We start from the raw sequence: 43,201 nt of genomic DNA on the forward strand, positions 1-43,201 counted from the left end.
ACCGTCGACGGCGCACTCGAAATGGCCGACGGGGTTCGAGAAGATATCGTCAAAATAATAAAAGGCGAAAACATGGAAACGAAATGCGCGATCGGCATCTCGTCCCGCTCCGTGCGGATGCTGCCGGGAAAACGCCTCATACAGGAAGCGAGCGAAGCGCTCGAAAACGCATTGCGCGATGACACATCCCCGATTGTCGCATTCCGCGCAGACGCCGACAAATACCGCAGGTTTATCGAGGAAAGGCAAAGCTGAGCGGGCATTATTCCCTGCACGGACTTCAGAGCTTCCGTTTTACCGCCGCGTTTTTATCCGCAGAAGCCTCACCTTTTACCGCATCTGCACTTTTATCCGCAGCGGTTTTGTCCGCTCCGCTTTCGTCGGCAGCTCCGCTTTTATCCGCAGGAGCTGAGGTCTTATCCGCTGCGTTTCCTTCCGAAGTTTCATCTTTTGTATCCGCAGAGCCGCCTTTCGATGCTTTTTCCTCGTCCGCCTTTTTCAAATCGGCCAAGCGCTTTTCGTAATCGGCAAGGGATGTGCTTTCGGGAAACCCTTCTTTTAAGAGCGCGATAGCTTCTTCCGCACCGGCCGTATCTTTTTGAGAGAGCAAAACGGCGATGAAGTTTACAAGCACCGTTTCGTTTTGCGGATTTTCATCGACGAGCGTTTTATACGCCGTCTTTGCGCCTGCAAGATCGCCCGACATCGCTTGTATGTACGCAAGCGACATCCGCACGCTCACATTTTGAGCGTCTCGCTCGAGCAGCCGTTTGTAGATTTTTTCCGCTTCGCCCCAATTTTTTGACAGAGCGTACATCCTGCCCAATTTATATATCGCAGTCCAATAGAGGCTTTCGTCCTTCATTGCGCGATTATAATACTGTGCAGCTTTATCGTATTTTTCAAGCTCGGCGTATGCATCGGCGATCGCCATGTATTCGGCGGCAAGAGAAGAACGAGTGACGGCAGCTTCTCCGGGGATCGGAAAATGCGCACCCGTTTTGCACGAAACGACAAACAATGCCGCTGCAACGGCGGCCGCTTTCCGCATCATCAACCCAACACTGTCTGTTCGATTTTGTACAGCTGCGAGCGGTACAAACCTGCGATATTGCTTCCGTAATCGGCGATGAGCTGCATGATATTGCGCGGCGAATCTTTTGCGTCCGTGCCGTTCAAGCGGTCACCCGCATCGCCCAAGCCGGGCATGATGTATGCGGACGTGTTGAGCGCGGGATCGAGCCACAACGTATAGCACGTGCAGTTTTCAAGGGCGCGCGTAACGCGGATGCTGCCTTTGAGCGCGGAGATCGTGTTAAAAAATTGAATCGATTTCGGACGGACGCCCTGTCCCTGCAAATATTTTACGACGGTAACGAGAGAACCGCCGGTCGCATTCATCGGGTCGGCAAAAATCAAATCCTTTCCGTCGAGCTCTTCGAGATTGAAAAAGGATTTTTTCAAATTCAAAACGTATTCCATATCCGCTTCCGATTTTTGATCGTTGCGGCTGATCTTAAAAAGCGCAAAGGGCGTCACGTAATCGTGCGACGAATACTCTTCGATCTCTTTCGATATGATCATACTCGGAAGCAGCGCACCGCGGAGCATGACGCACATCACGGCGTTTTCGATTTTCGAGTCGATATCGGGTATTTTGTGGACGGCATAATTTTGCACCGGATAGGTTACCGGCGTTTTGACGATCATATAATTTTTTTTCGACGAATGCGCATCGGTGTACGCCATGCGAAACAGCATTTCATACGCGCGCTGACTATAATAGATAAATTCCTGATGGCTCGTGTTTATATCGCGCAGTTTGGAAATGACGCGGGACGCTTCGGCGTGCGCGCCCTCTTCGGTGACAAAGGAATAGACGCGTATGTGCGGGTGCCCCGCACAGATCTCCTGCATTTTGTGTCCCATCGCGTTGAACGCATCGATGATCTTTTGTTTGTTTACAGGATCGAACGACTTCATCGTTTCTTTGTACATTTTATCGAGCTCATCCAAATCGATTTGATCCTGCCGCGTCAAGTACCCGTCGAGGTCTTCCGCTTTCAAGATAACTTCATCGCCTGCCATAGTTCCTCCGCGATCGTTTAAATTTTGAATGCCGCCTCCGATTTTTTATCCGATCGGTGCGGCGTATTTTTTTTACAATACGAACAATTTATACAGCTGCCGCTTATTGATTCGAATACCCGATACCGTAATATTCGTCGGCGAATTTCTCGTCGTTTGCGCGTTTGTCAAACCGAATGCGAGAGCGAGCATCGCCTCTCCCGCGCGCACGATATTTTTATTATTAAAATCGAATTCGATCGACATGAAGTACTGATCTTCATGCGCGCTGTCGACTGTCATCGCGCCTTTGACATAATTGAGCTGCAGATTTAAATTCGTGCCTGTGAGGATCGTCAAAAACGAAAGCGGGTTCGGCGCGTAAAAACGTATTTCGCTCCCCGACACATTGAGCCAGTCATAGACGGCATCGCTCACATTGTGCGAGATGCTCCCTCCGTATGCGTGAGCATCAAACGAGGAAAGCATGGGCCTCACATCGTTTGCGGCGCAGACGATACTCGGCGACGGAAAAGCGAGAGAAACGCCGTTCGCCGCATAATAAAAATACGGACGAATGCTTCTTTCGGGTATATGGGTTTCGGTTTTCCACTGCGCGCTTTTTAAAAGAAGCGCTTGAGCCGTGCGCCTCGGAATATTTCCGGAAACGGCGGCTTCGACCGAAAAGCTCGTTTTCGTGCGCGAGATCGCCGCGTAAATCGTATCGATGCGGCCTGAGATGAGCTTTGCGTCGCTTTCGGAAATATGCTGCGCGCTCGCCCTCAAAATCCGTTCGACGAGTTCGCCGTCCGTTTTTTTCGGGATCCGCATATAAAAAGAGGCATCTCCCGAAAGCAAATCGATCGGATTGACTTCCGCTCCTTTCGGAAGCGACGCACAAGAACCCAGAAGAATGATGATGAGAGAAGCAAAAAGAGATACCCGCACGGACGGCAATTTACGCCTTTTCAATTTGTACCTTCCACAGTTTATCTTCGGCTTCGACGTTCTTTCCCGAAAGGGAGGCAAGCCAAGAAGACGAGACGGCGAGCGTTTCGTTTTCGATAAAGGGTGCAAAGAGTTCGTACGCGGATTTGAGTTCCGCATCGCCTGAAAGCGAAAGACGGATCCGATCGGTAACGGCAAAACCGCTTTCCTTTCTGAGGTTTTGTATGCCGCGCACCAAATCGCGCACCCAGCCTTCTTTTTTAAGCTCGTCGGTGATCTTCGTGTCCAAGCCCACCGTCAGCGTGCCGTCGTTGAGCACTTTCAAATCGTCTTTTTCGATGCGCTCGACGTTCACTTTCGTACCGTCGAGGTCGATGCTCTTCCCTTCGACTTCGATCGCCAATTTCGAACCGTCGAGGATCGTTTGAATGGCTTCGTGGTCGAGAGAAGCGATCTTTGCGGATGCCTCTTTCATGAGCGGACCGATTTCTTTTCCGAGTACGCGGAAATTCGCCTTCGCCCTGTATTCAACCAGTTCGTCTTCCCGTTCGTGAAAGATGATGCGCTTGACGTTGAGTTCTTCGCGTATGGAATCTTCCATTTCGGCAAGCACTTTTTTTTCTTCGGGATCCCGCGTTACGAGAGCCGCGCTTTCAAGCGGCTGGCGATTTTTTATATTGAATTGATTTCTGAGCGCGTGTCCCATCGAAACGGCTTTTTGCACCGCTTCCATTTTAAACTCGAGCGATTCGTTCCGCAGCTTTTCGCCGTATGCGGGATAGTCTTCGAGGTGTACCGATTCTTTATCGCTTTTCGTTCGGAGATTTTGCCAAATCGTTTCGGTGATAAAGGGGATAAAGGGACATGCGGCAAGCGCAAAAGTTTTGAGCGCAATGTACAGAGCCGCGTATGCTTCCTTTTTATCGCGGTCATTTTCGCTTTTCCAAAAACGGCGGCGGTTTCGTCGGATATACCAATTGTTGAGTTCGTCGATAAAGTACACGATGGGATCGATCGCGCCGGAAAGGTCGTAAGAGTCGAGAGAAGCGCTTACGCTTTTGACGAGCTTTTGCGTGATCGAAAGGAGCCACGCATCGAGCGGATTTTGCGGAAGCGCTTCATCGAATTCATGTCCGTCGGGGGAGATGCCGTCGATATTCGCATACTGCACAAAAAAGCTGTAGCTGTTCCACAGCGGGATGACGATGCCTTTTAAAATATCGCGCACGCCGTCGTCCGAATAGCGAAGGTCGTCCGCTTTGACGACCGGAGAGTGCATGAGAAAGAGGCGTATCGCGTCGGCGCCGAATTTTGAAATCGCTTCTTCGGGATCCGTGTAATTGCGGAGGCTCTTCGACATTTTGCGTCCGTCCGAAGCGAGCACGAGACCGCTTACGATACAGTTTTTAAATGCAGGTCGATCGAAAAGTTCGGCGGCGAGTACGGTGAGCGTATAAAACCAGCCGCGCGTTTGATCGAGACCTTCCGAAATAAAATCCGCCGGAAAATGTTTTTCGAAATACTCTTTATTTTCAAAGGGATAATGATTTTGCGCATAAGGCATGGAACCCGATTCGAACCAGCAGTCGAGCACTTCGGGAATGCGCTTCATTGTACCGCCGCAGCTTTTGCACGGAATTGTAATCTTGTCGACGAACTGTTTGTGCAGATCTTCGGGATAGACGCCCGAAAGCGCTTTGAGCTCTTCCCTGCTTCCGACGCAGATCGATTCTTTGCACGAATCGCATTTCCAAATCGGGATCGGATTGCCCCAAAAGCGGTTTCGGCTGATCGCCCAATCGCGCGCGCCCGAAAGCCATTTTCCGAATCGCCCGTCTTTGATGTGCGGCGGCCGCCAATTGATTTCGGCATTCGCTTTGAGCAATACGTCGCGTTCTTCGGAAACTTTTACGAACCAGCTTCCGATGCTGCGGTAGATGAGCGGAGAAGAACACCTCCAGCAATGAGGATAGGAGTGCACGATCGTTTCCCGCTTGACGAGTTTTCCTTCGGCTTTCAAGCGCGACATGATATCTTTGTCGCACTCTTTTACGAAGCGGCCTTCGTAGTCGGACACTTCATGCGTAAAGCGGCATTCGGCGTCGATCGGTTCGGCAAAGGGAATACCCGTACCCTGAAAAAGCTTGTTGTCGTCTTCGCCGAAGCCGGGTGCCGTATGGACGATGCCCGTACCGTCTTCGGTCGAAACGAAATCTCCGTTGAATATCCTGAACGCACCGACAGAGCCGTCGTCCAATACCGCGAGATGTTTAAAATACGGAAAAAGCGGTTCGTAGGTCGCGCCTAAAAAGTCGCTTCCCTTTCGGGTATAGACGATCGAATACTCTTTTTCGTCTTTATAATATGCACCGAGGCGCGCCGCTGCGAGGATATAATAATCGCCCGAAGCGGTATCGCGCACTTTAACGTAATCGATATCCGGTCCCATCGCAAGACCTTCGTTCGAAGGAAGCGTCCACGGAGTCGTCGTCCACGCAAGAAAATACGTGTTTCCGTTTGCAAAATCCGCATCGTCTATGGCATCGGGAGCTTTTGTCGCCTTAAACCGCACCGTGATCGCAGGATCCTGAACGTCCTTATAGCCGAGGGCGAGTTCGTGATTCGAAAGCACCGTCGCGCAGCGCGGGCAATACGGCAGGATATAACTCCCTTCGTAGATGAGATTTTTATCCCATAGCGCTTTTACGACCCACCAAATCGATTCCATGTAGTCGGGCATCATCGTTTTATAATCGTTGTCGAAATCGACCCAGCGCCCCATGCGCGTGATGATCCTCCGCCACTCGTCCGTATAGCGCAGCACGCTCGCGCGGCACGCATCGTTGAATTTTTCGATACCGTACGTTTCGATTTCGTGCTTGGAATTGATGCCGAGCTCTTTTTCGATTAAATTTTCGACGGGAAGCCCGTGACAGTCCCAACCGAAACGGCGTTCGACTTTTTTGCCCTTCATCGTCTGATAGCGCGGAATGATGTCTTTGATCGTCGAAGGAATAAAATGCCCGAAATGCGGCAGCCCCGTCGCAAACGGAGGCCCGTCGTAAAACACGTATTCTTCAGCGCCTTCGCGCTGTGCGAGGGACTTTTTAAACGTATCGTTGTCCCGCCAAAACTTCAGAACCTCTTCTTCCTGCTTGGGAAAGTCCGCTTTCGGATTTACCGGTGTATACACAAAACGCCTCTATAGTTAAAGTGGAAAACAGTATACAGGAAAAAGGGGAAAAATACTAGAGTGAAAAAATCCGAGCAGTGCGCAACTTGCAACGAGCACGAAGTGCGAAGTTCCCCGCGCAGGATTTTTTCGCGTCTCCTATAAAAGAAAAACGCGCCAAGCGTTTTTCAACTCTCGACTTCAAAAAAGCGATTTCGAGCAGTGCGCAACCTTGCAACGAGCGCGTAAGTGCGAAGTTCCCCGCGCAACTTGCAACGAGCGCGGAGCGCGAAGTTCCCCGCGCAACCTTGCAACGAGTGCGTTAGCGCGAAGTTTCCCGCGCAACTTGCAACGAGCGCTAAGCGTTTTTCAACTCCAGACTTTCAAAAACAAATCCGAGCCACGGAAATCAATTTTCAATGAGTAATTGTTAATGTGTAATGGGTAATGAGACGGTATTGAGTTTTCCATTCCATACGGAGGCACGATACAGCATGTGCCGTACATCGTGCGAAGTTCCCCGCGCAACCTTGCACGAGCGCGGAGCGCGAAGTTCCCCGCGCAGGAATTTATGCACGTCTCCTGACATATTATACTATTTGTCAATTCGTTTTTGTCAATCGATCGAGGATTTTCAAAACGGCAAGCACTTGATACTTTGAAACGCGTTGACAATCTTCGGCCCGCCTCAAGCATTCCGTAAACGCGGACAGCTCGTTGTAATACCAGCCGACCGCCGGTACGTTTATACCCGTCGCAACGGTCACCTCGTCGTCGATATTTACCCGAAACGTTTCGCCTCCTGCAGGATAAACGGTTAAATCGTTTCCGCTGCATACGATGACGGCGTTTTCGAATTGGACCCGCCAGCCCGCAGTAAACGGAAACGGAGCGTTGTACCATGCAGCTTCGGCGGTGACGGTGAGATTTTCATATTCGTATACGAAGGTTGCGTGTTCGGGATACGGTACCGACGCTCTGCCGTTCGCATAACAGCGCGCATTTTCGGGCGCGCCGAACAAGCTGACGATGATATCCAAATCGTGAATGTGCAGATCGTAGGGAATAAAGCCGCTCTTGTCTTTTTCAAACAGCCACGAATCTTTCGACCACGAAGGACACTCGGAAAGCCTAAAAAAATGAGCGGAGCACGGCGCACCGTACGTTTTTTCATCGACGATTTTATGCAAGTATTCGACCGCTTTTGTAAACTGCAGTACCAGGGCGGTATACAAACGGAGACCGCGCTTTTCCGCTTCGGAAAAGAGTTCGGCCCCGTCGGATTCGGAAAGCGCAAGCGGTTTTTCGCAGATGACGTTTTTGCCGAGTGAAAGAGCGCGCATAACGAGCTCTTTGTGTAAAAACGTCGGCGCGCATATATCGACTGCGTCGAAGGGTACCGTCACGGCATCGAGCGATGAAAAATACGGAACGCCCCACTCCTCCGCACGGGAACGGGCGGCGGCGTTTTTATCGACGACGGCTGCAACCGAAACTCCTTCGATATGTTTGTAATTTTGAAAATGGACGTTCCCCATACCGCCGGCACCGACGATCGCAACGGAAATCGGCTTCATAGCGTATATCCCAGCCGCATCAAATAATCGGCCGAATCGCGCACTGCGCGGTTCACTTCGTCTATATCTTTTGCACCGTCTTTTGTAAATTCGATTTCGATGCTGAGCGGCGACGCATTGTCATGTGAGTCGAGGATCGAAAACAGTTTCGGAAAATCGACAAAGCCCTTGCCGAGTGCGGGAAAATTCCATTCGTTCTTTTGGCCCGCTTTATCTTTTATGTGCAGATATGCGACGTTCGAAACGACGTCGGCCAGATCGGCTGCAGGATCGACGCCGCCGTAAAATATCGCATTCGCCGTATCGTAATTGATCTTTACGTCGGACGAATCGATTTCCGCAATCAACGCATCGACGGCTTTTCCGCTTCCGTGCTCCCCGTGTACTTCGATGACGAGACGCATACCGCAGCGCTCAAGCAGCGGGAGGAGCGTTCGTATGTTCTTTGCAACGACGGCGTTCGCCGACTGCACTTTATCCTTTAAGTGCGCTTCTCCTGCGGATGACACGATAAACGGAGCTTCGAAAAAATGAGCGAGGAGGATATTGTCGGCGAAATCTTTCAGTCGCTCACTGTCCGAAAGATTGCAGTGCCCGCTCATGCCGATAACGCCGAGCCCCGCATTCGAAAGTTTTTCTTTAATACGGCAGAGTTCCGAAAAGGTCATGTCCGCGCACACGTGTTCCGTCCAACCCTTCGTCGCCGTCAGTTCGATGTAGTGAAAGCCCGCCGCAGCGATGCCCTCGACCGCTTCGTCGAGCGAAAAACCGTGATACGTATTGGAATTGACTGCAATGATACGCTCTTTCATAATCCTCCCCTCCGCAAGCGTCCGAAAACCCGAGCTCCCGGACGCTTTCTTTAGATCCGTTGGGAAACAGCCGAAAACGGTAATTTAAATAGGCAATCATTACCGCTATAAGAGAAACTGCTCGATATAGCGTTTCGACTGCACGAGACTTTTTACGATCATATCGCGCGAGCCTTCGAACGAGCGATCTTCGACTTCGATGCACGCCGCTCCGTCATAACCTATATCGGTGAGTGCGCTTACGAATTTACCCCAATCGACATCGCCGAGGCCCGGTATTTTCGGCAGCATAAACGCAAGCGGATACGCAAGCACGCCGCATTCGGCAAGCTTATCGCGAAGCAGTTTAATATCTTTAAAATGAACGTGAAACAGCCGATCGCGAAATTCGTATATCGGCCGGATATAATCCATCTGCTGCCATACAAAATGACTCGGATCGAAATTGATACCGAAATTGCCGTCGGGAATTATTTTGAACATTTCGCGCCACAGCACGGGCGACGTAAAAAGATTTTGACCGCCCGGCCATTGATCGATTCCGAACAGCATCGGACAATTTTCGATCGCTATTTTAACGTTGTGCTCTTTTGCAAATTTAACGATCGGCGGCCAGATCTTTGCGAAAAGTTCGAGATTGGCTTCGACCGGCTTTTGCGAATCGCGCCCGACGAAAGTCGTCACCATACCGACCGAAAGAGAACTGCTCGCTTCGATGACGCTGTACAAGTGTTCGATCGCTTTTTCGCGCTTTGCCGCATCGCCGTCCATCGTATTCGGATAGTACGCGAGCGACGACAACGATACGTTTTTTTGCCGGCAACAGTCGAGGATCTCCGCCGCGCGCTCTTTCGTCAGCCCTTCCGTATCGATGTGACTCACGCCTCCGTAACGCCGTTCCGCTTTTCCCTGCGGCCAGCACGCGAGCTCGACGCACGAAAAACCCAATTCGGATGCGACATCGATCGTCCCCTTAAAATCCCAGTCAGCCAATATCGACGATACAAAACCCAATTTCATACGCCATACCTCCTCGATCGCGAGATGCAATTTTGAATCAACAACCCCGACGCAGCCTCGCAGCGAAGCTTCAAGCGGCATCGGGGTATTAAACCCTCCGCACGAATAAAATTCGACGCCCGCCTTTTTAAGCGTTTTCCTTGATATACACCGTTCGACCCGTCTCCGACGATTCAATGCTCGCAAACACCGCGCGCATCGCACTTAAAACCGACTCCCCGCAGATTTCAGGCTGTTTGCCCGCAGCGATGCAGCCGACAAATTCGTCGATGACGCCGCTCTTTGTTTGACTGTCGTTCGTTTGAATCGCATCGAGTTTATATACGATTTCTTCACCGCCTGAAGAAATAAATTTCATCGAATACTCGGGAGCGTCGTAGATGCGCAGAATCCCCCTCGTACCGTACAGCACCGTCGAATTGTCTTCCTGCCCGTAATACGTCCAGCTCGCAGTCATCGTACCGATAACGCCGCCCTTCGTTCGATATATGCAGATCGCGTTGTCGTCGACGCCGATAATATTGTTGTGCGCATCTTTTTTATCGAGCGTTGCAAGGCGCGCCGTCGTTTCGACGATCGTATCGCCGAGCAAAAACTGTATCAAATCGGTTTTGTGAATTCCCAAATCCGCCATCGCGCCCATCGCCGCTTTTGTGCGGTCAAAAAACCATACGTCTTTTCCGGGATCGACGCTCCACGTTTCCGGTCCTCCGTGTCCGAAAACCGTTCGAAACGAAATGATTTTTCCGAGCGTTCCGTTTTTGACGAGTTCTCTCGCTTTGACGTGTGCTTTTGCAAGCCGCTGATTTTGTCCGATCATCAAAAATCTATCGTGCGTTTTCGCTTCCGACACCATGCGTTCGCATTCTTCGAGCGTCACCGCCATGGGTTTTTCACAGAGTACGTGCTTTCCCGCTCTGAGCGCTTCGATCGCGATCTCGGCATGCGTGTGATTCGCCGTACACACGCTCACCGCATCGATCGCCGTATCGGCAAGCATCTCTTCACGCGTTTTATAAACTTTGCACGCGTACTTTTCCGCAAGCGCTTTCGCACGCTCTTCGTTTATATCCGTAATACCGATTATCTTTGCATTGCCGTTGCTGAAATATTCGGGCAAGTGCCGCACCTGCGCGATTTTTCCGCAGCCGATAATTCCGACATGTACCATAACTGTCTCCTGTGATTCGATTTGCAATGTGCCGGCGCACGCTGCAGCTCCGCCGACCGCTTCTAAAAATTCATTTTGTCCGCAATGCCGCATTTCAGCCGAATACCCCATCCCGCCGTTACGCTTCTTTTTTTTGCAGCAGCACCGCTCCTATCACGATGACGCCCTTGCACGCTTCGCGGAGAAACGGAGGGACGCCGAGCAAATTCAATAAATTATTCATCACCGCGATGATGAGAACGCCGAGCACGGTGCCGCCGACGGATCCTCTGCCGCCCGACATACTCGTACCGCCGACGATGACGGATGCGATCGCATCCATTTCATACCCGCTTCCCGCATTCGCGAAGTCCATCGCACCGATGCGCGATACCTGCAAAACCGATGCGACCGCGACGAGCAAGCCCATGAGCGCATATACACGCCGCTTTACGGTATACACGTTTATGCCGGAAAGCTTCGCCGCCCGCTCGTTTGAGCCGACCGCGTATACGTGCCTCCCGAACGCAGTCTTTTTTGAAACGACGTACAGCGCGTATGCAAAGACGAGCCAGTACACGATGGGCATAATCATCTGCCCCGCAATCTGCGCGTTTGCGATTTCGAGAAACGGAGAAGGCACGGCAGGATTGTATCCCTGCATAAACTGCTGAGTGACCGATCGGCATATCTTCATCGTGCCGAGCGTTGCGATAAACGGAGGTATCTTTCCCGCCGTTACGATGACGCCCGTAAATTCTCCGAGCAGCAAACCTGCGATAAGACCGAGGACGATCGCAATGCAGTATGCGCTTCCGCCGCTGATACCGAAGGCGGCAAGCAGACCGCGTCCGCTCGAATCGATAAGCACCATGACGATTGCCCCGATTGCGACGAGCGTCGAACCGACGGCGAGGTCTATGCCGCCGGAGATGATCACAAAGGCCATGCCGAGCGAGATAATGCCTATCGTCGCATTGTTGCGCAAAATATTGATCCAGTTTTGACACCACGTCAAAAACCATTCGCCGAAGGAATCGAAATTAAAACCGAGCGCAAGCGTTTGAAACACGATCATCACAAGCAGCGCAAAACCGGTACTGAACAGCGGCTTTTCCGTCCAATTCTTTTTAAACCATTGCACGCCTCGTCGCAGCGACGGCTTATTATCGATACTCATACTGAAGCTCCTCTTTCGATTTTTTCACCCGTTGCAAGGCGCATGATCATGTGTTCGTTCATATCCGCCCCGGACACTTCGCCGACAACGGAACCGTGAAACATGACGATCGCCCTGTCGCACACTCTGACGATTTCCTGCGCTTCGCTCGAAAGCACGATGACGGCGACGCCGGAAGCCGCAAGCTTTTCGATAATTTCATAGATTTCTTCCTTTGCGCCGACATCGACACCCTGCGTCGGATTATCGAGTACAAGGACTTTCGGCTCCGTATTGAGCCATTTCGAAAGTACGACTTTTTGCTGGTTGCCGCCGGACAGATTCGTAATTAAATCATCTCCGCTTTCCATTTTGATATGCAGATTGCTCACGTGTTTTTCAAAATCGCGTCTTTCCCGCTTTCGGTCTATAAAACACAGCTTTCGATATTTTGCAAGCGATGCGAGCGAAGCATTTTCAAGAATCGTCATATCTTTGACGATGGCGTTTTCCTTTCTGTTGCGCGGCAGGTAAGCGACACCTTTTTGTACCGCGTCGGACGTGGATGAAAAGGCCGCTTCTTTTCCGGCAATAAAGAGTTTTCCGTCCGCAGGCAATCCCGCTTTAAAAATCGATAAAAACAATTCGCTTCTGCCGTCGCCGAGCAATCCCGTTATGCCGAGCACTTCGGATGCGTGAGCCGAAAAAGAAATATCGTTAAAATGTTTATGATCGCCGTAGCCTTCGACACGGAGCATTTCTTTTCCGCGTACGCAAGCCTTTTTCAAGCCGCCGCCTGCGATCTTATGACCGACCATATAAAATGCAAGCTCCGCGTTCGTCACGTCCTGCGTTTTTCCCGACGCGACGACTTTACCGTCACGCAGTACCGTATAGCTCGAACAGATATCGAGCACTTCGCCGAGCTTATGCGAAATAAAAATGATGCCGACGCCCTGAGCCGAAAGATCGCGCATGAGCGCAAAGACACGCCGTATTTCCGGTTCCGTCAGAGAAGTCGTCGGTTCATCCATGATGATACAAGATGCATTCATCATCATCGCGCGCGAAATCTCCACGATCTGTTTGTACGACGCATCGAGACTCCGCACCGGAAGGCAGGGATCGAGCGAGATTCCGATCCTGTCAAAGGTTTGCTTCGTCTTTTCTATCATCGCTTTGCCGTCGAGAAAACCGTTTTTCTTTTTCAACTCGCGGCCGATAAACATGTTTTCGTAGATCGCCAAATCGTTTATTAAATTCAATTCTTGATGAATAAATGCGATACCCGCATGCAAAGAATCGACGGGCGAAAAAAATCTCACTTCTTTTCCGTCGACGGCGATGCTTCCGGAATCGGCTTGGATGACGCCGCCGAGGATATTCATCAGCGTCGATTTTCCGGCGCCGTTTTCTCCGAGCAGCGCGTGTATTTCACCTGCGTGTACGGAAAAAGATACGCCGTCGAGAACGGCGGCTTTACCGAACGATTTGCAGATATCCCGCATTTCAACTTTCATGCACTACCCTGTTTTATTGATTATTGATTTTTACCGAGAGCTGAAAAGGGGCTGCCGAAAAAGTAACCGACTTTTGAGACAGCCCCTTTCGATACGAAATATCAATACGGAGAACCCGCATCGAGGAAATTTTTATAATTCGTACGATCGACGATCGACGTCGGAATGATTTTTTCTTTTGCTGCAGAAGAACCGCTGAGTACGGCAAGCGCCACATCGACGGCATCGCGCACCATCGCAGGGCTGTACAGCGCCGACTCGATCCAGATATCCGTATTTTTCGGCATCATGTTGAAATATTCCTGACAGCCGCCGCCGCCGGTGATGACTTTTACGTCCGTGCGTTTCGCTTCGCGAATGGCCTGAATCGCGCCGATCGACGTTTCATCATCCATCGAAAATACCGCATCGATCTTTTTATTTTTTGTAAGGATGTCGGTCATATCTTTCAAACCGGCTTCGCGCGTAAACTGCGTCGCATAGGTTTGAATGCTCAGATTCGGAGCGATTTTGGCGACAGTATCCAAAAAGCCTTTTTTGCGGAGCTGCGCTACCGAACCGGAGGTCGGCACATCGAGAATGACGACATTGCCGGTTTTCCCGATTTTGTCGACGATATACTTCGCACCTTCGGCGCCCATCCCCTCGTTATCGCCGGTAACGCGGTATACGCCGTCGACATTGATCACGATATCGAAGTTTACGACAACGACGCCCTTTGCTATCGCCCGTTTGATCGGCACTTCCATACCCGTCCACTGCGGAAACGCGACGATCGCCTGAGCGCCCCACAAAAGCAAATCGTCAAGCTGCGTCGTCATCTCTTCGCCGTTGGTACTCGTGTAGAGCTTATACACGACTTTATCGGAGAGCGCTTTACAGCGAGCTTCCGCTTCATAGGCTACCGCAGCAACCCAACCGTGCGTAACAGCCGGCGCGAGAATACCGATTTTGTACTTCTTGCCGGAAGCCGCTTTCGGCGCGGCAAACAACGAACCGGAAACGATCATCAAAGCAAGAAAAACGGCACCAATCTTTTTCATACTACCTCCCGTAAAAACTTTTGCAGAAAGCTTGCGCTTTCGAAAGTATTACAGCCGTACGCTAAGTACGAACACAGTTTTTATCCGATACCTCGTTACAGCGATACCGATCTTATGCAGTGTAGTGCGAATTTCCCCTCTTGTCAATGAAAAAATTACAAAAACATTATATTTTTTTTTAATATTGATTTTTTTGATAGAATTACATATAATATTATCAAATATATGTAATTTTTTCATAAATTTTTCATAGGGAATGCAATTATGGGAAAAAAGACACAACCGACATACGCACAATTGGCGGCGGCAAGCGGTATTTCGGTCGCTACGATAAGCCGTATGATAAACGGGAGCAGCAGGGTTTCGGAAAAAGCGCAGCGTAAAATCATGCAGGCGCTGACATCGCTCGGATACGATCCGGAAAGCATTCTGCCCCATCCTGCAGCCGAAGGCAATTTTATCCTGTTCAATATACCGAATCTTGCAAATCCGTTTTACAGTTTGATTATTCAGGGTGCACGCGATGCGGCAAAGCGCAGCGGCTATACGCTTTTAATAAACGAAGACGCGATAGACGACGCAACTATCGAAGCATATCTTATGATGATCAAAAAGATAAAGCCGGCGGGTTTGATTATAACCAATTCCGTCTCACCGGTGATTTTAAATAGGCTCGACGCTCTCGTTCCGATCGTCCAATGCTGCGAGTGTAACGAAAACCTTTCGATACCCTTTGTCACGATCGACGACGCGGAAGCCGCAAAATATGCGGTCGAACATCTCATCTCGCTCGGCTGCAAACGGATCGCATTTTTAAACGGACCGCTGTCGTACAAATACGCGCGCAATCGGCTCGCAGGCTATACGAGCGCGCTCGAAAGCGCCGGACGCAAAGCCGAACCCGAACTGACGGTGCAGCTCGGAGAGATAAATTACGATATGGCGCTGTCTGCAGCTTACCAGCTGCTCAATTCCTCAAACAGACCCGACGCTTTTTTTTGCAGTTCCGACGTCTATGCTGCGGCAGTCATAAAAGCGGCGAAAAAAGTGAATCTTTCCGTACCCAACGATATCGCCGTCATCGGTTTCGACAATACCGAAATATCGTCGATGTGTACGCCGTCCATCACGACGGTAAATCAGCCGCGCTACCAAATGGGCTTGGTCGGCTGCGATATGCTGACGGAGCGCATCAACGACAAAACCCTGCCCGTGCGCGGTATGTATTTGGAAACCGAACTCATCGTGCGCGAATCGTCAACGCGCCGCCCCACGTGATGTGCGCATCGCATGTATTTTTCGCGCAGCGTACAAAAACGGCGTATCGAGTAAACTCGTTGCGATGTAGATCACGTAGCACGACGCCGTTATCGCCGCGAGCGTTTTCATATCGTAGACGCCGAAAAACGCACCGAAATTGAAGAGGACGATGTTCACCGCTTGGGATGCGAGCGTCGCCGCGTTATTGCGGAGCCACAAGTATTTTACCCCGCTGCCGCTTTTCTTTTTTGTTAAATCCCACAGCGCGTGATAGAGGCGTACGTCGAGCAGTTCGCTTACGGCATAGGCGATGAGGCTTGAGGCAAGGATGCGCGGCGTTCCGGAAAAAAGCGTTTTGACGGCCGCCATCGCGCGGTCGTCGGAAGCAGGCGCATAGTGCGGCCACAGCGCCGAAAACAAAATAAAAACGCAGGATGTCGCGATGCCGATTTTTACCGCTTTGCCGGCTTCTTTTTTGCCGTAGAATTCGCTTAAAAAATCGGTTGCAAGAAAGCTCGACGCGAAAAGCGTATTGCCGAGCGTCTGTTCCATGCCGAAGGCTTTTATTAAAACGGCGACTTCGATATTTGCCAAAACCGTGCACAGCGCGATCCACACGCTGCAGCCGGTTTTTCCGAAAAGGCAAAAAAACGCGAGCAAGCCGCCGAACGAAGCGGCAAGTGAAATAATAAGCAGCAATTCATTTGTCATAATCTGTATTTACTATTATATCACGGAAAAAACCGCATAGGCAATTCCCGCAATGATCGCGATCACGGCTCCCGGCGGCAAATCGAAAACGACGGCGAGCACGTAGCCTCCTGCGGCGAAGATGCAGCCCGAAACGCTGCTCAGCAAAAAGAGAGAGCCGATACCCTGCCCTTTTTTCCGGCGCAAAAAAGCTGCGGAGGAAAGCACGGGCAGCACAAGCAGCGCGTCGATTAAAAACGCGCCGAGCAATTTCATCGCGATCGCCACAGTAAACGCGATGATCGCGACCATGAACGTATAGTGAACGCGCACGTGTATACCGAGCGAATAGGCGATCTCCCTGCTGTAAAAGAGTGCGGCGATATTTCTGAAGTTGATAAGGACATAGGAGGCGAGAAAGATTGCAAGACCGGCAAGAAACGCAAGGTCGGACACACCGAGCGCGAATGGACTTCCCCACAGCAAACCGAGCGTATCTTTTGCCGGAACCCTTCCGATGCGCACGACAAGCGACGCGAGCGCCATGCTGAAAACCATCGCCGCGGCACTCGCCCCGCCGAAACCGAAATTTTCATTTTTCGTAAACGCCGTCATCGCAAAAATGAGAACGATGTTTACCGCGAGAATCACGGGAACGAGCGGAAGTGAAAATGCAAGCGCGAGCGCACCTCCCAAAATGACGCCGTGCATGAGCATATAGCGAAGCGGCACAAGCTGCAATCGGAGCACCATGACACCGCAAAGCGGAAAACAGGCGCCGGAGAGGACGAGCGCGATACCCCCTCGAAACACCGGCGGCAGCATAAAAAGCAGCAACAATCTATCCACACACACCTCCCGCATCTTCGGCCGCCGCTTCGCCAAGGTGCAGCACTTGCCACCCGGTCATACGCAAAAGCGCTTCGTCGTGCGTAACGATGATGACGGTCGGGATTTCGGAAACGGAAAGCGAATGCAGGATTTCCATAACCGTAGCGCGGCTTTCCGTATCCAAAGCGGCAGTCGGTTCGTCGAGCAAAAGCAGTTTTGCGTTTTGCGCAAGGCAGCGCGCAAAAGACACTTTTTGCTTTTCACCGCCCGAAAGACTTGCAAAGCTCCTGCCCGAAAGACGAAGCGCATCGACACGCGCGAGCGCTTTTCGAATGAGAGAAGTTCCGTTTTTTACGCGGGGCGGCAAACCGAGCGACACGACTTCTTCGACCGAAAGACTGTACTCCGAGCTCTCCGCCGCTTGCGGAATATAACCGATCGTCCGCTTGGGCAGCTTCGACGGATGTACGCCGTCGATCAAAATCTCCCCCGATTCGACCGGGATCATACCGATCAGCAATCGTAAAAGCGTCGTCTTTCCCGCGCCGTTTTCGCCCGCTATCATAAGACGACCGCCGGCGTTTACGGCAAACGAAATGTTTTTGATAAAACCGTACGGCGCGGACAAATTTCGCACGCACACGTCGACGCCCTGCACGAGCTTTGCGCGGAAGCGCAGATGCGTATACATCTCATCGCTGTCGTACATCGTTTCGAGACGATCTTCGGTCGCGCACAAAAGACGGCGCACCGAGGTATCGTACGAAAGTTCAATCGGATCGTGCCCGCCGCGCACACGGTTCAATCCCGCAACATAGTCGATCGCCAACGCGCTTGCGATATTCGCGTGGATTTTTTTGATGCCCATACGGATCATCAAAACGCAGGCGGCCTTTCCGACGGCGGTATCGTGAGCGCAAAGATCGCTTCGAGAACCGTCATACGTTTTAAAAAAATCTTCAAGGGCAAACAGCGGCATAAGCCACTTTCCGCCGTTTGAAAAGATGAGCGTATCTCCGTCGTAAACGCACAGCGTCGTATGTTCGGGAAGCGGCAAACGATAAGCGGCAATCATACGGACAGTATAGAATAATTCGCATAAATGGCAAATAGCGCGAGGAGGATACGGTGTCAATGTATCGCGCACGCGGCACACGAAAACTCTCGCAAAAAAAACACAGCTCCGCTATAATGCATACAGCTTGTTATTTGTAGAGAGTATCGAACGAGGAATAGACGATGTCCATTAAAGCAAAAGACATGACGATGACTGAACGCAAAGAGCGTGTAGCGCAGCTGGTGAAGCAGTTTAAAGAGAATGAGGCGTTTTATCTTTCCAAAGACTTTGTGGAAAGCGAAGTGCGCAATAAGTTTATCGATCCGCTGCTTGAATGCCTAAAATGGGATGTCAAAAACGAGAAAGGAGCGCGGCATGACCGGCAGGAGGTCATTACCGAAGACCGCGTAGTGATGAACGGGCAGGTGAAGCATCCCGACTATACGCTCTGTTACGGCGGCGAGCGCAAAATGTATGTTGAAGCGAAGCAGCCGAGCGTTGACCTTAAAACGAATCCCGAACCTGCGCTGCAGGTGCGGAGATATGCGTATACGTCAAAGATGCCTATTGCAGTGCTTACGGACTTTCAGGAATTGGCAATTTACGATACGCGGATTAAGCCGTCCGAAAAAGACACTGCTTCAACTGCCCGCATTGAGTATCTAACCTACGATAAGCTCACCGAAAATTTTGAATCGCTGTACAATAAAATCAGCTGGGATGCCGTTGACCTCGGCACCTTCGATACCTATTACGAAAGCAATAAGGATAAGCGGGGAACGGCGACCGTTGACGATGATATTTTGAATATGATCGAAAAATGGCGGATGGAGCTTGCCGAAGATATTGCTCTGCATAACGAAGGAATCGATGAATTCAATTTGACGGGAGCCGTACAGAAAATTATAGACCGGATTCTCTTTTTGCGGATTTGTGAAGATAAAGAAATCGAAGAAGGAAATCAGCTTAAAAAAATTGCGGCACAAAAAACGAATATTTATAAAAATGTGCAGAAGCTTTTTGAAAATGCGAATGCTAAATTTAATGCAGGACTGTTTGCTTCCGATACATGGCTTGACGGACTTGCTGTTGCGGATAAAACACTTACCAATATTATCAATGCACTCTATTATCCTGAATGTCAGTATGAGTTCAGTGTACTGCCGGTTGAAATATTGGGGTCTATCTATGAGCGTTTTTTGGGAAAGATTATCCGCTTTACGCGCAAAACAAAAAACGGGCACAGCATAGAAATCCTTGAAAAACCTGAAGTACAAAAAGCAGGCGGGGTGTATTATACGCCGCCTTATATCGTTAAATACATCGTTGAAAACACAATCGGTAAAAAGCTTGCAGGCAAAACTCCTGATGAGGTAAAGAGTTTACACTTTGTTGATCCTGCATGCGGTTCGGGGAGCTTTCTTGTCGGGGCATATCAGTATCTGCTGGACTGGCACTTGGATCGGTATTATGCGGAAGAGCGGCGTGCACAGGCGGAAAAGAAGGGGCTTATCTACAAGGATGCAGCAACTCAAGGGTATAAGCTGGGTATTGAAGAGAAAAAGCGCATTTTGCTGAACAATATCTACGGTGTCGATATCGACGCGCAGGCGGTTGAGGTAACAAAGCTTTCGCTTTTTTTGAAGCTCTTGGAAAATGAAGGCAAGGCACTTTCCGCAACGGGACAGGCGGCACTATTCAGAGGGAGCGACATACAGGCAAAAATTTTGCCCGATATGTCGCACAATATTAAATGCGGGAACAGCCTTATCGGAACGGATTATTACGCCGGTAAAGATTTAACGCTCTTCGGCATCGAGGAGCAGCGCAAGGTGAATGCCTTTGACTGGGATGCGCAGTTCCCTGATGTTTTTGCACACGGCGGTTTTGACTGCGTGATTGGGAATCCGCCGTATGTAAAAGAGTATACCGATACAGGCTGCTTCGAAGGTTTGCATAATCATCCATGCTATCAAGGAAAAATGGATTTGTGGTATTTTTTCGGGTATCAAGGAATTCGCTTTACAAACGAAAACGGCTTAATAGGATTTATCGCACCGAATAATTGGATCACAAATGCCGGCGCTTCCTTGTTTAGAAACTTTGTATTGGATAATGCAAAGATAGTAACGTATACGGACTTCGGCAATTACAAGGTATTTGAAACCGCCTCAATTCAAACGATGATATACATTATGCGAAAAACGCAAATGAATGAGCGGTATTCGGTTGAATATTCTCGGCTGAATAATGACCGTGCCGAACTGTCCGAAGTGCTTGATTTTTTAGCGGGTAACGGACAAAAGAATGTAACCCGATTTGAAGCGGAAATTACAAAAGATGCTTGCAAAGACAAATACATTCTCTTTTTGAATAATAAAATTTCTACTGCTCTCGATTGCATAAAAGAGAGAAGTAATGCAATGCTTACGGAAGACGAAATTGCACAAGGAATTGTAGCGCCACAAGATTTTTGTAATAAAACATCTGCTCTCACATTAGGTGATGAAAATCTGCAAGGTACAGGCATATTCAATCTTTCTATGGATGAATATAATGCGCTCAATTTATCGTCCCAAGAAAAGGAGTTGGTAAAACCTTTTTATACTTCAACAGAGCTGCATAAATATTACGGCAACGAGAATAATAAACTATGGGTGATATATACAACGTCAAAGTTTAAAAATAAAAACGAAATGAAGCCATATCCGCATCTCAAAGCGCATCTTGATAAATTTATTCCAGTGATTACATCAGATAATAAACCGTATGGGCTGCACCGTGCACGCGAAGAGCAATTTTTTAAAGGCGAAAAAATCGTTTCATTACGAAAAACAGCGGAGCCGTGTTTTACCTATACTGATTTTGATTGCTATGTTTCACAAAGTTATAATATTATTAAATCCGAACGGTTCAATCTTAAATTCTTAACCGCCATATTAAATTCCAATGTGATTAAGTTCTGGCTGCGCTATAAGGGAAAAATGCAAGGGGATAACTTTCAGGTAGATAAAGAACCCTTGCTTGGATTACCTTTGATTGTCCCGACAGAAGCGGAGCAGATACATATAAGTGCTTTAGTTGACCAGATGATTGCCGCACAGGAACAGCTGGGCAGTGCAATCTCCGATTCTGATAAAAAATTCTTGCAGCAACGAGTTGACATTTTGGATAAGCAGATAAATACTGTTGTTTATGGGCTGTACGGGCTGACAGAGGAAGAGATAAAAGTGGTGGAGGGGGAGTAGAGATGGTAGGAGAAACTAATACTGTAGAATTACATTATTACTTTTCTGATAAAGAACATAAAATAGATGCCTTCATTGAGAATCAATGTGAGCATGAATTACTTACATTGATGAAAGAAATTTCTGCTTATTTCGAAATAGATATCTTATTTGAAACTGGTCTCACGAAAGAAGGTGGTTTCAGAAAGTTTTTTCACTTAACACCGAATAATTTATCAGAAAAAGAAAAGAAAAAAATTAGAATAGAAATAAGGATAAGTGTTTGTGTAGTACTTATTGCAAATATTATAGTACAACCACTTGCAATTCCGATAACAGAGACTATCAAATATGCTGTATCTAAAATGCTCGAAGATAAGGAAATAAAAGAACTTGAGAAAGAAAAACTAAAAGAGGAAGTGAAAGCATTAAAACTCGATAATGAAAAACGGCTGCGGGATATAGAAGAGAATGAGAAAATAAAAATAAGCCGTTCTAATTTTTATGAAACATTACACAATTACGAGCGATTAGATCATATTGAGTTTTCAGCAGATGATGAATCTGAGAATAAGGTGGTTGGATATGGTAAAATTCCAAAAAGCGATTTTAAAAAATATATACTCAATAAGGAAGCTTTAACTGATAAAATAATTGAGAATGCAACAATTACTATTGTTTCACCAGTTCTAACAAAAATAAACAAAAATATAAAATGGAGAGGCTTTTATAATGGAGAGCTGATAACATTAACGATGAAATCGGAAGAATTTATTACCAGTATAGATGAAGGTCTTATTGAATTTAAAAAAGGATTTACAATTACTTGTAATTTAAGAATAGAACGTGAAAAAATGAAAACAGGAGAAGAAAAACGAATATATATTGTTACAGAAGTTATAAGCTATATTATCAATGAAAAAGAATTGGAAACACTTGAAGGAAAAAGATATAAACAGCTAAAGAAAGAGAAAGAGGCTATTCAATATTTACCTTTTGATGAATTCCCAAATAATAAAATAGTGGAAAAGAATGATCTTGAGTAAACAGACAATTAGCAAACTACGTGAAAGTATAAATGAAGTATCAAAATATCATTCTAGTTATACGAATTACAAGGAGGCCATCCCCAATGTCTTACGAAACAGTTATTGAACAAGTAAAAATGCTGCCGGAATCGCTATTAGCGCCGGTTTCGGCTTTTATCAAACTGCTTGAAGCGGAGCAAGGTGATTTCATGGGAAATCATGCCGAGCAAATAAAATCCAAAAACAAACAAGCCTTTTTTGCATTAGCTGGGAAAATTCACCTTGATCAAGACACAGTTACCGAATTAAGGGAGGCGAGCTTGATATGATTTTGGCAGATACAACTATTATCATAGATTTTTGGAATAAGCCTGCGGTCGCTGCTGAAAAATATTTTCAGAAAATGATATTGCAATTTGCGGTGTCATCAAAACGGAGCTTTTACGCGGGAGTCAATCGGCTGATGATTTTGCACAAATACAAATGTCCCTTGCAGATTTTTATTATTTGAATTTTGCAGAAAATGATTGGGTTGCACTTGCAAAACAGTTTATAACACTTAAGAAGCATGGACTTGTTGTTCCGTTTCAAGATGCTATGATTGCGTTTCTTGCAATAAAATATGATTGCGAGGTTTGGACAAACGATAAACATTTTAAACTGATGCAAACGGCTATTCCTCAACTCAAACTTTTTTCCCCGAGAAAATAAATAATCGCTGCTATTGCAGTCTTTGATCGTTCTTTAAAATTGTACAACGAATAAATCTTCATATCCCCTAGAAGAGATTTAACAGATACGCCTTGCGCACGAAAGCACCGCACCCACCCACATAAATATGTTACAACATCGCATATTTATACAATCACATCATTCGATAAAAATCATCCGGAACCTCTCAAAACAGGTCGATTTTCCGCATTTTTTTGCAAATTTGCAACAAAAATTATTAATTTTCGATACTGTAATATTGCATAAATATACGGTTTTGCGAAATTCTTTGCGGCGGGTATCTGCATTTACGACTTCAGCATTGAAAACCTATATCCCTCCGCTTCGAACAAGAGCATCGACTCTGTACTCGACTATCTTTTTTTCCGTATTTTTGTTAAAGTAATGCGCATAAGCGCAGGCGCACAGCCGTTTTGCAAACGCTTCACATTTTATCGTATCGATTCCGAGGTATTTTATGAAAACTGTCGAATGGTGCAATCTCAACAAACTGGAAAGCTACAAAAAACTTCTTTCGCTGAAAGGAGCCGTTTCCGTTAAAACCGCTTTGAAAGGAGCGGCGGGTGCAAAGCGCATCGCGGACTTTTCGATCCCGATGAGTTCGGGTCTCACATATAACTACGCGGCAAAAGAAGTCAACCGGCAAATTCTTTCGATTTTCAAGTCGCTTGTCAAAGAGGCATCGCTCATCGAAAAGTTTGCCGCGCTCTACAACGGAGAAGTCGTCAACACGGGAGAGGGGCGCATGGTGCTCCATCACTTGACGAGGGGCAGGCTCGGCAAAGACGTATTCGACGGAAACGTAAACAAGCGCGATTTTTACACCGCACAGCAAAAGGCGATCGCGGACTTCGCCGAGCGAGTGCATTCGGGAAAACTCGTAAATGAAAAAGGCGAGCCTTATACGGCGGTGTGCCAAATCGGCATCGGCGGAAGCGATTTGGGGCCGAGAGCGCTCTACCTCGCCCTCGAAAATTGGGCGACGGCGAACGGCAAGCTCAAAATGAAAGCGCATTTTATTTCGAACGTCGATCCCGACGACGGAGCTGCCGTCATCGCTTCTCTCGATCCTTCCCGTACGATTTTTATCCTCGTTTCGAAAAGCGGTACGACCCTTGAAACGCTTACGAATCAAATGTTCGTCGCCGATTTTATTAAAAAAGCCGGCTGCGATCCGGCAAAACACATGATCGCCGTAACGAGCGAAATGAGTCCGCTTGCAAAGAGCAGGGATTTTCTTGCGGCATTTTTCATGGATGATTATATCGGCGGGCGCTATTCGTCGTCGAGCGCCGTCGGAGGAGCCGTGCTGAGCCTCGCATTCGGCTCTGACGTATTCGAAAAAATTCTTAAAGGCATGGCGGCGGAAGACAAGCTTGCAACGGAAACCGACCTCTCAAAAAACGCAGCTCTCATGGACGCGCTCATCGGAGTGTACGAGCGTAACGTGCAGGGCTATCCGATGACGGCGGTGCTCCCTTATTCGCAGGCGCTCGTGCGCTTTCCCGCTCACTTGCAGCAGCTCGATATGGAATCGAACGGTAAAAGCGTCAACCGCTTCGGCAAAAAAATCAATTATGTGACGGGGCCCGTCATATTCGGAGAACCGGGTACGAACGGACAGCATTCGTTTTATCAGCTTTTGCATCAGGGAACGAATATCGTACCGCTCCAGTTTATCGCTTTCAAAGAAAGCCAAGCCGGCAAAGACATCGTGGTCAAAGGTTCGACGAGCCAAAAAAAACTCGGCGCGAACGTCGCCGCACAGATCATCGCGTTTGCATGCGGCAAAGACGACGATGATCCGAATAAATATTTTGCAGGAGAGCGGCCGTCGAGCATCATCTACGGCGAAAAACTCACGCCCGAAGCGCTCGGTGCGCTCCTTTCGCACTACGAAAACAAAGTGATGTTCCAAGGATTTTTATGGAATATCAATAGTTTCGATCAGGAAGGCGTACAGCTCGGCAAAAAACTTGCGAACGCAGTGCTCGAAGATAAAATGGAAGCGAACCTCAAAGCGTACGCAGAACTGCTCATAAAGCGATAAAGCCGAAAAACGCGGCGCGTATTTGATAATCGCAAAACGCTTTCGGCGATTGTACGACGGTCATTTTCGCCGAAAGCATACCTTTATTTTAAAATACGTTCGAACCCGGCATTCAGACTTTTATTAATTTTCACTTTACCGCATCTGTGCGCCGCTTGAGCGTAACCGTTTTTCCTTTGAGTTCCGCTTTATAGATTTCGCAGTAAGCGATGCGTTTATCTACGATTCCGAGCCTCACGATTTCGCTTTCGGTCGCGCCCGGCATTCCTTCCATGCCGTTGAATAAAAAATTTCCGAGGCTGTAGACGATGAGGCTTTTGCCGTACCATTCGACGCTCTGGAGGACGTGCGGATGGCTTCCGAATACGACGTCGGCGCCCGCGCTGCACAAAGCTTCATAAAAGCGGCGCTGGCTTTGTGTCGGCGTAAAGCGGTACTCTTCTCCGCCGTGCACGTTTACGATGACGAAAGCGCCTGCAGCTTTTTCTTTTCTGACGCTCTCCAAAAGCTCGTCGCTCTGCCACAAAATGCCCGCCCTCGTGTCGGTCGCAGTTGCAATCGTTTTGCCGTTAAAGCCCGAGCGTTCGACGGGAAAGGCGCCGCACGAAATGATCGCGAACGTTGTGTCTCCGACGGTTTTATGATAAAACTTTTTCGCCTCATCCGCATTGCGTCCCGCTCCGCTTGTCGGTATGCCGTACTTTTCAAAAGCGGCGAGCGTGTCCTTAAAACCTTCTTCTCCGAAATCGTAAGCGTGATTATTCGCCTGCATGAGATAATCGAATCCCGCGTCTTTTAAGTGCGGCAGCACTCTTTCGTCGAAACGGAAGGTATAGGTTTTTACCGCATTGTTTTTTGAAGACGTTACGACGCCTTCGAGGTTTCCGATCGTAATATCGTTTTTTTGCAAAACCGAAAGCGTATTTCCGAACACCGTTTCGAGACCGTCCGGACGACCGATCAAAATGTCCTGTACGCCGCGCGCAACCATGATATCGCCGACGCTTGCAACGAAAATCGTTTTGCATGCGGATGCGCTTTTCGGCGCAAAGACGGCTTCGCAGAGTGCGGAGAGTTTTTCCGCATATCTTTTATCGTATGAGACGCACACGGCATAGCGCTTTACGGAAAGTGCATAGCCCTCGCTTCCGGCATAGACGCCGTCAACGGGAAGCGCGCGATTGCCTTCGGGCATTGAAGCCGCCTCGGAAAACGAAACGCTCGCATCGGGAGAAAGAAGCGATGCTTGCGGCGTTCCGTCGCTTGCAAAATCCGCTTTTACCGAAGGGAGCAGTTCCGTTTCCGACAAAAGATAATAAACTTCGTTTTCTCCCCGCTTTTCTTTTGCGATCGGCACTTCTGTCCTTTCCGAAATGCGCCCTATCGTAACGGAAACGGCACCGAAAAACGAGGGGCGCATGTTTTCGCTTTCTTTTATAAAGCGGAACGAAGACTTATCGCTTTGCGCCGCTTCAAATTCCGCTTTATACGACTCATACAGCGCATCGGACACGCGGACAAAAAGTTTCACGGGACGGAATGCCCGAACGATAAGCACGATAAAAAAGAGCGATGCGAGCGCAAAAAGAATCGCCCGCATTTTTTTATTACGAAAAATATTTTTTTCGATCGTCTCAAAAAAGTTTTTGATTTTCGATTTTAAAACGGTGATCTTTACCGCAAAAAAATTGTTAATTGTCAATTTGACGGCGGCAAGCGTTCCGCAGATTTTTTTATGAAAACGTATCATTTTATTAATTTCGACAGCTCCTCGTTAAGTTTCCGCATTTCGGCGTTGTTCGGGTCTAAGGCGACGACCTGTTTGAGATAATACTGCGCTTTGCGGTAATCGCGCCGCCCGTAATAAATTTCATAAAGTCTGAAAAGCGCGTCCGCGTTTCGCGGGTTTGCGATGAGGCTCGAACGCAAATCGGCGAGGGAATCTTCCTGCGAAGCGTCTAAAAAACTCCTTCGATAATAAAAAAAACTCCGCATACGTGAAGAAGCAGCGGGCAAGCGGGAATTGATAATCGAAAGCGCCTGTGCGCTCCGGCCGGTTTTGCTCAGCACAACGATGTAGGACTGCAGTATGTCGTCGTCATCGGGATTTTCGGCGTACAGCGGCGAAATGAGATTCCACGCTTCATCGTTTTTTCCGAGTTCGAGGCAGATACGGATATGCACAAAAATATCGTTTCGAAGCGCATCTTTCGACGCCAAAAGCGCTTTGCTCGAATCGTATGCGCCCTTCCATTTTCCGCTGCGCATCATACCGTCAATCTCATAGCGCTTTGCTTCCGTATTTGCAGGATCGATTGCAAGAGCACGCTTTGCAAATTCTTCGGCGCTCACACCCGCAAGCGGAGCGGCCGTTGAAGCGGCCAGGCGTGCGGCGAAGAGCAGCACGTCCAAATCGTTCGGGTACAGCGAAAGCGCGCGTTCTATCGTTTCTGATGCGGCGGCAAGGTTTTTGCTCCACTCGTACTGAAGGCGGGCGCGGAGCAAAAGGTAAGCGCGCGAAGACGTATCCTGCCGCGCGTATACGTCGAGGAGAGAAGCCGCACGGATGTAATCGCCTCTCCCTGCTAAAATGCGCGCACGGAACAAAACGTAATCCAAATCGTTCGGTTCCTGCTGGAGCACGCGACCGACGTATTCTTCGGCTGCGGAAAAATCCTTAAGCGCGAACGAAGTTTCGGCGCAGAGCTTTAATACAGCGATATCCGCAGGATAGCGATGCAAAAGCGAGAGCGCTGCCGTCTGCGCTTCATGCATCCGCCCGAGCCGTTTCAGACAATCCGCTTCGGCGTATGCGATCTCTTTGCATAAAGGCGCGGATTTTGATGCGAGCGAAAAATGAGCGAGCGCTTCCTCCGTTCGCCGAGTCTTTGCGTACAGCACGCCGATGAGATAGTGCGCAAGCGCGGACTCCGGACGAAGCGCAAGGGCAGCCGTGAGAGCCTGTTCCGCGACAGCCGCATAAGAAGAAACATCGTCCGCCTTAACAACGACGAGAGACGGAAGGACGAGCGTAAAAAAATCGACGTTGCCGGTGCTTAGATCGTAGATACCGTTTTTCGCCGAATCGATCGCTCCGAGATAGGGAGTCGCCTCGCTTACGGGCGGCGTTTCCCAATCGGCACGTTCGGAAAGCCACACCGTTTTCATAATGCCCGAAAGCACGTTCAAAAGTACTTTTTCCGGCTCGGTGTAATCCGCTCCCGATTTTCGCAAAAGAGATACGGCAGTCCGTATGGAATCGGGAGATGCGTTTTCGGAGGCGGACATCACATCGGGGGCAATACGGGAAAAATAGGTGCGGCGCGTCCGCTTGGGTACATCGATCGCACTCACCTTCCCCTTGTCGCCGGAGACGGCGTTTTCCGCCGCCGCAGGCGCATTATCGGCACGGGAAGACTTCTTCTTCGGCGCAGCGCACAGAGGAGAGGCACAAAGCGCGCATATCACCGTAACGAGAATTATTAATTTTATTCCGTTCGGAAAACGAATGCGCACAGATTACAATCCTTTGTTGAACAATTCTTCGTCATCCTCGTCGATTTCTTCGGTTTCTTCCTCATCGATGTAAAATTGATTGTATTTCCGCTGCAGCAAAAAAAGGACGACCATGAAAGCGCCGGAAATGATAATAAAAAACGGGATAAATGTGAGAACGAAACTTTTAAAAGAGCCGGGTATAACGCGGAACGAAAAGAGCAAAAACACGATACCGAGCAAAAGCAGCGTAGCGGCGGGAAAGGCATAGGCGATGCGCAATTTGTGCGCTTTATAAAGTCCGGACGCCAAAAGCGCAAGAGAAGCAAAGACAACAGAAGCGGGCCACCACTCGTGCAGCGTGTTCGGAATGACGCCGCTCGTTACGAGACCGAAAAAAATTCCCGAAAGAGCGCAGAATATACCGAGAAAAAAGTGAAACGAATTGTGCGTAAATGACAGCGTAAAATATAAAAAGACGGCACCCAAGACCATGGCGACGACGGGCCATGCGGTCATAAACAGGCTGTCCGTTCCGCCCGGCGACAGAATAAACATGACAAATCCCGCGGTAATTAAAAATATCCCCAGAGCGAGGATCATATTGTAAAAGCGCATACTGTATCTTTTCATGGTACCTTATAGAATACACTTTATACGGCGTCTTGCCAATAAGTCCCGCTCGTGCTACAGTATCGTATGCATAAAAAACGTATGCTGACAAAGGTTTCGTACGCGGCGGGAATCGCCCTTCTGCTCGCGTGTATTTTTGCGTTTCCTTCGTCCGTGTCGACGGCGGAGCCCAAGCGCAGAGAACAGGCGCAGCTTACATCCCTCCTCAAAAAGCAGGATATCCCGAACGGCAGCCGGTACGCGATTGTCAATCAAATCGCAAACAATATGCTTTCGCAAAACGAATATCAATCCGCCGTTTTATTTTTAACCGACTGGGTGCAAAAACATCCGGACGACGCATACAATTCGTATTGGCTTTTGATGACCGGTTACGCATACCTTTCGATGGGTGCGGAACCCTTTGCGGAATATTATTTCGATCGCATCCTGCGCCATTATTCCGACCTGCTCGTAAAGGGGCGTTCCGTCCACTTTTTATGTCTAAAAAATCTCATACGCATAAGCAAAACATCCTCGACGCGCATCGCGTATTTCAATGAAATGATAAATCGATTTCCGTCCGACGTCAGCATTACGGAATTGTACTACCGCCGCGCGCTCGAATACGAAAAAGACAGCGAATGGGAAGCGGCTCTGCGCTCTTTCGCGCAGTTTCTCGAACAGAGCGACGCTTCCACGATACAGATTGCGGGAGAGCCGAACGCATACAGCGACGCGCGCCGCTTAGTCGATTTTAATAATTCTTCGAAGGACTGGACGTTTGAAAGCCTGGACGCCCTCGTCGCTGCAGTCAAAAGCGCGATCACGCGCTACGATTGGCGAGCGCTCGACAGCTATTGTTCGAAAATTAATTTCTTCTATATGTCGTGGACACAGGATGAAAACGATCCGAACTCGCAAAAGGAATTTTCCCTGCGCGTCTATATGCGCGGTCAGCGCATTACGTTCAGCGATACGCTCGAAGCGGGAACGACGCCGAACGAAGCGTATCTGCGCACAAGGGGATGGAGCCCTTATTCCCCGGTGTGGTACCTCTATTTCCGCAAAGTCGATTTTCCGATCGATCCCGACATAAACGGCAACTGGGAATGGGCGGGCATCTATATGGGCGAACGGCTCTTATGATGCGGATAATCCGCTCCGCTCTTTTGTGTGCGACGTGCTTTTTTGCGCTCGCATCCGGCGCCGCTTCTCAAGAGCGCGCGTCGCTCGAAGACGAACTCGCTTCTCTTCCTCTCGTACAAACGCTCGATACTGCAGATGCCCTGAAGCGTCGAAATTCCCTGTCAAACGATACCGCAATTCCGGAAAGCGAGCGCACTTCAAACGGCGCAACAACGGAAGACTTCGACGTACAACCCGTCGCACGAGAGGAAATGCCGCTTTCGGTCGCATATAAAGAGCTCGACATACCCGGAGCGCACAGGCCTTCCGTACAAAAATACCGCGATTATTATCTTTCGGAAAAATCGGTCAAGTGGCTTTCCTCCGTTCTCGAAAACGGAGAGCAATACCGGCTCTACGTCCGCGAAAAACTCAAAGAGCGCGGTATGCCATCCGTTCTCGAATATCTTCCCGTCGTCGAATCGGGCTATACGACAAACGCGAAATCGAAGAGCGGAGCGGTAGGCCTCTGGCAGTTTATGGCGAACAGCACAAAGCCTTTCCTCGTCAGAAATGATTTTGTCGACGAGCGGCTCGACCCGTGGAAATCGACCGACGCGGCGCTCGCAAAGCTCGAGGAAAACTTCAATATGTTTCACGATTGGCCTCTTGCGATCGCCGCGTACAACTGCGGTGCAGGCGCTATGGCGAGAGCGCTTGCAAAAAATCCCGGCAAAGATTTTTGGTATTTGGCGGAACACAAACAGCTGCGCGATCAAACGGCGCAATACGTACCGAAGCTCCTCGCCGTCGCGGATGCAGCGGAAAACGCCGCGTACTATGCGGTCGCCCTTCCGTCGGCAAAAGACGAAAAGGGCGAGCCCGTCAATCCCCGCGCCGGACGTTTCGATTACGCCGAAACAAAGGGCTCGATTTCGGTGAGGAGGCTTGCTCACGAATTGAAGATCGATGAGGACACGCTTTCTTCCCTCAATTCCGCGCTTTTCCGCGGCATCACGCCGCCCGCAGACGTATGGCATATCCGCGTACCCGAAGGTATGGCGCGCTCAGCTCAAGACGCAATCGCCGCGATCGAGCCATACCGTTTTCAAATGCGCTACACGGTACATGAAGGCGATTCGCTGTGGGGCATCGCCAAGCGTTTCGGTACGACGGTCGACGCGCTGTGCGATACGAATAACGTAAAATCGAATGCCGTTTTACGGATCGGAAAAATCCTCTATATACCGGTAAAATAAGCCGATACTTCTAAAGAGGTACGATAAAAAACGCCGTCTGAAATATCGCCGTCGCTTTTTATCTCGAGTTTGCACGGATGTTTACAGAAGACGTGTATATGTGGCGTTTCGATAAAAATCGTATGAATACGATACGCTTTATTTTGCAAACTCGACTATTGAACGTGTGCGCGCACGCGCACGGCTAAAAACTTTTTCGGAAATTGATATTTCCTGCAAAAGTTTTTATGGGAGTGCGTATGCAAAAAAAAATTATAGTATCCGCCTGTATTTGTTTCGTTTCGATAATGAGCGCCGCCTCGCAAAGCGGGGCGATGACGTCCGTAAGCCGTATCGATTGGACAAAACAGCAGTTCGTTTCATCCGTTTCGTTCGATACGGCAAAAGCCGGCATATCGCTGCCGTCAGGCAAAAACGCCGCATCGGAATCGATGTACGTAAAGCTTCCCGCATTGATTAAAGATCCGCTTTTATCGCTGTACGTCGACAACGCAAAGCAGCTCGGAGATTTGGTACTCGACGGTACGCTTACGATGAAAGAAATCACCGACATCGTCTACGGCGGAAAAATGACAAGCCCTGTTTTTAAAGGCGGAAAGCTCACGCTCTCCCTTACCGATACGATTTCCATCCCTTCGATAAGCGGCATGCTGCTCCGTCAGCGCACGCCGTACGCGCCTGCCGTTCCGATCGAATCGGTCGCATCCCGCGCGTATTCGGGTATCGTTATAGACGCGAGAGGCAAACTTCCCGTCCACGGCGAATACGTCGAAAGCGCCGCATCTCCTTGTTTTTTTCCGCGTATTTGGGATGAAAACATGGATTTGATTTACGAACGCGATATGGTATCCTACGATGCGGCACGCTCGAGCGGCATCGTGCTTTACGGAGAATCGGACGACGTACGCACATATCACGAACGCACAGGCTACGATCCGCTGTACATCAAAGCGTATAAAGTATACGGAAAAAACCGTACCGATCCCGTGATCCGCGAAAGTGATGCGCTCCGCATTCTCACCGTAGAGCAAAACCGCGCGCTTTTAAAAGAGGGCAAAGTCGTCATCATCCTCGACAAAGGAGAGCTTGTGCACGATGTGAGCTCTCCTCTCAAAGACGATTCGTACTACGCCGCCTACGATACGCTCCGCCGCGAAATCACCGGAGGCGGCGATGCCGAAAAAAATCAAAACGGTTCAAACGGCGGCGTCCCCGACACGAAGGTCGACGACGGACTGAGAGGCATCGTCATATCGATCGCAAATGTAAAGTTCATACCCGATTCGGCAGAGCTTTTGCCGTCGGAAAGAGCGCGCATAGAACGCATCGCATCATCTCTCAAAGAAATTATTAAAAACAATGACGGCTATACGATACTCGTCGAAGGACATACGGCCGATGTCGGAAAACCGGAAGGTCAGATGAATCTTTCGATCGAGCGCACGAAAACGATCATGCATGCGCTCATCGCATACGGCATACCCGATAGGCTTTTCAGCTACCGCGGTTACGGCGGCATGCTTCCCGCCGCGGCGAACGATACCGAAGAAGGCCGGCGTCAAAACAGGCGCGTCGTCATCACCGTGCGCCCGAAAGACACGTACATACAGAGGGATTATTAACGATGCTGCAAAGCGAAGAAATTATTAAAATAGAAAATCTTTCGAAGTCGTTCGGAACGACGAAAATTATTAAAAATATTTCGCTTTCCGTACACAAAGGCGAAGTGCTCGGCATCATAGGACCGTCCGGGAGCGGGAAATCGACAATCCTCCGCTGCATTACGCAGCTTGAAACGGTAAGCGGCGGCTCCATTTCAATATGCGGGCAAAATCTCGTCAAAGACGGCGTCTATGCGGATAAAGCCGCCCTCCGATCGATAGCGTTGAAAACGGGACTTGTCTTTCAGAATTTCAATTTATTTCCGCACTATTCGGTTTTGCAGAACGTCGCAGACGCTCCCCGCCGCGTTCTCGGAAAAAGTGCGGAAGAAGCGAATTCTCTTGCCGTCGATCTTCTTTCGCGCATGGGACTCGCCGATAAAATATCGAATTATCCGTACGAACTTTCGGGAGGACAGCAGCAGCGAGTCGGCATCGCGCGTGCACTCGCGCTCAATCCGGAAGTGCTGTTGTTCGACGAACCGACGAGCGCCCTCGATCCGGAATTGACCGGTGAAATACTTTCGGTTATTAAAACGCTTGCTGCGGAAAAGATGACGATGGTCGTCGTCACCCATGAGATGGCATTCGCACGCGACACGTGCAGCCACATCATATTCATGGACGGAGGCGTCATCGTCGAACAGGGATCGCCGAAAGACGTCATCGACAGTCCGAAAGAAGCGCGTACGAAAGCATTTTTGGCAAGATTCAACGCATAGCCGAGCGCAGAAAATATCGTACCGTTTCAGAGGCTCTGTATGCCCGAAAAAATAATTTCGATCATGCTGCGATATGGAAAATCAATATACAATAAAAAATCAAGGAAGCCGCCAAAAAACTGAAGTTTTTGAACGACCCGAATAAAAAACCGCCGCATCGCTACGGCGGTTTTATCGGCAGCAAATCAGCTTACCATTTCTTTTCGACTTTGTCGCAGATATTCGGCTCGCCTTCCTCTTTGGAGAAGAACTTCGCCTTTTCCATATTCGGAACGAAGTTGAGCGTATCACCGAGACGGAAGTCCGCATTTGCCGACGTTTTGACGATAAGGTTTTGTCCCTTATTCGTAACGACATAGAGGTGCGTTTCCGAGCCGAGCGGTTCTTTGTTCGTAAGCTTCATCTGCATATTGTTCGCCGCGGCAGGCTTTTCCGAAAACGCGACGTCTTCGGGGCGGATGCCGAACGACACTTCTTTGCCGACGAAAGCTTTAAGCTCTTTCGCCTGTGCGTCCGTCGGAACGACTTCGAACGAACCTTCGTCGCATACGATCTTGCCGCCTTTTTCGGCGACTTTGACCGTCATAAAATTCATCGGCGGCGTGCCGATAAATCCCGCGACGAATTTATTGATCGGAGAATTATACAGATAGAGCGGCGCACCGATCTGCTGAATAAATCCGTCTTTCATAACGACGATCTTCGTACCGAGCGTCATAGCTTCGATCTGATCGTGCGTAACGTAGATCATCGTCGCCTGCAGCCTCTGGTGTAAAGAAGCGAGTTCGGAGCGCATCGTAACGCGGAGCTTCGCGTCGAGGTTCGACAGCGGTTCGTCGAAGAGGAATACTTTCGGATTGCGGACGATCGCGCGGCCGACTGCGACGCGCTGGCGCTGACCGCCGGAAAGCGCTTTCGGCTTACGGTTCAAATACTGCGTCAAGTCGAGCTGCTTCGCCGCATCTTTTACGCGGCGGTCGATTTCCGCTTTGTCCATTTTGCGGATCTTCAAACCGAAAGCCATATTGTCGTACACCGTCATGTGCGGGTACAGCGCATAGTTTTGGAACACCATAGCGATGTCGCGGTCTTTCGGCGGAACATCGTTCATCTCCACGCCGTCGATGTACAGCTTGCCTTCGGTGATGTCTTCAAGACCCGCAACCATGCGGAGCGTCGTCGATTTTCCGCAGCCGGACGGGCCGACGAAAACGCAAAACTCTTTGTCTTCGACCGTGATATTGGCGTCGGTAACGGCACGCGTCATGCCTTCGTATACTTTTCCGACACCCTTCAGTTCAACTTTTGCCATAAAAGGCCTCCCTTGGGGTTATATTATAAAAATAAGTATACGGCAAAAAATACGCGCTGTCAAACGATTTTTTTTAAATCGATTTTTTTTAAATCGGCAAAACAATCATAAGGGGCAGTTTTATCAAATATAAATCCTTTTTCATTCCATTTCGGAATAACATCGACATGCGCAAAGACAGACTTCACTTTATCCGTAAATCCGTTATGGGAAGTAAATACATACTTAATTCTATTTAAATCCAGTTTTTCCTTTAATGCTTTCAAGGATTTAATATTCATTTCACTGTTGCAGTTGAACAGATCAAAAAAACACCATCCGCCGTCTTGATTCAGCGCAATGGAGTCTCCCGTAAAAAGCAGTTCGTTGTCGATTAAATACATCAAGTGCCCGAGCGTATGGCCGGGAACTAAAAACGGCTGAATCGTCAAATCACCGACGGAAACGGATTGGCCGTCTTTAAGAAGGTGATAATTGTCTTTTATTTTTACGGAATTTTTTAATCCGAACGGGCCGATTTTTTTACGGTATACGGTATTTGTCAGATAATTTTCTTCAATTTCGCCCAGATAAATTTCAGCGTTAATAAAACAATTTTCACAACGAATATCCAAGCCGCCTGCATGATCCGGGTCCGCATGCGTAAGAAACAGCGCCTGAATCGCTTTAGGATCGATTCCGATTTTTTTACACCCCGGCAAGAGAGCATGATGATTTTTGTACCCGGAATCTATTGCGATCAGTGTGTTACCCTTGCGGATAAAGAAGATATTGACATCGTACTCTCTTACGCAGCTTACCGTTTCCGTCAATCGCCCTGTTTCCGCAGGATGAAAAGCTCCTTTTCCTCTGTACACTTTCGGAACAACATGAATTGCAAAATAATCCATTAAACTCATAAAACCATCTCCTTTACCGATTATTACGAGGTTAATTGTAAGGCCGATTCCCGAAAAACGCAAGGATTTTATTATTTAATAATTATTGAAAAATTATTGAAAGCTTCGAAAAAAATTCAATTTTTAGAGGAGTTTCATTATATATCCGCATCAAACGTGCAATTTAAAACGCGTTCAGTCCGCCGGGCTTTACTTGAAAATGACTGAACTCCATCGAAAACGACGCCCTGCCCTGCGTCGCCGAACGGAGGCTCGTCGAAAAGCCGAACATCTTCGCCATCGGTGCCTGCGCGTGAACGATTTCGCCCGTCTGCTTCGAATCCTGTCCGAGTATAATACCGCCGCGGCTCGTCATCTGGTTCATCGCGTCTCCGACGAATTCTTTCGGACAGGAAATATCGACGTCCATAACGGGTTCGAGCAATTCCGGTTTTGCGGCCGAACACGCTTTGTCGAAAACCGCGGCGGCGCACGCTTCGAATGCAAACGTCGTCGACGTCAATTCGCTGTAATCGACATCGGTTACGGTGACGGCGGTATCGGTACAGGGATAACCGAATTTGATTCCCGATTGGAGAGAGCTTTCGAACGCGCTTTCCATCGCTTCGAAAATTTCGTCGGGGATATCGCCCTTCTTTACGGTACATGCGTACGAGTTTCCGGCTCCTTGAGGACGCGCTTCGACGTGAACCTTTATACCCGCCGTATTTTCTTTTCCGCCGAGCACTTTGCTGTAGCTTTCGCTCGCATCCGCGCTTGCGGTCACCGCTTCGCGGTAAGTCACTTGCGGAGAGCCCACGCGGCACTTCACTTTAAAATCGTCCTGCATGCGCGTGACGAGTACGTCGAGGTGCAGCTCACCCATGCCGCTGATTATCAGCTGACCCGTTTCCGCGTCTTCGTGATACGTAAACGTCGGATCTTCCCGCGAAAGGATCGCAAGCGTATCGTTCATCCTGTCGCGCTCGGCGAGCGATTCGGGTTCGAGAGAAACCGATATGACCGGTTCGGGAAACTGCGGTTTTTCAAGGAGCACCGGCATCCCCTCGCTGCCGAGCGTGTCGCCCGTCTGCGCGAGTTTCAATCCGATAAACGCTGCGATATCGCCTGCAGCGATACTGTCGATCGGCTCTTCTTTGTCCGCATTGATTCTGAAAATTCTGTTGACTCTCTCGCGCTTTTTTTTGTTGACGTTATACACTTGCGTGCCGCTCGCAATTTTTCCCGAATACATGCGCACAAAACACAGGAGCCCCATATTCGGATCGTGCTGAATTTTAAACACCAAACCGACGGCGGCTCCGTTTTCTTTACACGGCACTTCGATTTTTTCTTCTTTATCGCGCTTTATGTGCAAACCGACGGCGGGCGGCACTTCATCGGGTGCCGGAAGATAATCGATAAGTGCATCGATGAGCGGCTGCACGCCCTGATTGCGGCGGGCGCTTCCCATCACAAACGGAACGATTGCACGCGCTATCGTCTCTTTGCGGATCGCATCTTTCAGCTGTTCCGTCGTTATCTCTTTTCCTTCGAGGTATAATTCCGCAAGAAAATCGTCGGCCGATGCGACCTGATCGACGAGCTTCGCCCGCCATTCGTCCGCTTTTTCTTTGCGTTCCGGAGCGATATCGGAAAATGAAAAAGTTTCTCCGTCGTCGTCTTCGTTCCAGCGGATTTCCTTCATCGTCAAAAGATCGATGACGCCTTCGAAATCGCTTCCTTCGCCGATCGGGATCTGGAGAGCGACGCATTCGACACCGAACTTTTCGTGTACGTCTTCCATCGAACCGAAAAAGTCGGCGCCGACGCGATCCATCTTATTCATAAAACACAGGCGCGGCACTTTAAACGTGTCCGCCTGACGCCACACCGTTTCCGTCTGCGGCTGCACGCCGTCGACCGCACAGATGACGGCGACCGCACCGTCGAGCACGCGCAGAGAGCGCTCGACTTCGGCGGTAAAATCGACATGCCCCGGCGTATCGATGATATTGATTTGAAAGCCGCGCCATTCGGTCGTCGTCGCCGCACTCGCAATCGTAATGCCGCGCGCCTGTTCCTGCGGCAAAAAATCCATCGTCGCCTGACCGTCGTCGATTTCGCCGATTTTGTGAATTTTTTTCGTATAATAGAGGATGCGCTCCGTCGTCGTCGTTTTGCCCGCGTCGATGTGCGCCATGATTCCGATATTCCGTATTTTATTCAGCTGCATAACGCGAGTATATAGAAAAGAGAAAGAAGGAGCAAGCGAACATATTTTTGAAAAAACCGATAAGGCAAGCTGCGAGGAAAATCGGAGGAAACGTAGCGATGAGAAAGCTCGCATAAGTTCGGGAATGTACGGCAAAGCCCTAGACGTATTTTACACGAGCGGGTAAAATACATTGTTATAAAACGTATAAACAAATACAGAGGTAATTATGAATTTCATCTTTTTAGGACCGCCCGGAGCGGGCAAAGGCTCTCTCGCCGTCAAAGTCGCACAGGAGTACAAAATCCCCCACATTTCGACGGGCGATATTTTCCGCGCGGCGATAAAAAATCAAACGGAACTCGGGAAAAAAGTCAAAAGCATCATCGATTCGGGCGGCTTGGTGAGCGACGACATCACGTGCGCACTCGTAAAAGAGCGGCTCGAAGCGGACGATACGAAAAGCGGTTTTATCCTCGACGGATTTCCGCGCACCCTCGCGCAGGCTGAAGCGTTTACGAAAATCTGCGACGACGTAACGGTCGTCAATTTCGTTATCAAAGACCAAGAAGTCATCAAGCGCCTTTCGACGCGGCGCGTCTGCAAAAAATGCGGAACGAATTTCAACGTGCTCACGCTGCCGCCGAAAAAAGAAGGCGTCTGCGACAACTGCGGCGGTGAGCTCTATCAGCGGGACGACGATAAGCAGGAATCGATTTTACACCGCATGGACGTATACCGCGAGCAGACCGAACCGCTTATCGATTTTTACCGCACGAGAGGAAAGCTTACCGACATAGACGGAGCAATTCAAACGGCACAATTATTAAACGAGTTCGAAAAAGCGTTTCCGAAAAAATGATGTCCGCCGTGGCGTACGGCATCGTATGCGACGATGCACATAGGGCACTGTATGCAAAAGCGCGCGAAGGGTATCGCATGCGGCTGTGTGCGCAGCAGTGCGCGTTGCAAATTTTACGTAAAAAACGGACAGCGCCTAAGGAGGCGATGCAATGAAAAAAATCGTACTGATCCCCGATTCATTTAAAGGCACGATGAGTTCCGCAGAGATATGCGGTATCATGGAAAAAGCGATAAAAAAATTTTATCCCGAAACGGATGTCGTAAGCATCCCCGTCGCCGACGGAGGAGAAGGCAGTGTCGACGCCTTTCTCACCGCAGTCGGCGGAAAAAAAATCACCGTATCCGCCGACGATCCCTACTTCAAAAAAATGGATGCATTTTACGGAAAACTTTCCGACGGAAAAACGGGCGTCATCGAAATGGCTTCCTGCGCGGGGCTTCCCCTCGTCGAAGACAGGCGCGATCCCGAAAAGACGACGACGTTCGGAGTGGGCGCTCTCATACTTCGCGCGATCGAAAACGGCTGCACGAAACTCATCATGGGACTCGGAGGAAGCGCGACGAACGACGGAGGCTGCGGAGCGGCTGCGGCATGCGGCGTAAAGTTTATCGATAAAGCGGGAAAAGAATTTATCCCGACGGGCGGCACGCTCTGCGACATCAAACACATCGACTCGTCCGGTTTGCATCCCTCGCTCAAAGGCATCGAAATCGTCACGATGTGCGACATAGACAATCCGCTCTACGGAGAAACGGGAGCCGCGTACGTATTCGGACCGCAAAAGGGCGCCGACGAAGAAGCGGTTAAACGCCTCGATTCGGGACTCCGCCGCCTCGCCGAAATCGTCGAGCGGGATCTGCACAAAGACGCTTCTCTCATGCCCGGCGCGGGAGCGGCCGGCGGCATGGGCTACGGCATGAACGTCTTTTTCAGTTCAAAGCTGCAGATGGGTATCGAAACGGTGCTCGACACGGTGAAGTTCGACGAACTCGTCAAAGATGCGGACTGCGTTTTTTCGGGCGAAGGAAAAATCGACACGCAGAGCCTGCGCGGAAAAGTCGTCATCGGCATCGCGCGCCGCACGAAAAAAGCGGGAGTACCGCTCATCGCAGTCGTCGGCGATATCGGAGACGACATCGAAGAAGCGTACGACACGGGCGTATCGGCAGTCTTCAGCATAAACCGCGTCGCAGTCGATTACACCCGCGCAAAGCCCCGCGCAAAAAACGATCTTCGGCTCACGGTCGAAAACATCATGCGCTTTATCGAATGCGTAAAAACGCGAATGTAATTCGCCTTTTAATTACACGCACACCGATTCGTCGATGACTTTTTTGAGAGTCTCCGCCGAATGCAAAAGCGCTTCCCTTTCTTTGTCGTCGAGTTCGAGCGGCACCTGAGTTTCGACACCGTCCTTTCCGACGACAGCGGGCATGCTCAGTGCAACCCCTTCGATTCCGAAAGTGCCGTGCTGTATCGTCGATACCGGCAAAATCGATTTTTCGTCGCGGCTGATTGCCTGACAAATGCGCCTGACCGCCATCGCTACCCCGTAATACGTCGCTTTCTTTTTTTCGATGATTTTGTATGCACTGTTTTTAACTTCTTCGGCGATCCTGCGCATGGAATCTTCGTGTTCGTGAAAACCGCGCATATCGCAAAAGCGGTCGAGCTTGATGCCCGAAACGTTCGCACAGCTCCACGCGGCGATCTCACTGTCCCCGTGTTCACCGATGATAAAGGCGTGGACGCTTCTGCTGTCGACGCTCAAGTGTTCGCCCAAAAGATATTTCAGCCGCGCCGTATCGAGAACGGTACCCGAACCGAACACGCGGTTTTCCGGCAAACCCGAAAGTTTTGCCGCCGTATACGTTAGAATATCGACGGGATTTGCAACGATGAGCAGTACGCCCTGAAAATCTCGCTTTGCGATTTCCGGAATAATCGATTTGAAAATCGCAACGTTCTTTTTTACAAGATCGAGCCGCGTCTCTCCCGGCTTTTGCCCCGCGCCCGCCGTCACGACGACGATCGACGCATCTCGTATGTCGTCGTATGAGCCCGCATATATTTTCATCGGACCGGCAAAGGGAAGCCCGTGGCTTATATCGAGCGCTTCACCTTCGGCTTTATTTTGATCCGCATCGATTAAAACCATTTCCGAATACAGACCGCTTTCCATCAATGCGAACGCCGACGATGCGCCGACAAATCCGCATCCTATAACACCTATTTTTCTCGCGTTGACGACACTCATAGTTACCGCTCCTTACAGCTTCGATTTCATTTATATAATAAATATAGCGAAAAAATCGCCGTCCGTGTACTGAAAACGTTACCGTGAATAAGCGGCGGCACGTTGCATAAACGGCGCTTCTTGCGCTATGCTTAGCAAATGACGGAAACAAAATCGCATTCACTGGTACGGTCGGGCATCCGCCTTTCAGTCGTCACGCTTTTATCGCGCATACTCGGCCTCGTGCGCGAAATGACCAAAGCGGCTTTTCTCGGAACCGGAGCGATAGCGGACGCATTCGGTATCGCATTTCAACTGCCGAATCTCTTTCGAAGGCTCTTCGCGGAAAACAGCGTTTCCGTCGCTTTCATTCCGACCTTCCGCGCATACGTCGAAGACATTTCGTCGGATGCCGACAAAACAAAGACGCAGGATTTCATCTCATCGACGCTCACTCTCGTCACTTTTTTGACGGGAGCGGTCACCGCTTTGGGCATCATCTTTACGCCCGCGATCATTAAAGTATTTTACGGCAGCACGGATGCGGCGACAATGCCGGAAGCGGTGCTTCTCACGCGTATCATGTTTCCCTATCTCGCCGTCGTTTCGGTCGCCGCCCTCTTTCAGGGAATCTTAAACGGCGTCGGCGTTTTCACTCCGTCGGGCTTCGCTCCCGTTTTGTTCAACGCCGTCGTCATCGCGCTCACGTACATACTCGCCCCATATACGGCGAACCCCGCGCGAGCTATGGCGGCAGGCGTCATCGCAGGCGGCTTTTCGCAAATGCTCTTTCAGCTGCCCTTCGTACTGCGCACGAAGTGGCGCGTTTCGTTCGCGTCGCTTAAAAGCGCGTTTACGAATCCCGGTACGAGACGCGTCATGCTCCTCGTGCTTCCAACCGTCGTCGGTATGGCCGCATACCAGATAAACGACGTCGTATCGAGTACGCTCGCAAAACGCGCGGGCATCGGCATATACGCGAGCCTGCAATATTCGCTTCGGCTGCAGGAATTGATTTTAGGCATATTCGCCGTATCGATCGGTTCGGTTATTTTGCCGGATATGTCGGCGCTTGCGCAAAAAAAACGCTGGGACGATTTTACGGCGCTGCTCATCCGCGCCCTAAAAATCATCACGCTGATAGCGCTTCCGGTTACGTTTTATTCGCTTATCTGCGGAAAGGAAATCATTTCGCTCGTCTACAAAACGAAAAACTTTACCGATGAATCGGTAGCGATGACGCTTTCGGTATTTCGCTTTCACATGATAGGTCTCGTCTTTATCGCGCAAAACCGCGTTTTGTCTCCGTCGTTTTACGCGCAAAAAAATACCGTGCTTCCGACGCTTGCGGGTATTTTCAACTTCGCCGTCAATATAGCGCTCGCTTCTCTTTTCGTCGCTCGCATGAAAGGAGCGGGCATCGCGCTCGCCCTTTCGATCGCAAGTTTTGCGAATACCGTTTTTTTATGCGCCGC

General features: G+C 49.6%; 35 protein-coding genes (1 of these 35 only partly in view). 14 read left to right on the top strand and 21 right to left on the bottom strand.

Going from position 1 to position 43,201, the window contains the following annotated elements; translation table 11 throughout:
* On the top strand, positions 1-255 hold the 3' end of the coding sequence (locus tag H9I36_RS07660) for a GGDEF domain-containing protein (protein ID WP_187384784.1). It extends 1,266 nt beyond the left edge of the window; only the last 255 of its 1,521 coding nucleotides appear in the window; its start codon lies beyond the left edge, outside the window; it ends in the stop codon at positions 253-255.
* 25 nt (positions 256-280) lie between these two features.
* On the opposite strand, the gene H9I36_RS07665 is transcribed toward H9I36_RS07660, so the two are convergent.
* From H9I36_RS07665 to H9I36_RS07715, 11 genes are all read right to left on the bottom strand, one after another.
* Positions 281-1,054, bottom strand: a complete 774-nt coding sequence (locus tag H9I36_RS07665) for a tetratricopeptide repeat protein (RefSeq protein ID WP_187384785.1) — start codon at positions 1,052-1,054, stop codon at positions 281-283.
* On the bottom strand, positions 1,054-2,088 hold the full coding sequence (locus H9I36_RS07670; protein ID WP_038081520.1) for a uracil phosphoribosyltransferase: 1,035 nt from the start codon (positions 2,086-2,088) through the stop codon (positions 1,054-1,056). Before H9I36_RS07670 ends, H9I36_RS07665 begins: the two co-directional genes overlap by 1 nt.
* Before the next feature lie 72 nt (positions 2,089-2,160).
* On the bottom strand, positions 2,161-3,039 hold the full coding sequence (locus H9I36_RS07675; protein WP_187384786.1) for a hypothetical protein: 879 nt from the start codon (positions 3,037-3,039) through the stop codon (positions 2,161-2,163).
* Positions 3,026-6,208: an isoleucine--tRNA ligase gene (ileS, locus tag H9I36_RS07680; protein ID WP_187384787.1), complete on the bottom strand. Its 3,183-nt coding sequence runs from the start codon at positions 6,206-6,208 to the stop codon at positions 3,026-3,028. The genes H9I36_RS07675 and ileS overlap by 14 nt, the downstream gene beginning before the upstream one ends.
* A 581-nt stretch (positions 6,209-6,789) precedes the next feature.
* Positions 6,790-7,764, bottom strand: a complete 975-nt coding sequence (locus H9I36_RS07685) for a Gfo/Idh/MocA family protein (protein WP_187384788.1) — start codon at positions 7,762-7,764, stop codon at positions 6,790-6,792.
* Entirely contained in the window at positions 7,761-8,576 is an 816-nt protein-coding gene (locus tag H9I36_RS07690) for a sugar phosphate isomerase/epimerase family protein (RefSeq protein ID WP_187384789.1), read from the bottom strand. Before H9I36_RS07690 ends, H9I36_RS07685 begins: the two co-directional genes overlap by 4 nt.
* 105 nt (positions 8,577-8,681) lie before the next feature.
* Complete coding sequence (locus H9I36_RS07695; RefSeq protein ID WP_187384790.1) at positions 8,682-9,596, bottom strand: sugar phosphate isomerase/epimerase family protein; 915 nt, start codon at positions 9,594-9,596, stop codon at positions 8,682-8,684.
* Between the two features lie 127 nt (positions 9,597-9,723).
* Positions 9,724-10,767: a Gfo/Idh/MocA family protein gene (locus tag H9I36_RS07700; protein ID WP_187384791.1), complete on the bottom strand. Its 1,044-nt coding sequence runs from the start codon at positions 10,765-10,767 to the stop codon at positions 9,724-9,726.
* Between the two features lie 118 nt (positions 10,768-10,885).
* Complete coding sequence (locus tag H9I36_RS07705; RefSeq protein WP_187384792.1) at positions 10,886-11,926, bottom strand: ABC transporter permease; 1,041 nt, start codon at positions 11,924-11,926, stop codon at positions 10,886-10,888.
* Positions 11,923-13,425 (bottom strand): sugar ABC transporter ATP-binding protein, encoded by a 1,503-nt coding sequence (locus H9I36_RS07710; protein ID WP_187384793.1) that lies wholly within the window; start codon positions 13,423-13,425, stop codon positions 11,923-11,925. The genes H9I36_RS07705 and H9I36_RS07710 overlap by 4 nt, the downstream gene beginning before the upstream one ends.
* A gap of 101 nt (positions 13,426-13,526) precedes the next feature.
* Positions 13,527-14,468 (bottom strand): ABC transporter substrate-binding protein, encoded by a 942-nt coding sequence (locus H9I36_RS07715; RefSeq protein ID WP_187384794.1) that lies wholly within the window; start codon positions 14,466-14,468, stop codon positions 13,527-13,529.
* A gap of 264 nt (positions 14,469-14,732) precedes the next feature.
* On the opposite strand from H9I36_RS07715, the gene H9I36_RS07720 reads away from it, so the two are divergent.
* Positions 14,733-15,746, top strand: a complete 1,014-nt coding sequence (locus tag H9I36_RS07720) for a LacI family DNA-binding transcriptional regulator (protein ID WP_187384795.1) — start codon at positions 14,733-14,735, stop codon at positions 15,744-15,746.
* Here H9I36_RS07720 and H9I36_RS07725 read toward each other — a convergent pair.
* The 3 genes from H9I36_RS07725 to H9I36_RS07735 are packed head-to-tail and all read right to left on the bottom strand — an operon-like array spanning position 15,726 to position 18,324.
* Positions 15,726-16,439, bottom strand: a complete 714-nt coding sequence (locus H9I36_RS07725) for a queuosine precursor transporter (protein WP_187384796.1) — start codon at positions 16,437-16,439, stop codon at positions 15,726-15,728. The two genes, H9I36_RS07720 and H9I36_RS07725, sit on opposite strands and share 21 nt — an antisense overlap.
* A 15-nt stretch (positions 16,440-16,454) precedes the next feature.
* Positions 16,455-17,267: a metal ABC transporter permease gene (locus H9I36_RS07730; RefSeq protein ID WP_370586960.1), complete on the bottom strand. Its 813-nt coding sequence runs from the start codon at positions 17,265-17,267 to the stop codon at positions 16,455-16,457.
* On the bottom strand, positions 17,260-18,324 hold the full coding sequence (locus H9I36_RS07735) for an ATP-binding cassette domain-containing protein (RefSeq protein WP_222864665.1): 1,065 nt from the start codon (positions 18,322-18,324) through the stop codon (positions 17,260-17,262). Before H9I36_RS07735 ends, H9I36_RS07730 begins: the two co-directional genes overlap by 8 nt.
* A 164-nt stretch (positions 18,325-18,488) precedes the next feature.
* Here H9I36_RS07735 and H9I36_RS07740 point away from each other — a divergent pair, with 164 nt between their 5' ends.
* The 5 genes from H9I36_RS07740 to H9I36_RS07760 all read left to right on the top strand — a co-directional run bounded on the left by H9I36_RS07740 (position 18,489) and on the right by H9I36_RS07760 (position 25,343).
* Positions 18,489-21,554 (top strand): Eco57I restriction-modification methylase domain-containing protein, encoded by a 3,066-nt coding sequence (locus H9I36_RS07740; RefSeq protein ID WP_187384797.1) that lies wholly within the window; start codon positions 18,489-18,491, stop codon positions 21,552-21,554.
* A 2-nt stretch (positions 21,555-21,556) separates the two neighbouring features.
* Positions 21,557-22,579 (top strand): hypothetical protein, encoded by a 1,023-nt coding sequence (locus H9I36_RS07745; protein ID WP_187384798.1) that lies wholly within the window; start codon positions 21,557-21,559, stop codon positions 22,577-22,579.
* An 86-nt stretch (positions 22,580-22,665) separates the two neighbouring features.
* The gene (locus H9I36_RS07750) at positions 22,666-22,890 is read left to right on the top strand and encodes a hypothetical protein (RefSeq protein ID WP_187384799.1); all 225 of its coding nucleotides are present in this window, start codon (positions 22,666-22,668) and stop codon (positions 22,888-22,890) included.
* Between the two features lie 97 nt (positions 22,891-22,987).
* Positions 22,988-23,272, top strand: a complete 285-nt coding sequence (locus H9I36_RS12925; RefSeq protein WP_370586962.1) for a PIN domain-containing protein — start codon at positions 22,988-22,990, stop codon at positions 23,270-23,272.
* A 478-nt stretch (positions 23,273-23,750) separates the two neighbouring features.
* Positions 23,751-25,343 (top strand): glucose-6-phosphate isomerase, encoded by a 1,593-nt coding sequence (locus H9I36_RS07760; RefSeq protein WP_187384800.1) that lies wholly within the window; start codon positions 23,751-23,753, stop codon positions 25,341-25,343.
* A 130-nt stretch (positions 25,344-25,473) separates the two neighbouring features.
* Here H9I36_RS07760 and H9I36_RS07765 read toward each other — a convergent pair whose 3' ends face one another.
* The 3 genes from H9I36_RS07765 to H9I36_RS07775 are packed head-to-tail and all read right to left on the bottom strand — an operon-like array spanning position 25,474 to position 29,471.
* Positions 25,474-27,093, bottom strand: a complete 1,620-nt coding sequence (locus H9I36_RS07765; RefSeq protein ID WP_187384801.1) for a CapA family protein — start codon at positions 27,091-27,093, stop codon at positions 25,474-25,476.
* Positions 27,090-28,859 carry a tetratricopeptide repeat protein gene (locus tag H9I36_RS07770; RefSeq protein ID WP_187384802.1) on the bottom strand — a complete coding sequence of 590 codons (1,770 nt, stop codon included), beginning with the start codon at positions 28,857-28,859 and terminating at the stop codon, positions 27,090-27,092. The genes H9I36_RS07765 and H9I36_RS07770 overlap by 4 nt, the downstream gene beginning before the upstream one ends.
* A 3-nt stretch (positions 28,860-28,862) precedes the next feature.
* Positions 28,863-29,471: a hypothetical protein gene (locus H9I36_RS07775; RefSeq protein WP_187384803.1), complete on the bottom strand. Its 609-nt coding sequence runs from the start codon at positions 29,469-29,471 to the stop codon at positions 28,863-28,865.
* Between the two features lie 66 nt (positions 29,472-29,537).
* Between H9I36_RS07775 and H9I36_RS07780 the strand changes: the two genes are divergently transcribed.
* From H9I36_RS07780 to H9I36_RS07795, 4 genes are all read left to right on the top strand, one after another.
* Positions 29,538-30,599 carry a tetratricopeptide repeat protein gene (locus tag H9I36_RS07780; RefSeq protein WP_255422704.1) on the top strand — a complete coding sequence of 354 codons (1,062 nt, stop codon included), beginning with the start codon at positions 29,538-29,540 and terminating at the stop codon, positions 30,597-30,599.
* The gene (locus H9I36_RS07785) at positions 30,596-31,837 is read left to right on the top strand and encodes a lytic transglycosylase domain-containing protein (protein WP_187384804.1); all 1,242 of its coding nucleotides are present in this window, start codon (positions 30,596-30,598) and stop codon (positions 31,835-31,837) included. The genes H9I36_RS07780 and H9I36_RS07785 overlap by 4 nt, the downstream gene beginning before the upstream one ends.
* A gap of 239 nt (positions 31,838-32,076) precedes the next feature.
* Positions 32,077-33,459 carry an OmpA family protein gene (locus tag H9I36_RS07790; RefSeq protein ID WP_187384805.1) on the top strand — a complete coding sequence of 461 codons (1,383 nt, stop codon included), beginning with the start codon at positions 32,077-32,079 and terminating at the stop codon, positions 33,457-33,459.
* 2 nt (positions 33,460-33,461) lie between these two features.
* Positions 33,462-34,220 carry an amino acid ABC transporter ATP-binding protein gene (locus tag H9I36_RS07795; protein WP_222864666.1) on the top strand — a complete coding sequence of 253 codons (759 nt, stop codon included), beginning with the start codon at positions 33,462-33,464 and terminating at the stop codon, positions 34,218-34,220.
* A gap of 190 nt (positions 34,221-34,410) precedes the next feature.
* On the opposite strand, the gene H9I36_RS07800 is transcribed toward H9I36_RS07795, so the two are convergent.
* The 3 genes from H9I36_RS07800 to fusA all read right to left on the bottom strand — a co-directional run bounded on the left by H9I36_RS07800 (position 34,411) and on the right by fusA (position 38,646).
* On the bottom strand, positions 34,411-35,532 hold the full coding sequence (locus H9I36_RS07800) for an ABC transporter ATP-binding protein (protein ID WP_187384806.1): 1,122 nt from the start codon (positions 35,530-35,532) through the stop codon (positions 34,411-34,413).
* Between the two features lie 59 nt (positions 35,533-35,591).
* Positions 35,592-36,431 carry an MBL fold metallo-hydrolase gene (locus H9I36_RS07805; protein ID WP_187384807.1) on the bottom strand — a complete coding sequence of 280 codons (840 nt, stop codon included), beginning with the start codon at positions 36,429-36,431 and terminating at the stop codon, positions 35,592-35,594.
* A gap of 163 nt (positions 36,432-36,594) precedes the next feature.
* A complete protein-coding gene (fusA, locus tag H9I36_RS07810) occupies positions 36,595-38,646 on the bottom strand; it encodes an elongation factor G (protein WP_187384808.1) in 2,052 nt (683 codons plus the stop codon).
* 208 nt (positions 38,647-38,854) lie between these two features.
* Between fusA and H9I36_RS07815 the strand changes: the two genes are divergently transcribed.
* Complete coding sequence (locus tag H9I36_RS07815) at positions 38,855-39,487, top strand: adenylate kinase (RefSeq protein ID WP_187384809.1); 633 nt, start codon at positions 38,855-38,857, stop codon at positions 39,485-39,487.
* 151 nt (positions 39,488-39,638) lie between these two features.
* Positions 39,639-40,781 carry a glycerate kinase family protein gene (locus tag H9I36_RS07820; protein WP_187384810.1) on the top strand — a complete coding sequence of 381 codons (1,143 nt, stop codon included), beginning with the start codon at positions 39,639-39,641 and terminating at the stop codon, positions 40,779-40,781.
* Positions 40,782-40,793: 12 nt separating this feature from the next.
* On the opposite strand, the gene H9I36_RS07825 is transcribed toward H9I36_RS07820, so the two are convergent.
* Complete coding sequence (locus tag H9I36_RS07825) at positions 40,794-41,747, bottom strand: L-lactate dehydrogenase (protein ID WP_187384811.1); 954 nt, start codon at positions 41,745-41,747, stop codon at positions 40,794-40,796.
* A 138-nt stretch (positions 41,748-41,885) separates the two neighbouring features.
* Between H9I36_RS07825 and murJ the strand changes: the two genes are divergently transcribed.
* Positions 41,886-43,201, top strand: a 1,316-nt coding sequence (murJ, locus tag H9I36_RS07830; protein ID WP_187384908.1) for a murein biosynthesis integral membrane protein MurJ, incomplete at its 3' end; no start/stop codon positions are given.

Origin of the sequence: Treponema sp. Marseille-Q4130, from assembly GCF_014334325.1 — a bacterium.
Lineage (GTDB): Bacteria > Spirochaetota > Spirochaetia > Treponematales > Treponemataceae > Treponema_D.

Excerpts from the sequence above, each read along its gene's own strand:
- H9I36_RS07775 (WP_187384803.1), bottom strand. The coding sequence starts at position 29,471 with ATGAAAAGATACAGTATGCGCTTTTACAATATGATCCTCGCTCTGGGG.
- H9I36_RS07670 (WP_038081520.1), bottom strand. The coding sequence starts at position 2,088 with ATGGCAGGCGATGAAGTTATCTTGAAAGCGGAAGACCTCGACGGGTAC.
- H9I36_RS07665 (WP_187384785.1), bottom strand. The coding sequence starts at position 1,054 with ATGATGCGGAAAGCGGCCGCCGTTGCAGCGGCATTGTTTGTCGTTTCG.
- H9I36_RS07825 (WP_187384811.1), bottom strand. The coding sequence starts at position 41,747 with ATGAGTGTCGTCAACGCGAGAAAAATAGGTGTTATAGGATGCGGATTT.
- H9I36_RS07795 (WP_222864666.1), top strand. The coding sequence starts at position 33,462 with ATGCTGCAAAGCGAAGAAATTATTAAAATAGAAAATCTTTCGAAGTCG.
- H9I36_RS07760 (WP_187384800.1), top strand. The coding sequence starts at position 23,751 with ATGAAAACTGTCGAATGGTGCAATCTCAACAAACTGGAAAGCTACAAA.
- fusA (WP_187384808.1), bottom strand. The coding sequence starts at position 38,646 with ATGCAGCTGAATAAAATACGGAATATCGGAATCATGGCGCACATCGAC.
- H9I36_RS07820 (WP_187384810.1), top strand. The coding sequence starts at position 39,639 with ATGAAAAAAATCGTACTGATCCCCGATTCATTTAAAGGCACGATGAGT.
- H9I36_RS07815 (WP_187384809.1), top strand. The coding sequence starts at position 38,855 with ATGAATTTCATCTTTTTAGGACCGCCCGGAGCGGGCAAAGGCTCTCTC.
- H9I36_RS07720 (WP_187384795.1), top strand. The coding sequence starts at position 14,733 with ATGGGAAAAAAGACACAACCGACATACGCACAATTGGCGGCGGCAAGC.
- H9I36_RS07805 (WP_187384807.1), bottom strand. The coding sequence starts at position 36,431 with ATGAGTTTAATGGATTATTTTGCAATTCATGTTGTTCCGAAAGTGTAC.
- H9I36_RS07690 (WP_187384789.1), bottom strand. The coding sequence starts at position 8,576 with ATGAAAGAGCGTATCATTGCAGTCAATTCCAATACGTATCACGGTTTT.
- H9I36_RS07700 (WP_187384791.1), bottom strand. The coding sequence starts at position 10,767 with ATGGTACATGTCGGAATTATCGGCTGCGGAAAAATCGCGCAGGTGCGG.
- H9I36_RS07685 (WP_187384788.1), bottom strand. The coding sequence starts at position 7,764 with ATGAAGCCGATTTCCGTTGCGATCGTCGGTGCCGGCGGTATGGGGAAC.
- H9I36_RS07740 (WP_187384797.1), top strand. The coding sequence starts at position 18,489 with ATGTCCATTAAAGCAAAAGACATGACGATGACTGAACGCAAAGAGCGT.
- H9I36_RS07765 (WP_187384801.1), bottom strand. The coding sequence starts at position 27,093 with ATGATACGTTTTCATAAAAAAATCTGCGGAACGCTTGCCGCCGTCAAA.
- H9I36_RS07750 (WP_187384799.1), top strand. The coding sequence starts at position 22,666 with ATGTCTTACGAAACAGTTATTGAACAAGTAAAAATGCTGCCGGAATCG.
- H9I36_RS07710 (WP_187384793.1), bottom strand. The coding sequence starts at position 13,425 with ATGAAAGTTGAAATGCGGGATATCTGCAAATCGTTCGGTAAAGCCGCC.
- H9I36_RS07735 (WP_222864665.1), bottom strand. The coding sequence starts at position 18,324 with ATGATTGCCGCTTATCGTTTGCCGCTTCCCGAACATACGACGCTGTGC.
- H9I36_RS07780 (WP_255422704.1), top strand. The coding sequence starts at position 29,538 with ATGCATAAAAAACGTATGCTGACAAAGGTTTCGTACGCGGCGGGAATC.
- H9I36_RS07695 (WP_187384790.1), bottom strand. The coding sequence starts at position 9,596 with ATGAAATTGGGTTTTGTATCGTCGATATTGGCTGACTGGGATTTTAAG.
- H9I36_RS07790 (WP_187384805.1), top strand. The coding sequence starts at position 32,077 with ATGCAAAAAAAAATTATAGTATCCGCCTGTATTTGTTTCGTTTCGATA.
- H9I36_RS07785 (WP_187384804.1), top strand. The coding sequence starts at position 30,596 with ATGATGCGGATAATCCGCTCCGCTCTTTTGTGTGCGACGTGCTTTTTT.
- H9I36_RS07800 (WP_187384806.1), bottom strand. The coding sequence starts at position 35,532 with ATGGCAAAAGTTGAACTGAAGGGTGTCGGAAAAGTATACGAAGGCATG.
- H9I36_RS07745 (WP_187384798.1), top strand. The coding sequence starts at position 21,557 with ATGGTAGGAGAAACTAATACTGTAGAATTACATTATTACTTTTCTGAT.
- H9I36_RS07725 (WP_187384796.1), bottom strand. The coding sequence starts at position 16,439 with ATGACAAATGAATTGCTGCTTATTATTTCACTTGCCGCTTCGTTCGGC.
- H9I36_RS07705 (WP_187384792.1), bottom strand. The coding sequence starts at position 11,926 with ATGAGTATCGATAATAAGCCGTCGCTGCGACGAGGCGTGCAATGGTTT.
- H9I36_RS07715 (WP_187384794.1), bottom strand. The coding sequence starts at position 14,468 with ATGAAAAAGATTGGTGCCGTTTTTCTTGCTTTGATGATCGTTTCCGGT.